Source organism: Hymenobacter plasmatis, from assembly GCF_020711255.1.
Lineage (GTDB): Bacteria > Bacteroidota > Bacteroidia > Cytophagales > Hymenobacteraceae > Hymenobacter.
The window spans coordinates 1-56,859 of sequence record NZ_JAJFAW010000016.1; the positions used below are offsets into that span (position 1 = coordinate 1).

Below are 56,859 nucleotides of genomic sequence, written 5' to 3' on the forward strand. Positions count from 1 at the left end.
ACGACCCGCTCTTTTTGGCTGTCATAACAGAAGAAATATACGTCCTTCTTCCGTCCGGCTAGCTTAGACCACCTCATCCAAAGACCAAAGTGTTAAAAATATTAAATTAAGGGTTATTGCTCCCGCCGTTTCTCGCTATCCGTTATGCTATGGTACAGCACACCTTAAGTTCGGACCCATACCTCACTCTAACCTACGACGCCGACCACGACTGGCTCTACGCCAATTGGCACGGCCAAGTGGATAGCGAAGACGTCATGACGGGGTCGATAAATTTGTTGAATGCATTGCGAAGAGCGCAGTGTGCCAAAGTGCTCAACGACAACACCCATCTGTCCGGTATCTGGGCCGATGCGGCGATATGGGGCGCCGAAGAGCTGTTGCCTCAACTCTATGAAGCAGGCTGCCGCCATTTTGCATGGGTATATTCTCCCGAAATCTACAGCCGTCTTTCTACCGAAATTATCCTTGAACACACCAGGGCAGGGATTGTGATACGAACCTTCGACGACCTCGCCGCTGCCAGTATCTGGCTAGACCAAGTGCAGCCAGCGCCGCAAGTGGAGGCCCACACCCAAGCTTAGCTCAACTCAAATTGCAGCCGCAGCAGGTTCGCGTAGAGCCCGCCTTCGCGCTCGCTCAGCTCCTCGTGCGTGCCAGCCTCCACGATGCGGCCGCCGTCAATCACCAGGATTTTATCGACTTTGCGAATGGTCGAAAGCCGGTGCGCGATGATGAGGCTGGTGCGGTGTTCCATTAGTTCATCCAGAGCGCCCTGTACCAACTTTTCGCTTTCGCTGTCAAGAGAGGAGGTAGCTTCGTCCAGAATCAGGATGGCGGGGTTTTTCAGGATGGCGCGGGCAATGGCCACGCGCTGGCGCTGCCCACCCGAGAGCTTGATGCCGCGGTCGCCCACCACCGTATCGAGCGCCTCGGGAAAGGCCTGAATGAACTGCCAGGCGTTGGCCCGCTCGGCGGCTTCGATGATTTCGGCGTCGGACGCGCCCGGCTTGCCGTAGGCAATGTTCTCGCGGATGGTGCCGCCGAAGAGCAGGGTTTCCTGCGGCACGATGCCGATGTGTCGGCGCAGGGCCGTGAGGTCATAGTCCTGCACGTCGTGCCCATCCACGATGATGCGGCCGCCGCTGAGCGGATAAAATTGCATCAGCAGGCCGGCAATGGTGCTTTTGCCCGCGCCACTGGGCCCCACGAGGGCAATTTTCTCGCCCGCCGCGATGTGGAAGTTGATGTCCTTGAGCACCGCGATGTCGGGCCGGGTGGGGTAGCGGAAGGCCACGTGCTCGTAGCGGATGTCGCCCTGGATGCGGGCCGGCACCAGCCCCACGGCCGGCTCGATGTGCGTGGGCTCGGGCGTTTCGTCGAGGATTTCAAGAATTCGCTCCGAAGCGCCCAGCGTGCTTTGCACCTTGCCATACATCTCGCCGAGGCCCGCGATAGACGCGCCGATAAAGGCCGTGTAGAGCAGGAAAGTGAGCAGCTGGCTCACTTCGAGGTGGTCGGGGCCGGGCGAGTACACGAGCGTGGCCGCGCGCCACAGAATGAGGATGATGCCGCCGGTGAGGCCAATAATGACGAACGACACGAAGCCGCCCCGGAACAGGTTGCTGCGCAGCGCCGCCTGCACCACGCGGTTGAGCGAGGCGCCATAGCGCTGGGTTTCGAACTGTTCGTTGGTGAAGGCCTTCACCGAGTTGATGGCCTGCAGGGTTTCCTCCACAATGGTGTTGGTGGTGGCTAACTCCTGCTGGGTGCTGCGGGCCAGGGTGCGGATTTTGCGCCCGAACAGCCCCGCCGCCAGCACGATGGGCGGAAACGTGAGCAGCATGAACAGCGACAGCTTCACCGACACTATCATGATGGCCGTGATGCCGATAACCAGGGTAAACACCTGCCGGAACAGCTCGGCCAGGGTGAGCGAAAACGTATCCTGAATCTGGCTGACATCGGAAGTGATGCGCGAGGTAATGGCCCCGACGCGGTTCTGCTCGAAGAAGGGGATGGGCAGCTGCACGAACTTGGCGTAGAGCGCCTTGCGAATATCACGCACGGTGAACTCACTCACCTGCGTGAAAAACCAGATGCGCCCGAACGAGAAAAAGCCCTGAAACACGATGATGACGAACAGCAGCAGCGCAATGCTGTCGATGCCCAGCTCGATGCCGTTGGGCAGGATTACGGGCTTGTGGTTCGCCGCGTCGATGAGCTTGCCGGCCAGAAATGGAAACGCCATGAAGGTGCTGCTGCTGAGCAACAACATCATCAGGCCCACCGCAAACAGGCCCTTGTAGGGCAGCACGTAGCGGAAAATCCGCAGGCTGCGCTTGAGGGATTCCTTGTTTACTTTCGGTTTGGGCAGGTCGGCGGCGAGGGCGTCGCTGCCGCTGGTATTGAGTCCACTACGGGCCATTCAATAAATAAAATCAGGGCCCTGCGAATGCAAGGCTCTCACGAAAAATAATCTTAACGTCTCGGTTTTGGCTGACGACGGTTTTGCTCCACTTTTATTTCACCGGCGCCGCCAAAAGGCACGGGCAATTGAATGAGCACCAGCAGCGGCCGGCCGCGACGCATGGCGGGCTGCCAGCCCGTGAGCAGGGGCACCACGCGCAGGGCCTCGGCGTCGCACTCGGGCGAGAGTGACTTGGCCACCACGGGGTTGCTCACCGAGCCATCGGCGTTTACGGTAGCATTTACGAGCACCGTGCCGCTCAACTGCTTGGCACGGGCCGCGGCGGGGTAGTTGATGTGCTCCAGAAAAAACAAGCCCAGCGCCTGCTCGCCTCCCGGATACACTGGGGCCCGGTCGGGGCGGTTGGGGGCGGAGTGGGCCTGCACCTGCATGTGGTCGGCCTTGAGTACAATGGGCTCCTGGGTAGTGGGAGCGGGCTGCTGGGCCAGGGCCACCGGAGCGGCAGCTACTAGCAGCAGGAACGAGAAGATAGTCTTGGTCATAATGCCTTAAACCGCAGCTTGGGGTATCGGGTTCACCACGGCGGGGCGCGAAATGGCCAGCAGGCCCAGGTACACCAGCGCGCCGTTGAGCAGCAGGATTTCGAAGCCAAACTTGTAGCCGTTGAGCCACTCCACCGAGTGCGACACAATGAGCCAGGTGAGCAGCACCGCCGTTACGCAGGTGGGCAGCACCAGCCGGTCGCGCAGGTTGCGCCGGGTGAGAATGCCAAAGGCAAACAGCCCCAGCAGTGGCCCATAGGTGAAGCCCGCGGCCTTGTACACGGCATCAATCAGGCTCTGCTCGTTGATGACGCGGAAAATGAGGATGATGCCAATCAACACCACCGACCAGCCCAGGTGCGTGAACTGGCGCAGTTGGGCCTGCCGCTTCTCGGGATACTGGTTGATGCCGAGGAAGTCGACACAGAACGAGGTGGTGAGGGCCGTAAGGGCCGAGTCGGCCGAGGCGTAAGTAACGGCGATGATGCCCAGAATGAAGATGATGCCGGCCGTGAGCGAAAACTGCGTAGTGGCCAGAAACGGAAACACCTTGTCGGTATCCAGGCCGCCTTTCAGGTTCAGGAGCTGGGGCAGCTGCTCCAGGTGCAGGCCGCGGGCGGCGGCGTATTTGTACATCAGCACACCCAGGGTCAGGAATAGGATGTTGACGCACACAATGACCGGGGTGAACCAGAACAGGTTTTTCTGCGCCTCCCCCAGGCTGCGGCAGCTCAGGTTTTTCTGCATCAGGTCCTGGTCGAGGCCGGTCATGACGATGGTGATGAACATGCCCGAGGCGAACTGCTTCCAGAAGAACTTATCGTCCCGGAAATCAGAGAAGTAAACTTTCGACATCGGGCTGTCCGTCACGGACGTCACCAACTGCTTGAAGCCCAGGTTCAGGGCATCCGACATGAAGTAGATGCTCAGGCCCACGCAGCTCAACATGGCCAGGGTCTGGAAAGTATCGGTCCACAGAATGGTTTTCAGGCCCCCTTTGAAGGTGTAGAGGTAGATGAACAGGATGCTTACTACCACCGTAACGGCGAAGGGCACGCCCATGGCATCGAACACCGCCAGCTGCAGCACGCCGGCTACCAAGTACAGCCGCAGGGCCGAGCCCAACGACCTCGAAATCAGAAAGAACAGCGCGCCGGTCTTGTAGCTCCAATAGCCAAACCGCTGCTCCAGATACGAGTAGATGGACACCAGCCGCAGCCGGTAGTAAAGTGGCAGCAGAACGGTGCCAATGACCACGTAGCCGGCCACAAAGCCCAGTGCCACCGCCAGATAGCTCCAGCTTTTGCCGTACACGTTGCCCGGCACCGAAATGAACGTGACCCCCGACAGGGAGGTGCCAATCATGGCAAACGCCACCATGTACCACGGTGCGTTTCGGTTGGCCACAAAAAAACTTTCGCTCGTAGCCCCCCGCGAGGTGAGGATGGCAATGACGATGAGAACGGCAAAGTAGCCTGCAACGAGGCTCAAAACTAGAGTTGGCGACATAAGGAGCAAAGGTAGCGCCCATAAGCGCTGCGGTGTACCATAGAAGTTGGGCCGATATCTCAGGGTAGCGGAAGGCCTTACAGTGCCAGGATAATTTATATCTACATTTAAGCCTTTCAAGTCCGGCCCAACGCTTAGGATAAACTTCCCGCACTTTTTCTACCTCAATCCCGCAGCATGCGCTACCTATTCTACTGGCTCTTTATGTTGAGCACCCTTACGGCTCATGGCCAGCGAACTGGCGTAGCCTTCCAAGGCGGCAAATGGACGGAAGTGCTGGCAGCGGCTAAAAAGGCGCACAAGCCCGTGTTTTTCTACGCGTGGTCGCCCAGCTGCAGTCCCTGCGTGGGCATGTCGCGCGATGTCTTTCCCGATACCGCGGTAGCACGCTATTACAACGCTCATTTCGTGAGCTATAAGGCCAATATCGACGAAGGCGAGGGTAAAGCGCTGTCCACTCGGTACGGCATTCGGTCGCTGCCCGCCTACCTGTATTTCACGGCCGAGGGCAAGCCGCTGCACCGAAGCGGAGGCGGAAAACCTGCCGCTGAATTTATTCAGGATGGCCAGGATGCGCTCAACCCCAGCAAAGCATACTTCGCACTGAAAGACCGTTACGCTTCCGGGGACCGAACGGCCGCGCTGCTCTACGCCTTTAGCAAAGCCCCGGGTATCGCGCAAGAAGAAGCGCTGCATACCCAGGTAACGGGCGAGTACCTGAAAACCCAGAGTGCGCAGGAGATGTCTTCGCAGAAAAACCTGGAATACATTTTCAATCAGTTCCTGCCTTATGAGTCGCTGGCCACGCAGTATTTCCTGCAACATCAGGCCGAATTTGTGCCGAAGTTTGGGCAGGAGGCCGTTACCAGGAAAAGCCGGGAACTCATCAGCAATGCCGCCAACGCCCTTGGTCATAAGAACGACAAGGTTGGGCTGGGCAACCTGCAGCAATCAATAGCCCGGCTGCTGCCCGCCCAAGCCAAGCAGTGGCAGGAACTTGCCCAAGTCCAGTACTTCATGATGCAGCGCAACTGGCCGGCATACGTTGATGCCACGCTTGCTTACGGCCAGCAGTTCGCTGCCCAGGATAGTTTCACGCTGAACTATGCCACCGCCATTCTTACCGCTTTCGTCGACGACAAAGCACTGCTAGCCAAGGGAGACCAGATAATTCAACAAGCCATTGCCGCTGACAGAAGCCACTTTTACCTCCTTACACGGGCCAAACTCCTGCATAAGTTGGGCAACGATGCCGACGCTTCCACTGCGGCTATGGAATCAATAGCAGCGGCCACTAAAGCCGGAGCTAACCACGATGAAGCCACTGAGTTTCTGGCAGAAATCAAGAAGTAACGCCGGGGTGCTATTCCCAATCCTGCCAGCGCAGTACTTCGCCCACGGCGGGCGTGTGAAGCTCGCCGCGCAGCATGCCGCCCGCTGCCACGTCGGTGAGCTGGCGCAAGGGCTCCGAAGCGGGCTCGTCGGATAGGTCGAAGGTGCCGTAGTGCATGGGCACGATGTGGCCGGCCCGCAGCACGTTCACGGCCTTGGCGGCCTCGTGCGGATTGACGTGGCTCTTGGCCATCATGAAGGCAGGTTTGTAGGCCCCGATGGGCATCAGCACAATGTCGACGGGGCCAAACCGCTCTTCGATGGTCTCGAAATGCTCGGCATACGCGGTGTCGCCGGCGAAGTAGATGAGCTTGTCGGCGACCCGGATGAGGAAGCTGCCCCAGAGCACGCGGTTCAGGTCGGCCAGGCCCCGGCGGTGCCAGTGGGCCGCGGGCAGGTAAAAGATTTCCAGCGGCGCGTTTGGCCCCAAGTCGTATTGCTGCCACCAGCCGGCCTCCTGCACCGGCAGGCCCGGCGCCAGGCCTTGCAGCAGCGGCCCCATGCGCAGCGACGACAGCACCCGCATCTGCGGGTTCTGCTGCGCCAGCAGGCGCAGGGATTTTTCGTCCAGATGGTCACGGTGGCCGTGCGAGAGCAGCAGGTAGTCGATGCCTGTGATGGCCTCCGGCGCGCAGGGCAGGGCATGGCGGTGGCGCAGCCCAATTGAGCTAAACAGGACGGGGTCAAACAGCAGCGTCACGCCCGCCGCGCGCAGCAAAAAGCTGGAGTGCCCCAGCCACACCAGCATGTCTTCCTGGGCGGAAAACGCGGCCGTGCAGTCTACCACGGCGGGGGCCCAGGTGTCGGCCTTTTTCTCGGCCTTCTGCGGGTTAGCGGTGAGCTGCCACTTGAGCACGGTGGAAAACGCGGGCTCAAACAGCTCCTCGCCGTTGGCGAATTCATCGCCGAAAAGCTTGTTGCCGGGGTAGCCGGGCCGCACGGTTGGCAGGGCTTCGTTGCGGAGGTAAGAAATGCGTTTGGCCATAACCTGAAAGATAAAATTGCCCGATTACGCGCGGTAACCGGGCAATTTGTGTTGCTTAACTAACGAAACCCTACGCCGCGGGTTTAGTTGGCCACTTGGCTGGACAGCCACGCCTCGCGCAGTGCTTTCTGGCTGGGCGAATACACCATTTTCTCCACGGCTTCCACGGGCTTTACCTGCATGTTGGGGTCTTCGGAGAGGATGAGCTGCGTGGTTTTTTCGGCTCCGCCCCGGGTTCTCACCTTCACAAACACCACGTCGCTGGGCGAGTGCTTGCGCAGCACGCCGTCGAGGTCGGCGGGGCTCTTGAGGTCTTTGCCATCAAGCGTCACCAGCTGGTCGCCGCGGTCGATGCCGGCTTTGTAGAGGCCCGAGCCAACCTGGGTATTATAAGCCACTACGCAACGGGCGGACTCGTCGAATGCCACCTGGTGGGCGAGCGCCACCCCCGGCGTCCGGGCCGGCACCAGAGCCAGGCCCGCCCCGAGCAGGCTTTCGCTGAAGCGGGGCTGCTCGTGGCCGTACACGTACTGACGGAAGAAGCGGTTGGCAAATACGGTGTCTTTGCTCACCTCGCCCAGCACCCGCTGCAAATCCTTTACAGTGTAGGGGTTGGCGGGAGCGTAGCCTGCCTGCTTCTTGCCGTATTGCTCCCACATGGACTGCATAAACTTGTCGAGCGTGGTGCGGTAGTTTTGGCGCAGCTGCAAATCGAGCACCAGCGCAATGCCAGCGCCCTGGTCGTAGTACGACAGGTAGGTATTGCCGGAATTGAGCGGGTCGATGCTGGAGGCGGCGTCCATGAACGCGGCCTGGCGGCTCATGTCGATGGGGGAGGCGAAGCGCGCGCCGGGGCTGTTCTGGCGCAGGTTTACCCAGCGGCCGATGTCGCCGAGAAATTCTTCGTCCTCAATCAGCTTGGCCCGGCGCAGGGCCAGGCGGCCGTAGTACTGCGTGAAGCCTTCGGCAAACCACAGGGCGTCGCTCATGTTGGCCCGCTGGAAGTCAAACGGTTCCAGGTCGCAGGGGCGCAGGCGCTCCACGTTCCAGGCATGGAAGAATTCGTGCGCCACCGTGCCCAGGTTGCGCGTGGCCTCCTCGTTGTGCAGGGAGCGCGGGCTCGTGACGGAAGTGGAGTTTCGGTGCTCCATGCCGTCCCCGCTGGCCTGGGGCAGGTAGTCGGCCAGGAAGGTGTAGCGGCCAAAATCATAGGTGGGCAGCTCACCAAAAATCGCCTTTTCCTCCTTCACCACCTGCTGTACTTTCTTGGCGTAGGCATCCACTTCGGCCACGGGGCCCTGGTAGAGCACAGCCAGCTCAATGGTCTGGTCGCCCTCGGGCCAGGTGCGCACCTGCTGGGCGCCCAGGGAAACCGGGCTGTCCATAAGGTACTGCAGGTTAGGGGCGGTGTAGGTGGTTTTGTCGGCGCTGGCCCGCAGCTGGGTGGCCACCTGCCAGCCGGCGGGTAGGTCAAATTTCACTTCGGCGGGGCGGCCTTCCAGGCCCGTGGCGTAGCACAGCGTGGCGGGCATGTTGAGGTGGGCGTGCTGCTGGTCGATGCCGGCGTAGGTGCCGTCGGTGCGGTCGCCGTAGAGGGTGTAGTTGAACACCACGGTGCCATCGGCGCCGGTCTTCACGTCCCAGCCATACGGGTCGGGCCGGTTGAGCGATAGGGGCTGGTTGCTGCCATTGGTGGCCACCACGTAATACACGTTTTTGGCAAACTCGTGCAGCGAGTAGCGCCCCGGCGAGCTGCGGGCCATGCGCACATGCAGCACCTGCCCACTGGGCACCCCCGAAAACGTGGCCGTAATCCGGGCCTCGTGGTGCACCGCGTTGGGAAACGCCACCGAGTACCGCACGGCCGGGCCTGCATCGGCCTTCGCCTGGGCCTGCGCCTCTGTCCCTGCCAGGCTCAGTGTCAGTAGAATAGTGGCAGTAATAACCTGTTTCATGAGCAGAAATAATAGCGAGCCTAAGAAATTCAAAAACCAAGCTGAAACAGCTAGGCGCACAAAGTTGCTGTAAACCTGCAATAGGAACTTGGTTGGTGCGCTAAAAATTGGGTTCGGTACTGCTAAATTGATGTTTGAGCCTTCTGCAGCGCCTGCAGTAGCTAGCACATCAATCTTGCGGAATAGCTTCAATCTGCCTAAAAACTGCGGCTTCCACGGCCCCACCAAAAAACACGGCGCTGCTCGTTGGGCTAAGCCCGAGGCGGCCCAACGCCGGGTGCAGGTCGGGCAGCTCCCGTGCCCGCAGGCCCGTCGTGAGCCGAAAAAAAACATACATGAGTGTGAGCAACACCCGGCGCCAGCCCCGCCGGGCTGGGCGGAAATCTGCCAGTAGCCACGGCGCCCCCGGCCGCTGGGCGGCCCGTAATTGCGCCAGGGCCGTTTCAATCTCGGAAAGCGCAATGCAGTCGAGCACGAAAAAGGTAATAATGGTGTCGAATTGCTCCATCGGGCCTAGCGCGGCCTGCGTACCGTGGCGAAACTCCACCTGAGCAGATGTATGGGGGCATTCCTGGGCTAGCCGGGTGCGGGCGCGGGCCAGCATATTCGGCGACGCTTCGAGGTAGAGCACCGTGGCCTGGGGTCGGCGCCGCAGCACCTCCGTGAGTATCCAGCCCGTGCCTCCGCCCAGAATGAGCACGCGCGGGGCCCCGGCCGGCAACCCGGCCAGCGCCGCCCGCTGCGCTTTTTTCAGGGTGGGCCCAAACACCAGGCCGGTGAGCGCATCGTAGCACCACGCCACGCGGTCGAACCCCGTGAGTGGCTCGGTGGCCGCAGAGGCTGGAAGTGGGGCAGCAATTGGGTCGGGCATGTAAAAAGAGAGGAGGGAAGAAAAAAAATGGCTCTGCAAGTAACTGAGAAACAATTATCGGTGGCGCAATACGCCCGGGCGCTGCGAAAAAATTGGGCTGGGTGTTGTTTAGCTGCAAAATGGGACTGTATCTTTGCACCATCAAAAGGCCGCACTTCCTAACGGAGAGCGGCTTTTTGCCCACTGCATGCGCTTGTGGCGAAATTGGTAGACGCGCTGTCTTCAGGCGGCAGTTCCGCAAGGTGTGGGAGTTCGAGTCTCCCCGAGCGCACGTTTTTGAAAAAGCCAGCCCAATTGGGCTGGCTTTTTTCGTTTTGCGTATTTGGGGTACCAAAACCTCTCCTCGCATTTTAGCGGCCCACGTGCCTATGAACCGCTTTACCTCCCGCTTGCTGGCGCTGGCCGGCCTGCTCACCCTCGAAATCGTGTTTGGGGCGGTGCTTTTTGTGGCGGCGTTTGCGGTGTTTTTTTACCTGGCCCGGGTCGTGTTCGTGCACCACTCCATGGCGCTCGACAACTGGGCGTCGGGCATCGTCGACAGCTGGCGCCATACCATTCCCGGCCTCACGGGGCCCGTGCGGTTCGTGACCTTCTTTGCGGCGCTGCCGTTTTTGCTGCCTGGAAGCATTCTGGCCTCCTTTCTGATACGCCGGGCCGGCCACCCCCGCGAAGGCTGGGAACTGGTCCTAGCCATGTTCGGCGGCATCGTGCTCAACCAGTTGCTGAAGTGGTACTTCGGGCGGCCGCGGCCCAGCAACGCCCTGCTCCACACCCTGGGCCTGAGCTTTCCCAGCGGGCACGCCATGCTGGGCATGACGTTCTACGGCTGCCTGGCATGGCTGCTGGCGAGGCACTTTGCGCGGCCCGGCTTGGTCGCGCCGCTGCTGATTTGGGTGGGGCTGATTGGGCTGACCCGCGTGTACCTGCACGCACACTACGCCACCGATGTGCTGGCCGGCTTTGCCGGCGGCGCAGCCTGGCTGGTGGTCTGCCGGGCCGGGCTCAAGCTGTTCTGGAAGGAAGAGGAAGTGGTGTTGGGCGCCAAGGAGTAAGGTGCAGACACTTCTTCCTGCGGCTGGCCCACCCGTTTCTCATGTCTACAGCTTTACCTGCACACGCAAGGCCAGCAGGCCCTTCACGCCTTGTAGCTCTTCCAGCTCTAACTCCTCCACGCCGGGCTCCAGCAGGCCGCGGTCCTGCAGGTAGTCGATGTACTCGACGTACTCCACGGCCTCGCGGGTTTGGGCGTATACCAGGGCAATGGTGCCGGGCTGGGTTAGCCGCTCGCCGGTGCCTTGCACAGTGGCCTTGTCAATGCGCTTCTTGATGATTTCGTAGCGGATGTTGTAGGCCCCGTCCACGTCGAACTGGCGCTCATCCTGCCGGAAGCGAATGCTGAGCGGCTGGCCGTGAATGAGAATGAGCTGCGTGGTTTCGAGTGGCACGGGCAGCGTATCGCGCAAGGCGGCGGTGCGGCGCGTGATTTCCACCATCGTCAGCAGCTGCCACAGCCGCAGGTTTTTCAGGAAAACCAGGTCGAAGGGCTTGTTCTCCACCAGCGTGCCGCCCACGTAGATGTTGTACTCCACGCCATCGGTTTTGTAGCGCTGGAAGTAGTGCGGAAACATGTGCTGCGCCTTGTCCTCTTCCTCGTCGAGAAAGTCGCTCACGGCATCGTTCAGGGTGGTCACGCTCACCTCAAAGTCCTTCCGGCGCTTGTAGAGAATACCGAGCTTGTCGTCGATATTATCCCAATACTTCGTGATGACGGGGCGCAGCTCGGGCGTGTGCGTGGCCAGGTACTCAAACAACGGCTCCACTTCGCGCGAAAGCGAGTCGTAGATGTTGGCTTCGTCGCCAGAAAGCATGCCCTCGTGCAGGCGCTTTAGGTTCTTGGTAACGTAGAACTTGAGCTCGTCGAGGATGGGCAGGTGCTGGTACTCGGAGGCCTTTTTCAGGACCTTGTTGGCCAGGGTGAGGTGCTCAATCAGGTCGCCCTGAATGGCTTCGTTGCGCGCCGTGCTGCTGCCCCGAATGTCGCAGGAGCCGTGCAGCGGGTACACGTCCTCAAACACAATGGCCTCCATCTCGGCGTTGCGGTTGCCGGCATCGAGCTCGGCGAGCAGGTTGCGGGCCGCGTCCATAAAGCGCCACTCCATGGTGGGGTGAATGGCCGTAAACTTCTCGCGGATAATGGCATGCACCCGCGCCTGCAGGTCCTCGGCGTTGCGCTTCACGGCCACCGCAAACAGGGGCATGAATTGGGCCACCTTGTCCATGTCGAACTCATCGAGCCCGCCCACCGCCGGCGTGCCCAGCTCCAGCAAGCCCACCGTGTCGTTGCCATAGGGCAGCAGCGCCAAGATGGTGGAATGAATGCCCAGCCCCAGGATTTGCTGGCGCAGGTCTTCGGGGATGTCGGCCGTGGCCACGTCCTTCATTACCAGGGGCTCGCGCTCGCGCAGGAGGCGGTCATAAATCAGCCGGAAGCTGCTGCTGGCCGACTGGTGCTGCACCTGCTTGGTGAGGAAGCTGTGGTTGATTTTGCGCCCAAAATCCACAAAGGCGCGCTTTTTCTCATCGTAGGCCGCTATGCCGAGCTGCAGCGCCGGCTGCGCAAACAGCACCCGCAGCTTCTCCTGAATCTGCTCGAAGCGGGCTGGGGTTTGCAGCACGTCGCGCTCCAGTAGGTCGTATTTCAGCTCCGATAGTATCTCCTGCTCGGTCACGTCGACTAGCTGGATGATATTGAAGCCTTCCAGCTCAAAGTGCTCGGCGGGCAGCAGCTCGCTCCACAGCTCGGGGCGGTGGCGGTTGTGGATGAGCGTTTCCACCTGCTCGGGCGTGAGCACCGGCGGCTCGCCCACCACTTTTACCCGCACAAAGTCGGAGTTGAACACCACCCCGTAATGGCGGTACAGCCCAATTTTGTAGTCCGGCACCGTGAAAATAATGGTGCCTAGGGCCGGCAGCTCGGCCCCGTACACGCGGTGCAGCACGAGGTGGTAGGCCATCAGCCCCATTTGTCGCTCCATGGCCGCCATGTCGATGTTGAGCGGCTGCTTGATGGTGCGGTCCTTGTTGAGCATCACCGCTTCGAACAAGCGAGTAGAATAGAAGCTGCGCCGCTGAAACGGCCCAATCACCCCGCTGATGTCGGTGGCAAACGAGGCGGGCGGAAACACCGCCATCATGAGCGTTTCAATTAAGTCGCAGCCGCACTCCACCACCGAGTGGTCGGTGAGGGGGCCGCGGCACCAAGATTCCTGCGCTACCTGCTGGGAAATGGCGTGGGCCAGCAAGGCCACCCCGGAATTGGTGGATTGCTCGCGCTCCTGCCAGTAGGCAATGAGTGGCTCCAGGCTGAGCGTGGAACGGAACGGGAAAAGCGACGGGGCGGCGTTTTGGCGCGACTCGGGCAGCGCCGGGGCTACCGGAGAGGGGGTTTCAGCAGGCATGGTAACGAAAAACACGAATTTCCGGCCAAACGTTGCAGCGCGGTAGGTACTATACGCGAGCCACTTCCGGCGCGGCTACTTGACTAACTCGATGTACGGCTTTTGCTTGAGGTCGATTACAAAAGCACTGTCGGCTGCCGCGCTGTTGCGCTTGGGCCGGGCGGCATAAACCGTTTTTTTGGTATTGGTGTAGCAGGTGCAGCAGCCGCTGCCGTCGAGGCTGCCGGCCAGCCGGGTGCTGTCGATAACCAACACCGTGGTGGGTACAGGCTTGCTTTGCGGCGGCTGCACCAAGTATTGCACCACGTAGCGGTACTTGTTGAGCTTGGCAGTTCCGGCTTGGGCAAACGGCGTGGTGTTGTTGATGACCACACTGTCGCGGGCCCGGGCCGCCGTGCGAATCAGCGTGACCGTTTCCGGCTTGGTCGTGGTGCTGTAGGGGAGCGGCGAGCGCTGAATGATAATGGTGTCCAGGTCGGCAGTCGCAAAGCGCGGCGAGAAGCGCAGCTTGATGGCATCCGCTTGGTCATCCTGGCAGTTGCAGACGTTGTTGGCGCAGCAGCCACTCATCAGCAGGACTGCGGTTAGGAAAAAAGCAGTAGAAACTCGAAAGGGCAGAAGGTGAGCCATAGCAGGCCAAAGGTAAGGCCCGTAGCACCCACCTCGGCCGCATTGGGCTGAAGCTGGGCACTACGGGCCAGACGATATCAAAAATTGAGCTGAGGCAGAGCCCCGGCCGGAGCTTAACGGCTGCCGGTAACGACCGACGACGAAGGCAGGGTGGGGTTCTCCACGGTACCGCCCGAGAGCAGCAGCGGGCGCAGGCGGGCGGCCGCCGTATCGAGCTGGGGCCGAATCTGGGCCATGGCACCGCGCAGGGCAATGATGTCGGCCAGGCGCGGAGCGGTGGTTTGGGAGTAGCCGTGGTACATAGCCACCTTTACGGCGGAGGTGCCCGTGCCCGCGTAGGTACCCAGCAGGTTGCCAGCCGCGTCGCTCACTTCCACTTCGGCCTGCAGGGTGGTCTTGTACCACTCCAGCGGAATGCCCAGGATGGCGGGCAGCATAAACGTGATAACCTGAATGCCCTGCAAGCCGCGGCCCGTGCGCACGGTGCGCACTTTCTTCACCACCAGCTTGGCGTAGCCATAGGTTGCCGTATCGGTGGCCTCCGTCAGGTTCACGCGGCACTCTTGTTGAAACAGCTTGAGCGGGTCCTCGGGCAGTGCGCCGTCGTTCATCGCCAACGGGCCTTGGTCGGCCATGATTTCCAGGGCGGGCAGGCGCTTGGAAATGCTAGCAGTAGGCGTGCTTTTCATCATGGACTTCACCGACACACAGGCTGGCGCTGCCAGCAGGGCCGGAGCAAGTGCCAGCAGGGCAAGTTGACGAGTGAGCTTCATAGCTGTAAATTAGTGAGAATAAGGGTAAAGGGAAAGCAGGGCTTCAAAAAATGCCAAAATGTAGGCCAATGCGATGTAACCTGAGCTAAGAGAAGCTAAATTACCTGATATAGATGGCAAACATGTTGTTTCTCGGTGAACGGAGCAAAAAAACCTGCTACCGTAGGCAATTTGGAAGGTCAACTTTACTAGCTTTCCCCTGCTCAAAAATTACAATAAATAAGGATTGCCTATTTATAAATAGGCTCTTCTATTGCGGTTAGCTCTGGGTTATGGTAGTTATCGATAAACTCGCCTTCCCAGCGGGCCACTACCGCCGAGGCCAGGCAGTTGCCGAGCACGTTTACGGCGGTCCGAGCCATGTCCATCAGGGCGTCGATACCCAGGATGATGAACACCGGCCAGGCCGGCAGGTTGAAGGAGGCTACCGTAGCCAGCAGAATAACCAGCGATGCCCGGGGCACGCCGGCCACGCCTTTGCTGGTGAGCATAAGGGTGAATACCATCAGCAGTTGCTGCCCAAAGGTGAGCGGTACGCCCGCGGCCTGGGCTACAAACACCGCCGCCAGCGAGAGGTACAGCGTGGTGCCGTCCAGGTTAAACGAGTAGCCGGTGGGCATCACGAAGGCCACAATGCGGCGCGGCACCCCGATGGATTCCATGGCTTCCATGGCGCGGGGCAACGCTGCCTCCGATGAGGTAGTAGCGAAAGCGATGCTCACCGGCTCGGCCACGGCCGCCAGGAAGCGGCGCAGCGGGATGCGGGCAATCAGGGCCACCGGCAGCAGAACCAGCACGGCAAACGCAATAAGGGCCCCGTACAGCGTCAGGAGCAGTTGCAGGGCATTGAGCAGCGGCGCAAAACCCATTTTGCCCACCGTATAGGCCAGGGCCCCGCCCACGCCTAATGGCGCGAAATACATCACCACGTTGGTGAACTTAAACATCACCTCCGAGAGGCTTTCGCAGAACTCCAGCATCACGCGACGGGGGCGCTCGGGGGTGAGGGCCAGCCCAATGGCGAACAGGATGGCAAAAATTACTACTTGCAGCACCTGGCCCTCGGCTACCGACTTGGCAATGTTTTCGGGGAAGATGTGCAGGATGATGTCCGACGCGGTTTGGGGCGGGGCGGCGGCCAGTGCTTCTTCCTTCACACCCGCCTGGCTGATGCCCACGCCGGCTTTGGTGAGGTTGATGGCCGCCAGCCCGATAAACAAGGCGAACGTCGTGACAATCTCGAAGTACACCAGGGCCTTCAAGCCCATGCGGCCTACCTGCTTGAGGTTGGCGTGGCCCGCAATGCCCACTACCAGCGTCGCAAAAACCAGCGGCGCAATAATGGTTTTAACGAGCCGCAGGAAGGCGTCGCTCAGTACTTTGAGGTTCATGGCCACGCCGGGCGCATCGTGGCCCAGCTCAATGCCGACCAGCATGCTGACCACAATCCAGAGCGTGAGCGAGCGACGTGGCGCAACGGCTCCGGCCACGGCCGCCAGGGCCAGCCAGCGCGCCGCCACCGGAACGGCGTGGGGTAGCGCGAGTAAATTATTGGCAGTCAGTATGGTGACAATGAGCGCCAGGAGTAAAAGCGTAACCGCAACGAGGAGTAAGCGAGATTTCGTCATGCAACTAAAAAGGCCGGGATAACGGATTGAAGGCCTAAAGAACGGCATTATCCAGCCAGCAAGCCCGTAGGCGCCCCAAGCGCGGGCGCCAGACAGAACAAAAACGCCTCGTAACCAATGATTACGAGGCATTTTGGTAAGGCCAAAGGCTGTGCTAAGGCAGCGACAGTAGGTAGCCCATGGTGAAGTTGGTATCGAAGCCGAACACGAACTGCTGGCAACCCGTAGCCGCGGCCACTGCCTCATAGATATTGAGGCCGGCCTTGGCTTTGGCGGTGTTGAGCTGAGTGTAGTAGCTGGCGGGCTTGAGCACGGTGTAGGGCTCCTGGCCCTGCCGCACGGCCTTGGCCAGCTCGTAGGGCGCCCCTCCTATAATAAAGCACGTGCCGCGCAGGTTAGCGGGTACTTGCCCGGCCTTGTTTTTTACATCGGCGGCTACCACGGCATCGGCCGTGTGCTTTTCGTAGTACTTGGAGCCGTACGAATCGGTCACGCGGGTTTCTTTGCCTTCCAGCCAGGCAATTTTGCTGTTGGCAGAGCCTAGGTCCAGCACAAAGGCTTTGTTGGCAAAACCGGGAGGCAGGGCGGCTAGCAGGCCCAGTTCGCCTTCGCGCTCCGGCGTCACCGTCGTTACCACGTACTTAAGCTCTTCCAGTCCCTTCACGATGTTGTGTGTGCCCTGCGACAGCGCCGCGCCCGAGCTCATCACAAAGTGAATGTCGCGCGCCGACACCCCAAAGTCGAGCATCTGGCCAATGTAGGCCTTCAGGCCGGTGCGGATATCGGCGGCGGTGGCCATGTTTTCCATCACCAGGCTATTGCCAAACTCGGATTTTTCCAGCTTCCAGTTCCGTTTTTCGTCCATGCGAATGATGAACAGGTTGAAGCCGCTGGCCCCGAGCTCCACCACCCCGCGCAGCTTGCCATTGACGGGCGCCGTGGGCCGGTACGTAAAGGCCGGTGCTACCGGAGCGTCTGCTACGTGAGCCGGAGCAGGAGCTACTGGAGCTGGGGCAGGGGCTGGCGACGGTGCCGCTTCCATAAGGGCCAGCATGGGAGCTTCGGGGGCGGGTGCCTTCTGAAGGAGGTCACCGGTCAAGCTCAACATGTCGCCTTCCTGCAATACCACCCGCTTGCCGCTGGTGAGCACCACCGACTGGGTGCGGTACTCCACCCGCACGCCGTTGGGCAAGGTGATGTCCTGGCTCAACGGCTTCGACTGGTTGCCGGTCTGGAGCACCATGGCCTGGTTCTGCACTTTAAACCATGGGATGTAGCCCCGGGCTTCGGTGGATTTGGTCTGGGCAGCGGCCTGCTGGGTGCTGCTGGCCAGTAATATGGCGCTGAGAAGGAGGGAGGCAAGTAACGGTTTTTTCATCGGAGTGGGGGCGAAGCAGATTTCGGCGTTTTAGATGGAACGGAGAAGAATTATAACGCTGCAAAGCTCATTCTCACCGTCCAGCTTGCTCTTTGCCACTAGGCCAAAGGGTAAGATTCCTGGCTTAGTTGTCCGATTTGCCCGGCCGCAACGTAGGTGGTTCGTTTTTTGGCCCCATCTTGGGGCTCGCCCCAATGGCGGCTGCATTCCCACCCATGCCAACCTGGACCCTGACCACCCACGAGCTGCACCTGCGCTACGTTTGGAAAATATCCCGCAACGCTTCCAGCACCAAAACCAACCTGCTCCTGCGCGTATCGGGTGCCGGCCAGAGCGGCACCGGTGAAGCCGCGCCCAACGTGCGCTACGACGAAACTCCCGAGTTGCTGAAGCAGCAGTTCGAAGCGCTGCAAGCTAACGGATTATCCGCCGTAACCTCCCTGGTTGAGCTGGATGAGCTGCTGGCCGCCCAGCCCGTGGCCCATGCCCTGAGCTTCGCCCTGGAATCGGCCTTGGTGCAGTGGCTGGCGGCTTGTGCCGGGCAGCCGGTGTGGCAGTGGCTGGGCGTGCCGCAGCCTGCCCGCACCGTCCCCACGGCCTTTTCGCTGCCCATTATGGAGCCCGGCGCCGTTGCCGGGTTTTTGCAGGAGCAAAACGCCGCGCGGTTTCAGCTGCTCAAAATCAAAGTCAACCAGGCTGAAGGACTTGAGCTGATTCGGGAGGTGGCCCGCGTCTTGCCCGGGCACGGCCTGCTGGTAGACGGCAACGAAACCTGGACCGACGCCGACGGCGTGCTCGGCTTCCTAGAGCAGGCCACCGCGCTGCCCGGCGTGCACCTGCGCTTTCTCGAGCAGCCCATGCCCGCGGCCCTGGCCGAAGACTACCGATACCTGCGCCCCCGCAGCACGGTGCCGCTGCTGGCCGACGAATCGGTGACGGACACGGCCGACTTCGCCGAAATTGCCCGGCAGTTTCACGGCGTCAACGTGAAGCTGATGAAGGCCGGCGGCTTCCGGCGCGGCATTGAGCTGCTCCGGCGCACAAATGCCCACGGCCTGCTCCCCATGCTGGGCTGCATGGTGGAAACGACGGTGGGCATTGAGGCGGCCATGCAAATTAGCGCGCTGGCCGAGGTGCACGACTTGGACGGCTTCCTGATTGTGAAGGATGAGCCGTTTGGGCTGGTGGGGGAGGAGGCCGGGCAGTTGTTTCTGCCTGCCTAATCCCGGCCTTATTTCGGGGCCGTTAGCTGCGCGTCGAGCTGCGCGATTTGGGCGTCGATGGATTTGGTGTCGGGCAAGTCGGTGCGGCCCTGGCTCAACAAGCTTATCTTCTGGGTCAGCAGCTCAATTTTCTTGGTGAGGAGGGAGTTCTGTATCGCGGGGTCAGAGAAGCCGGGGCCGCGCTGCACGTAGGTGTCAAACTTGCCGCTGGGGCCATTGGGCGCTTCGCCCCGGGCCGCTGCCGCACTACCGGGCGTGGCAAACACCACCCCGCCGTCTGCCCGCACGTAGTCGCCTTCGCGCAGGGTCAGCTTCTTGCCCTGGGGGTTAATCTTGTCGGCGGGCATTTCCACGATGCCGCTTTTGTAGTTGATTTTGACGCCGCTTTCCAGCTTCACGTTTTGGGTGAGGGGCGTGAGCACCTTGCCCTCGCGGCGCATCACCTCACCGTCCTTAAACACAAACTGGGTGCGGGGCGTAGTTTTAACGGGGAAGCCGCCTTCCTGCGCGGCGGCGTGGCGGGGGGCGGTGGCCAAGCAGGCGGCCGCCAGCAATACGAAAACAAGACGATGCATAGAAATGAGAAAAGTGGTTGAACCTGCGAGGATACGCATTTTGCGGCGTTAAGGAGAAAGACCGTCCAGTTAACCTAAAATAATTTTAAAATAATCGGGAACAATGTTGCAACATTAAATGTACCTACATAAATTTGCAACCGATTCCACTGCCTACCATGCGCATCGAAGACGAAATCAAGCAGCCCATCTTTCGCGACGAGTTTCAGAAGGCCCACATCAACCTACTGTACACGGCCGGCTGGTTGCAGCTGCGCCAGACGGCGGCATTTAAGCCCTTCGGCCTCACGCTGCCGCAGTTCAACATCCTCCGCATTTTGCGGGGCCAGCACCCATTGCCGGCCACCGTGGCCTTGCTCATCGACCGCATGCTGGACAAGACCAGCAACGCCTCCCGCATTGTGGACCGGCTGGAAGAAAAGCAGCTGGTGACGCGCACCGTGTGCCCCGCCAACCGCCGCGCCGTGGACATCCGCATCACCAAAGCCGGCCTCGACCTGCTCGACCGCATCGAGGAAGCCGGCGTTACCAACCCCGGCGGCATCAACCAGCTCACCCCTGCGGAAGTGCACCAGCTCAACACTTTGCTCGATAAAATTCGAACGGAGGAATAATTGATTTTACCGAATTAACTGCAGACGCCATTCTGGCACATTTTTTCGTTGCGGCCCGGCCGTAGCATACCCTCGATTAATTATTAAATTTCCCCAATTCCCTTTTTCAGATGAAAAAATTCCTGTTGCCCGCTTTGTTTGCTGTTGCCGTTATCGGCGGTGCCCCTGCTGCTTCGGCGCAAAAAATAAACAGCGCCAAAATGGCCACCAACGCCCCGGCCTATAAGCTGCAGCCGCAGCTCAGCACCTTGGGCTGGGATGGCAAAGCCGTAACCCACGGCCACAACGGCACCATGCAGTTCGCCGACGGCGACCTGCTCGTGAAAGGCAATGCCATCGTGGGTGGCACCGTAACCGTGGACATGAAGACCATGAAAGCCACCGACATCACGGATGCCGAGAACCAAGCCAAGTTTGTGGGCCACATGAGCAGCGACGACTTCTTCGGCGTGGCTACGTACCCCACCTCTACCTTCAAAATCGTGAGCGTGGCCCCTATTAAAGGTGCCGCCAAAGATGCTAACAACGCCACCATCACCGGCGACATGACCATCAAAGGCGTAACCCAGCGCCTGAGCTTCCCCGCCAAAGTAGGCGTGAAAGACGGTGTAGCCGCCGCCACCGGCAAGATGACCATCGACCGCACCAAGTTCGGCCTGAAGTACGGCTCGAAATCGTTCTTCGAGAGCATCGGCGACAAAGCCATCTACGATACCTTCGACCTGACCTTCAACGTTATTGCCAAGAAGGCTTAATTGCCCAAGCAGTTCGATTTAAGGGCCTTCGCACAGTAGCCCCTTCTGTTGCTGCCGTGAAATGCCCTCTTCCAACAAAAAAGCCCGCCAAGATTGGCGGGCTTTTTTTATTCGGGAATGCTGAAGTGTCGGGGCAGCTCAAATTTCAAATGCCGGCTCTTGCTGCGGCTGTGCAGGTTGCTCAGCACCTCATCCAGTTCTTCCTTGTACTCGAGCCACAGGTCCTCGTGCAGATTCTTTAGAATCATGGCCGGCAGGCGGGCCGCCAACCGGGCCGTCGCATTGAAAAACCCGTCGTACACGCTGTCGAACTGCCCGGAGTAGTTATCGATGCACTGCCGCAGGGTGTACACGAGCAGGTCGACTTCCAGCTGCTTGCTCTTGGTGATGCGACGGGCGCGGGCCGCTTCCTGCACACTCGCCCGCAGCGCCTTCACCAGGCTCCGATTGAGTAAGCGGCCCGATACGGCCACATTAAACAGCTCATGGATGCGGTCGGCGGCTTCTTCCTGAATTTGGGCCAGGGTCACGTCGGCCAGCAATTCGAAGCGGTAGGTTTCATACAACTCGGCGTCGCGGCGCACGGCGCGTAGCAGCAGCGCTTCCTTGTCGCTTTCGGGCAGGCGCTTGAGGGCTTTTTTGAAATCGGAGGAGGGGACGGGCATTAATGAGTTGCTGCTAATGGAGAATTCTGGTCGAATGAAGTTAGAGTTATTCGAAAGGCCGAGGTAATAGTTGTTGCCCGGGTAAAAATCTGCCCCCGAAGCCCGCGTGCCCACTTGTTTAAATTTGGCATTCGCTATATAAATAGCCTAATGCCAACAGGCTCAGACAAGCACTGCTGCAGGGCCGTGTTACCAGCCTGGCAAGCTCCGCCTTGCGTTAATAAAATCAGTGGAAATAAGGAAACGAATCAGGGATATTCATAGTTATTACAAGCTACCCCACGCGGGCTTTCCTGCGTAAATTTGCCCTATGAACACCCGCCCACAAATTGAGCACGATGAGGACGTACTGCTGCTCGAAGAAGAAGTTGAGCTGCGTAACCTCGTTGTGTATAACGACGACGTCAACACCTTTGAGCACGTCATCAAAACCCTGATTGACGTGTGCGGCCACCAGCCGGAGCAGGCCGAGCAATGCACGCTGCTCATCCACTACAAGGGCCAGTGCGCCGTTAAAATAGGCACGTACGAGGAGCTGGAGCCAATGTGCACGGCCATCCACGACCGCGGTATCTCGGCAGATGTAGTGTAGTTGTGGGGGATTAGTGGTCGGTTGTCGGGTTACTCTGGCAATTCGTAGCTAGCTCCCGGCAACCAACAACTGACAACCCAAACAACGAATGGAGTTTCCCTCAAAACTGATTGAAAACGCGGTGGGTGAGCTGGCGCGTCTGCCCGGCATTGGCCGCAAAACGGCCCTGCGCCTGGCGCTTCACTTGCTCAAGGCCGAGATGGATACCACCGCTTCGCTGGCCGAAGCGCTGGCCAAAATGCGCTTCGAAATAACCTACTGCCGCACCTGCCATAGCATTTCCGATGCTGAGGAGTGCGACATCTGCGCCAACAAGCTGCGCGACCACAGCTTGGTGTGCGTGGTGTCGGACGTGCGCGACGTCATTGCCATCGAAAACACGGGCCAGTACAAAGGCGTGTACCACGTGCTCGGCGGCGTGATTTCGCCCATTGAAGGCGTGGGTCCTTCCGATTTGCACATCGATTCGCTGGTGGAGCGGGCCAGCACCGAAGACTCCGAAATCCGGGAGGTCATCCTCGCTATCAGCCCCACGATGGAAGGCGACACCACGGCGTTTTACCTCTCGCGCCGTCTGCGCGATTTGCCCAACGTGCACATCAGCACCATTGCCCGCGGCATTCCGGTGGGCGGTGAGCTGGAGTACGCCGACGAAATTACCCTGGGCCGCAGCATTGTGGAGCGCCTCCGGCAAGCCCGGTAAGCCCATTCCGGCGCCAGGCGAAGGACCTTCTCCCGTTCGAACACTTAGCAGTATATCCATGATTACTGCAATTAGTTCAACGGTGGGAAGGTCCTTCGCTTTGTTCGGCCGGACATAGTGTAATTTCGCCGGCTGTGGTGAAGCTCTCCGTCATTATTGTCAATTACAATGTCTGCTATTTTCTGGAGCAGGCGCTGCTGTCCGTTCGCCGGGCCGTGGAGAAATTGGCACAGCCGGTAGAGGTGTTCGTGGTCGACAATAACTCCGTCGACGGCTCGGTGGCGATGGTGCAGGCGCGGTTTCCGGAGGTAATCCTGATTGCCAACCGCCACAACCCCGGCTTTTCTAAGGCCAACAATCAGGCGCTGCGCCGCGCCACCGGCCAGTACCGGCTGCTGCTCAACCCCGATACGGTGGTGGAGGAAGATACCTTCCGGGCCTGCTGCGAGTTTATGGACGGGCACCCCGAGTGCGGCGGCCTGGGCGTGAAAATGCTCGACGGGCAGGGCAATTTCCTGCCCGAAAGCAAGCGGGCCCTGCCCACGCCCAAGGTGGCGTTCTACAAAATGTTTGGCTTGGCGAAGCTCATGCCCAAGTCGCGCACCTTTGGGCGGTACCACCTTGGCTTTCTGAGCCAGGAAGAAACCCACGAGGTGGAGGTGCTAAGCGGCGCCTTCATGCTGCTGCGCCAAACCGCCCTCGATAAAATTGGGCTGCTCGACGAAGACTATTTCATGTACGGAGAGGACATCGACCTCTCGTATCGCCTGACGCAGGGCGGCTGGAAAAACTATTATTTCCCCGGCACGCGCATCATTCACTACAAGGGCGAGAGCACGAAGCGCACCAGCGTGAACTTCGTGTTCGTGTTTTACCGGGCCATGGTGATTTTTGCCCGCAAACACTTCGCCCCGGGCCAAGCGGGCCTTTTTTCGCTGCTGATAAACGCGGCCATCTGGCTGATGGCCGGCGCGGCAGTGCTGGAGCGGCTGGCCGTGCGGGTGGCCCCGCTGCTGCTCGATGCCGGCCTGATTTGGGGCGGGATGTACTTCCTGAAATCGTATTGGGAGCACAACCACAAGTTTGTGCCGGGCGATTACCCGCCGCAGTACATGATGGTGGCCGTGCCGGCCTACATCCTGGTCTGGCTCACCTCGGCCTACCTGAGCGGGGCCTACGACCCACCCGTGAAAACCTCGCGGGTGGCGCGCGGCATCTTTGTGGGCACGCTGTTAATCTCGGCGGCGTCTAACTACCTCGATGCCTGGCGTTTTTCCAAGGCGCTGATAATTCTAGGAGGGGTGTGGGCCGTGGTGGCCCTGATGGGCCGGCAGCTGCTGACGCACTTTCTCAAGTACCGCGACCTGCGCCTGAGCGAGCAGCGGCATAAGAACATTGCCATTGTGGGCTCGGGGCCCGAAACCCACCGCGTGCGCCAGCTGCTGGAAGCCGCCGGGGTGCAGGCGCGCGTGATTGGCTACGTAAGCGTGCCCCATAAGGGCAGCCCGTCCGCACCATCGGCGGCGCTGCTGAGCCACCCGGCTGCGCCGGGGCCCGACGAGCCACTGGGGGAACTGCGCCAGCTCGCCGATATCATCCGCCTCTACGCGCTGGATGAATTGATATTTTGTGGCAAAGACTTGCCCGCCAGCCAGATTATTGCCCTGATGCTGAGCCTGCCGGCTACCCCGCGGGTGGCCTACAAGATTCTGCCCGAAGACAGCCAGTACATCATCGGGAGCAGCAGCAAGGACACGCCGGGCGACTATTATACCCTGGACATTGCCCTGAACCTCTACCAGCCCCGGCAGGCCCGAGCCAAGCGCCTGCTCGACGTGCTGAGCAGCGTTGGGCTGCTGCTCTTGTCGCCCGTGCTCATTTGGCTGCAGCCTAAAAAAGGCCGGTTCCTTCGCAATTGCCTGGCGGTGCTGCTGGGCAGCCGTACCTGGGTGGGGCTGCGGCACACCCACGGCTCGGCCCGGGCGGTGCCCGCCGTGCTGTCGCCGGCCGATGCAGCTGTGTCGGCTGCCCCGCTCAACGAAGTCACGCGGCGGCGGCTGGAGCTGCTTTATGCCAAAGATTATGAGCCCAGCACGGATTTGAGCGTGCTTTGGCGCTGCTGGAGGCGGCTGGGGCAGTAATTTAATTCGGATAGCATCGATTCTAAGTCGTAATTTGGGCTTCTCTGCCGGCAAAGGCAGCTGTTCTTAAACGCTGCTTCGACCAATGCTTGGGGTGGCGGCATCTTCGGTTAGTCACTATCACCTTCACTGCATTATGTCCAGCACTACCACCATCGCGCCCCCTTCGCCGCTTTCCAACCGCATTCAGGCGATGCACGAATCGGCTACGATTGCCATGGCCAAGAAGTGCCGGGAGCTTATCGCCAAGGGGTTCGACGTTATCAATTTGAGCTTCGGCGAGCCCGACTTCCAAACGCCCCAATACATCAAGGATGCCGCCAAGGAGGCCCTTGACAAAGGCTTTACTTTCTACACGCCCGTGCCCGGCATTCCGGAGCTGCGGCAGGCCATCTGCGACAAATTCAAGCGCGATAATCAGCTTGAGTACCTGCCCAATCAGATTGTGGTGAGCACCGGCGCCAAGCAGTCCTTGGCCAATGCCGTGCTCAGCCTGGTGAATCCCGGCGATGAGGTCATCGTGTTTTCGCCCTACTGGGTGAGCTACGAGGAGATGGTGAAGCTGGCCGAAGGCACGTCGGTGCCGCTGGTGGGTACACTTGAAAACGACTACAAAGTGACGGCCGCGCAGCTCGAAGCCGCCATCACGGAGCGTACCAAGCTCATCATGTACTCTTCGCCCTGCAACCCCACGGGCTCGGTATTCAGCCGGCAGGAACTGGGCGAAATTGCGGCCGTATTGGCGCGGCATCCGCAGGTATATGCCCTAGCCGATGAGATTTACGAGTACATCAACTTTGTGGGCGAGCACGTGAGCTTGGCTCAATTTCCGGAGGTGAAGGACCGGGTGATTACCGTGAACGGCTTTTCGAAGGGCTATGCTATGACCGGCTGGCGCCTGGGCTACCTGGCCGCCCGCCAGGACATTGCATCGGCCTGCGAGAAAATGCAAAGCCAGATTACGTCCGGTACCTGCTCCATTGCGCAGCACGCCGGCGTAGCGGCTCTGCGCGGCGGCCGCGCCTCCGCCGACGAGATGGTGGAAGCCTACCGCCGCCGCCGCGATTTGGTGCTCGACATTGTGAAGGACATTCCCGGTCTTAAAACGCCCACGCCCAGCGGCGCATTCTACGTCTTTCCTGATGTATCGGCATTCCTGGGCCGCACTGCGCCCGACGGCAGCCACATCAGCACCTCGATGGATTTGGCGCTGTACCTGCTGAACGATGGGCTGGTATCGGCAGTGTCGGGCGAGGCATTTGGGGCGCCGGACTGCATCCGGTTTAGCACGGCCGCGGCCGACGACAAGCTGGTAGAAGCATTTCGGCGGGTGAAGGCAAGCTTGGCGAAACTCTAGAGAGGCGCCGTGGGGCATGCGGCGGCTAGGCCAGCCCAAGCCCTGCCATGGGGCTGACGTGCCGGGGTAGAACGCGCCGTGGCTCGTCCCTACCTTTGCGCAATGTCTGTCGATTCTCTGCTTACGCTTTTCGAAAACTTCAACAACCTGCGCGTCCTCATTATTGGGGATGTGATGGTGGATGCCTACGTATGGGGCCGGTCTACGCGGCTCTCGCCCGAGGCGCCGGTGCCCATTGTGCACGTGGCCCGCACCGAGCAGCGCCTGGGCGGGGCCGCCAACGTGGCTCTGAACGTGCAGGCCCTCGGCGCCACGCCGCTGCTCTGCGCCGTGATTGGCACCGACCCGGGCGGCGACCAGCTCCTGCAGCTGCTGCACGAGCGGCAGCTTTCGTCGGATGGCATCATTCGCAGCGCGCACCGGCCCACCACGGTCAAGCAGCGCATTCTGGCGCACGGCCAGCAGCTGCTGCGCATCGACTCCGAGGTTGAAACCGACGTCAACGCCGAAGAAAGTGCCCAATTGCTGGCCGCCTACGACGACCTGCTGGCCCGCGCCGATGTGGTGATTTTCGAGGATTACGACAAGGGCGTGCTCAACGAAGCCATTATTGCCGAGTGTATTGCGCGGGCGCGGGAGCGCGGCATTCCCACGGTGGTAGACCCCAAGAAGAAGAACTTCCTGGCTTACCGGAGCTGCACGCTCTTCAAGCCCAATTTGAAAGAGCTGCGCGAGGGCCTGAAGCTGGAATTCGGCGACCCTGTGTCGGACCGCCCCGGGTTTGAAGCGGCCGTAACCCGGCTGCGCGAGGTACTGGAGCCCGAAACGGTGCTGGTGACGCTGTCGGAATACGGCGTATTTGCGCAGCAGAACGAGCAGAAAACGTATCTGCCGGCCCACCTGCGCACCATTTCCGATGTCTCCGGTGCCGGCGATACCGTCATTAGCATCGCCGCCCTGTGCGTGGCCCTGGGCTGCCCGCCTGCCTTCACCGCCGCGCTAGCCAACCTTGGCGGTGGGCTGGTATGCGAGCAGGTAGGCGTGGTGCCCGTGGAGAAGCAGCTGTTGCTGCAGGAAGCCATGGAAGCTGGAATCTAAACTACCCAACCCGAAAAAGCTATAAAAGGAAGATGGCACCGGGTAGAACCCGGTGCCATCTTCCTTTTATAGCTTTTTCGGGTTTAAGCCTTTTTCAAAAACTCTGTTTTGAGCACCATAGTGCTGCCGCCGGCCCGGCCTTCAATCTCGCTGGGAGAGTTGGTGAGGCGGATGTTTTTAACCACCGTACCGCGCTTGAGCGTCAGCGACGAGCCTTTTACTTTCAGGTCTTTGATAAGGGTAACCGAGTCGCCTTCGGCGAGGAGCGTACCGTTGCTGTCTTTTACGTCCATGGGAAGGCTTTTTCTGGTTCTAATAACGAAGTAGAAAGACTGAAAATCACAATCGGCTGTCATGCTGAGGCACAAAGCATCTTCTCCCGGCCCAACGATTCAGACGCGAGAAGATGCTTTGTGCCTCAGCATGACAGCCGATTATAAACTACCCGCGCCAGGCCTTCACCGTGTCCACGAAGACGCGCACGTTGTCGGGGTCGGTGTCGGGGTACACGCCGTGGCCGAGGTTGGCGATGTGGGGGGCGCCGGCAAATTTGCGGAGCATGGTTTCGGTGGCGCTTTTCACCTGCTCGCGGGTGCCGTAGAGGGCGCAGGGGTCGAGGTTGCCTTGCAGGGTTTTGCCGTCGGCCTCGCGGCGCACCTGCATGGGGTCCTGGTTCCAATCCAGCCCAATGGTGCGGCAGGGCATGGCCGCGAAATCGGGCACCGCCCACCAGGCGCCTTTTGCAAAGACCGTGACGGGCACCAGGGGAGCCAGGGCCTCGCAGATTTCGGCGATATAGCGGGTCGAGAATTCGCGGTAGTGGTCGGGGGGCAGGATGCCAGCCCAGGAATCGAACACCTGCACCACCTGGGCGCCGGCGGCCACCTGGGCCTTGAGGTAAGCAATAGTGGTGGCCGTGATTTTGGCGAGCAGCTGATGGGCCAGGGCGGGCTCGCGGTAGAGCATGCCGCGGGCTTTGCTGAAGGTTTTGGAGCCATGGCCCTCTACCATGTAGGCCAGAATGGTCCAGGGAGCGCCGGCGAAACCGATAAGCGGCACCCGGCCGTTGAGGGCGCGGTGGGTAATGCGGATGGCTTCGAGCACGTAGCCGAGGTGCTCTTCGGGGTCGGCGATGCGGAGCTTGGCCACGTCGGCGGCCGATTTGATGACTTCGGGAAAGAGCGGACCGCGGGCTTCCACCATTTCATAAGTCAGGCCCATGGCATCGGGCACCACCAGGATGTCGGAGAAGATGATGGCGGCGTCCACGTCCAGCGCATCGATGGGCTGGATAGTGACTTCGGCGGCCAGGGCGGGCGTTTCTACCAGCTCTTTAAAGCCGGACAGGCGGGCGCGGAGGGCGCGGTACTCGGGCAGGATGCGGCCAGCTTGGCGCATGAGCCAGACGGGGGTGCGCTCGGTGGCTTCGCCACGGGCGGCGCGCAGGAAAAGGTCGTTTTTCAGCATAGACAGGGGCAAAGGTACACCGGGGAGTAGACGGACGCAGCATTATTACGGACCGGCAAAAAGCCGTCATGCTGAGCGCAGCCGAAGCATCTCTACTGCTCAACCAACTCTGTCGATAGAATTAGTATTGCGGTAGAGATGCTTCGGCTGCGCTCAGCATGACCGTCCTTTTTACTACGATAGCGCTGGCTTTTCGACCAGTGTTTACTTCCCAAAGTGCCGCAAATTATAAGTAAAGCTGAGCAGGAAATATTGCTGCAAAATGCGGCTGCGAACGTCTTCTACGTAGGTTTCAGTAGTGTTGCGGACCACGCTGCGGTTTTGGTTCAGCACGTCGTAAGCCTGCAATTTCAGCTCGCCTTGTTTGTTGGCGAAGAACTGCCGGGCCAGGGCCACGTTCCAGAGCACGATGCGCTGGTTGTAGCCGGCGGCGCGGCCGGTGTTGTTGCTGTACCACACGTCGGACGTGAGCACGAGCCGGGCTGGGAGCTGGTAAAACACGTCGGCCGTGAGGGTTTGGGTGAGGTAGGAGGTGTTTTGCTCGGGGAGGCGCGAGTAGGTGGCGGCCTGGTACGTCACGTTGGCGCCGAGGCTGAACTCGAGCTGCTCGTTGAAGGCGGAATTGACGCTGGCGCCCTGGCCCAGGCTCCAGGTGCGGCCGGTGTTGGGCAGGCCGTTTACGTAGCTGGGCGACTTTACGAAGTTGCCGTTGGTTGTCAGGTTGAGGTTGAGCTTACGGGTGGCCAGGCGCTGGCCCAACGACAGGAACCCGTTGAGGCTGTAGTAGCCGTTGGCGTTCAGGGGGCGGGTGGTTTGCACGCCGCTGGCGCTGAAGGACGTAGCCGATACTATCCGGTCGTCGACGCGGCTGCCGTTCAGCAGGCCAAACACGCTGCGGTTGGTGGCGGCGTTGAATTGCGAGAAAGTGGCAATCAGCGACTGCACGTATTCCGGGCGCAGGTTGGGGTTGCCGGTTTGCACGCTCAGCGGGTTCGAGTTGTCGCGCACGGGCTGCAGCTGGGTAGCGGTGGGCGCATTCAGGCGGGTGCGGTAGTTGAGCCGCAGCGAGCGGTTGCGGCTGCCGGTGTAGCTGAACAACGCATTGGGCAGCAGGCTGGTGAAGCGGCGCTGCACCGTGGTGTCGGCCGACAGGTTGCGCACCTGGAGCTCAGCCTGCTGGGCATCCAGGCCCAGGCCCACGGAGTAGCGCAGCCGGCGCTTCTGCAGTGTGAGCCCCGCCCGATTGGCCTGATACAAGCTGGTGAACTGGTTGCTCAGGCCCGGGTTCAGGCGGTCGTACTGGCCGCTGGTGTCGTTGAAATCGGTGGTGAGACGGGTGCCGTTGTTGCGGGCATCGGTCAGGGCATAGTGCACTTCCAGCTTGGTGCGCAAGGATAGGGGCTCGGCAAAAGCAAGGCTCACCACGTTGTTGCGCACGGGCGTGTTCTGCTCAATTTGCTGGTTGAGCTGCTGGGTAAGCGGCGTGCCCGTGGCATCAAAGAACGTGTTGGTGGCGCGGTTCAGGGCCGTGCCGTCCAGGTTGCTAAGGGTGGAATTGAAGTTGGCCGAAAACGTGCGCCCCACGCGCTTAAAGCGGCGCATCAGCAGGACGTTGCCGCCGCCGTTGGGGTTGGTGGTGGTGGCGTCGTAGCGGTTTTGGCCCTGGTTGAGCAAGCGGGCGCCGATGGCCGACTGCTGCTGGTTTTGGCGGTACTGGTCGGTGGTTTGCCACCAGGCGTAGGGCGTCAGGCGCAGGGAGGTTAGGGTGTCCAGCATGTAGTCCAGGCGCAGGTTGAAGCGGTGGCTGGTGGTGGTGCTGCGGTTCAGGAGTGCCTGGTCGGTTACGAGGGGCAGGCCCGCTTCGCTGCCGGTGGTCAGGATGCCGGCCACGTTTTCGCGCCGGATTTGCTGGTCCGTTACGGTGGTGGCGCGGCTGGCCAGGTAGCTGGTAGCTACTTCGGCGCGCTTGCCCCAGGCGTCGCGGTAGTTCAGCCCAACTGCCCCCGATTCGGTGATGTTGGTGGGCTGGGAGCTGGCGCCGGGCGAGTTTTGGCGCCCGCCCATTTGCAGCTGCATGCGCCCCCCGCCGCCGGCCCCACCCGCGGGCGGCCCAAAGTCGCTTAACGAAGGCCCGCCGTTGTCGGAAAAGCCTTGCTGGTTGATGTTGTTGGCCTGGGCCAGTACCGAAATCTGGCGGCCGTTGTTGAACCGGTTCAGGCCCAGGCGGCCCTGATAGCGGCCATCGGTGCCCAGCCCCAGGCCATTGGCGCCGAAGTAGCCCTTGCGCTTGTCGCGCTTGGTCACGAGGTTGAGGGTGCGCTGGCGGTTGCCGTCGTCGATGCCTGAAAAGGCTGACTGGTCGCTCTGCTGGTCGTAGAGCTGCACCTTGTCGATGATGTCGGCCGGTAGGTTCTTGGTGGCCATTTTGGGGTCGTCGCCGAAGAAAGGCTTGCCATCCACCAGCACGCGGTTCACGGCCTGGCCCTGGGCCCGGATGCTGCCGTCGCGGTCCACTTCCACGCCCGGCAGTTTCTTGAGCAAGGACTCCACGGCGGCGTTGGGCTGGGTTTTAAAGGCCTTGGCGTTGAAATCGATGGTATCGCCGCTCACCGTGACGGCTGCGCGCTCCTGCGTTACCACTACCTCGCCCAGCTTTTGGGAGAGCCCGCCCAGGCGCAGGGTGCCCACGTCGGGGGTGGGGTTGGTGGCCGTTACGGACACGGGCACCAGCCGGGCGCGGTAGCCGAGGGCCGTTACCAGCACGCGGTAGTTGCCGGGGGCCACGTTGCGCAGGGCAAAGCGTCCGTCGCTGTCCGTGATGCCGAACGTGACGTAGCTGGAATCCTTGGCCAGCGTGAGCGATACAGAGGCTTCGCGGATGGGTTTGCCGGTGGTCGAGTCGGCCAGGGTACCGCGCACTGTGCCCTGGCCCGGTCGGGTAGGGGCTTGCGCCCGGCCGGCCGTGGCCAGGCCGAGCAGCAAGCTCAACAGCAGAAAAAGGCGCATGGGTAAGTTAGTTGCGGAAGTTGCTGCCTTCCATCATGCGCTGGCGGAAGTCGGCCATGGCCTTTTCGCGCATTTCTTTCAGCTCCGCTGGGGTCACTTTTTGGGCCGTGGCGCTAGGCTTTACTTCCGCTTCGGGCACGGCTTTTAGCTCAACTTTGGCCGCGCGGTATTGCTCCTGGTCGCTTTCCAGGGCCAGCACCACGCCCTTTTCGGGCGTCAGGTCGCGCACCGGCGAGTAGGTGAAGGGCAGGTCGGTGGTGAACCACACGGTGTAGGTTTCTTTCTTGTAGGGCACCGTGGCTTTGCGGCAGGTGTAGCCGGCAATCTTCTTGGTTTGGGTGGTCACGGTCCAGTTGGCGGGCGGGGCAATGGGCGCGTCGCTGCGGTAGGTAGTTGGGCTGTTGTCCTTCTTCACGGTGAGTACCGTGGTGGTGGTGCGATTGGCCAGGTCGAGATAAGTCGCCTCTTCAAAGGGCCGCGCGAAGTTGGTAACCTTGGGCGCGCTGGCGGGCCCCTCGCCGTTGCCGTTCATAGACACGGTGCGCATGGTCATGCCGCCGCCTTCGCGTTCCTCTTTGGCCGCGGTGCCGGCAAAGGTGAGGTTGAGCCCAAACGAGCGGGTTTCCGGAATGTCCGTTGGGAAATCGGGGCTGCCGGGCTTAATGGCCTGCCCGTTGATTACGATGCGCATCTGGCTCAGGTCCACGCGCTGCGTGGCTTCGTAGTTGATGCGCCCGCTGGTTTGGGCCAAGGCAGTGCCGGCCGCCAGCAGGCCCACGGCGAAGGATAGTACTAGGTTTTTTGCAGCGTTTTTCATGGGAATGGGCGGGTGTTGAATTGAACGCTACAAAGCACCGACATTCTTTTGTAAAGTACTGTTATCCTGTGTTAAATAGTGTTAACGCTGAAAAACCGCTCAGCTCAACCCGTACTTTTGTTTGGCACCACTAGCTTTTCTTCTCCCATGAAACGCCGCATTCGCTCCATTTTCTGGCTTATGGTGGTGTGCATGCTGGGCATCAATGGCTTCCAGGCCTATTGGCTGTACAATACTTATCAGCTCACGGCCAGCCAGTTTGCCCGCACCGCCCGCGAGGCTCTGGAGAGCGTGGTGCAGGGCCAGCAACTGAACATGGCTCGGCAATTCGTAGACCGCGAACAAGGCACCAAAGGGCGAATTGTCGTATTCCAAAATATCACCGGCGACGGCCAGCTCGACCGCGTGGTGGTGCGACAGCACGCCGCTTCCGACGGCTCCCAGCAAGGATTTTTCTATAAGCGCGAAACAACCGAGCGCCGCGATACGCTTGCTCAAGCTGGCCCAGCGACGAAAACCAGAATCCAAGTGCAGCAGCCGGGGCAGCCCGCCAGGATATCGGGCCCGGCCACCACAATGGTGCGTAAAATTTCGAAAATCCTGGCGGACAACTTCGCCGGCGGCAAGCCTGTCGACCTCCGCCAGCTGGCCGCCGACTACCACCGCGCCTTGCGCTTACGCGGCGCCGATGCTGCCCTGGTACTTGACACGCTGAGCATTCCCATTCGCCAGCCCAACGCCGGCAGCGTACTGCAAAAGAAGGCCCCCGCGCGGCGCGGCTTTAGCCTGCAAACGTCGCCCGTTTCGCTCAATCCCTTTCGGGAGCTGTACGTGCAGGCTTCGTTCCAGCCGCCCACGTTCTACGTGCTGCGCCAAATGGGCGGGCTGCTGGCCGGCTCGGTGCTGCTGCTGGCCCTCACCACGGGCTGCTTCTGGCTGATGCTGAGCACCATTCTGAAGCAAAAGAAGCTGTCAGACGTCAAGAACGACTTCATCAACAACATGACGCACGAGCTGAAAACGCCGCTGGCCACGGTCTCGGCCGCAGTGGAGGCCCTGCAGAACTTCGGCGCGCTCAACGACCCGGCCAAGACCCAGGCCTACCTCAGCATCTCGCGCACCGAGCTGCAGCGCCTATCCGATTTGGTAGAGAAAGTACTGAACATCGCCGTGGATGAGCGCCAGCAACTCGAGCTAATGCCCGAGCCGGTGCAGCCAGCCGAACTCGTGGCTGAAATCGTGGCCCGCCACCAGCTGCAAGCTGCCAAGCCCGTAAAATTCGACGTGGAAGTGGCCCCGGCCGCCCCGGTGCAATTCGACCGGCTGCACATGGGAAACGTCATCAACAACCTCATCGACAACGCCATCAAGTACTCCCGCGATGACGTGACCATCACCATTCGCGGCCGTCAGGAAGCCTCTGGCTGGCACCTCACCGTGGCCGATAATGGCCCTGGCATCGAATCCGGGTACCAGGAAGCCATCTTCGACCGGTTTTTCCGGGTGCCTACGGGCAATCTGCACAATGTCAAAGGCTTTGGGCTTGGGCTGTACTATGTTCGGCAGGTGGTAGAGCGCCACGGCGGTCGCATTGGGGTGCGCAGTGGGGTGGGCCAGGGCAGCGAATTTGCCTTGTGGATTCCGCAGGGGTAAGGTTAGCCGGCAGCCTCTTACTCACACCATTTGTCATGCTGACGAAGGAAGCATCTTCTCACCGTTGCACGAATCGTTCGAGCGTGATAAGATGCTTCCTTCGTCAGCATGACAGATGCTTGGGTTTATTTCCGAGGTAAAGATGCTTCGCTGCGCTCTGCATGACGTTCATTTAATAAAAAAAATGCCCACTGTTCTACTCATAGAAGACGAGCCCTCGCTGGGCCTGATTGTCAAAGACAGTCTGGAAAGCCGCGGCTTCACCGTGCAGTACGCTGCCGATGGCGAACAGGGCCTGCAGCTGTTTCGGCAGCAGTGCCCGGATATTGTGGTGGCCGATGTGATGATGCCCAAGCTCGATGGCTTCTCGTTGGCCGAGCAAATCCGGCGGGACAATGCGTCCGTGCCCATTATTTTCCTCACGGCTCGTTCGCAGTCTGCCGATGTGGTGCGCGGCTTCGAGCTGGGCGGCAACGACTACCTCAAAAAGCCATTCAGCATGGACGAGCTGATAGTGCGCATCAAAGCCCAGCTCAACCGCCAGCCCACCGCGGCCCCCGCGCCCACGGGGCTCCTCACCATCGGCCGCTACGAGTTCGACCATCCCAAGCAGAAGCTGCGCCTCGGCGCTCTGGAAGAAACCCTCACCAACCGCGAAGCGGAGCTGCTCAAGCGGCTCTACGACCAGCGCAACCAGGTGCTGGCGCGCAATACCGTGCTGCGGGAGCTATGGGGCGACGACTCGTTTTTCAACGGCCGCAGCCTGGACGTGTTCATCACCCGCCTGCGCCGCTGCCTGAAAGACGACCCGCAGGTGCAGATTGTGAACATCCGCGGCATCGGCTACAAGCTGATTTTGTAGCCACGGGCAGCATTCAATCGGCTGTCATGCTTCCATGACGGTAAGCTTTGGCATTTACCGCGTCAGCCCCGGAAACAGGGCGCTGATGGCCGTGGCTAGGAAATTGACCCCAATGGCCAGCGTGATGAATCCCATGATGCGCGACATGGCCGCCATGCCGGGCTTGCCCAGTACGCGGGTGAGCCGCAGGGAAAAGAGCAGGATGATAAAGGCAGCCAGCGCCACTAGCGCAAAGCCAAACACCGTCATGGCCTTGTCGACGTAAGTGGGCCGAATGAGGCCAATGCAAATGGCCATGGAGCCGGGGCCCGACAGCATGGGCATGGCCAGCGGCGTGAAGCTGATGTCGTCCTTGTGCTTGCTTTCTTCGAGGGCATCGGGCCCCACCCGGTCGCGGTTGGCGCCGGGCGTGAGCAGCTCAAAGGCCGAGCGCATGAGCAGGATGCCGCCCGCAATGCGCAAGTGCTGGATGTTGATGCCAAAAAAATTGAGAATGTACTGCCCGCCAAAAAAGGCCACGCTCAGAATCGCCACCATGTAGATGCAGGCGCGCAGGGCCGTGCGGGCGCGTTCCTGGGCACGGTCTTCGGCCGTGAGGGTCAGAAAAACCGGCATCGCCCCAAACGGATTGACGATGGAAAACAGGGTGGTGAAGGTGGCGAGGAGAATTTCCATAGGTCGCAAAGGTATGCGTAGGTATCGGCTGGATGGAAAAGCCTTATTTTGCCAGCTCAACGGCGGAGTTTACTGCTCTGCTTCGCTTCCTGCTTCTCGTTTTTCGCCTTTCCCCACCTAATGATTCCTGACTCTTCCGCCGACAGTTCTCCTTCCGGCCCAAGTAACGACGACCGCCCCATTATGGAAACGCCCATCGTAGGCATCATCATGGGGTCGAAATCGGATTTAAAAATCATGTCGGCCGCTTCCGACGTGCTCCGTCAGTTCGGTATTCCCTTCGAAATCACGCTGGTGTCGCCGCACCGCACGCCGCACCGCATGGTGGAGTATGCCGAAAGTGCCCGCAAGCGCGGCCTGCGCGTGCTCATTGCCGGTGGGGGCGGGGCGGCCCACCTGCCGGGCATGGTGGCGGCCTTCACCACGCTGCCCGTCATCGGGGTGCCCATCAACAGCACCATTTCCATTCAGGGGCTCGATTCTATTCTGAGCATGATTCAGATGCCGGCCGGCGTGCCCGTGGCCACGGTGGGCGTGGATGGGGCTGCCAATGCGGCCGTGCTGGCCACCCAAATGCTGGCCCTGAACAATGCCCGCCTGGCCGATGCCCTGGAAAAGTACCGCACCACCCTCAAGGACCGGGTGATGCGCACCATTGAGGAACTGCGCAAAGGCGGCTTTCAGGACGATGTCTAATTCCTTGCGCCCCTTAGATGTCTGATTTTTTATCCTTGCTGGTGACCATCGCCCACTGGGTGGTGTGGGTGCTGGGAGGCCTGGGCCTGGTGGTGACGCTGCTGCCCATACTGCGCCAAACCGCCTGGTGGATTCGCGCCTGCGACTTCCCCCGCCTGCAAATCGTGGCGGGCCTGGTGCTGAGCCTGGCGCTCACGCTGGCCCTGCCGCACGAGCCCGGCCTTGCTTACTCCTGCTTTTGGGTGAGCCTGGCGGTGGCCCTGGCTTACCAAATCAGCCGCATCTGGCCCTACACGCCGCTGCACCGCAAGCAGGTGGCCAACGCCGTGCGTGCCGAAGACGACAACGACCACCACATCAGCCTGCTGGTGACCAACGTGCTGATGTATAACCGCGATGCCTCGCGCTGCCTGGGCCACATTCGCAACTACCAGCCCGATATTGTGCTGGCCGTGGAAACTGATGACTGGTGGCTGAGCCAGCTCCAGGGCATCGAGAAAACGCACCCGTATACCTGCCACGCCCCGCTGCCCAATACCTATGGCATGCTGGTGTTTTCGCGGCTGCCCTTGCGCGAACCCCAGATTCGGTACATTCTGGACAAGGAAATCCCCTCGTTTCATGGCTGCGCGGTGCTGCCCAACGGCGTATCCGTGAACATGCACTTCCTGCACCCCAAGCCGCCGGCGCCGCAGGAGTCGAAAACCAGTGCCCGGCGCGATGCCGAGCTGCTGGTGGTGGGCAAGGTTATTCAGCGGCACGAAGGCCCCACCATTGTGGCCGGCGACTTAAACGACGTAGCCTGGTCGCATACTTCCGAGCTGTTTCGGCGGCTGTCGCGCTTGCTCGACCCGCGCATTGGCCGGGGCCTGCTGCCCACCTTCCACGCCGACCACAAGCTGTTGCGCTGGCCCCTGGACCACGTATTTCATTCGTCGCACTTCCGCCTGCAGCGGCTGGAGCGGCTCACCCACATCGGCTCCGACCATTACCCCATCTACATCCGCCTCAGCTACGAGCCCAGCGGCTGGCAGGAGCAGGAGGACCAGCTCGAAAAGGCCGATGCCGAAGACCACCAGGAAGCCGAAGCCAAAATCGAAGAGGGCGTAACCGAAGCCGCCCAGCCCACCGAAGATTAATTCCGGCAAGCTGGGCGGCAAGGGTTGGGCTGCGAAATGGGCTAGCGCTTGGCTGATGCTTTGCGCGTAACCAGCTCTGCGGGCTGGAAATCACCGACGGGCGTCACACGGCCGCTGGCGCTCACGTACGTGGGCCGGATGCGCATGGTGAGGCGCCGGGCGCTGCCGGTGAAGTCGGCCAGGCCCGCGGCGAAAGCGACCGGGGTGCTGCCGTTGAGCAGCGCCGGGGTCAGCTTCAGGTTCACGTCGACGGGTAGGGTCACGATGGCGCTGGATTCCAACGTGGTGTTGGCGCCGGTGCTGCCCTTGGTCAGCTCACGGCCGTCAAGAAACAGCTGGTAATCGAGCTGCTTGAGCTGCAGATTGACCTGGCTGGAATTGCGGGCATACACCCGCATGCGCAAGCGCAGGGGCAGGTTGCCGGTTTGCAGGGCGGTTTGCAGCTTGGCCTGCTGGGCCGGCGTGAAGTCGTTGGCCTGGCGCACAAACAGGATGTCCTGGCCCCCCAACCGGGCTTCGTCCATGAAGTTGAGCCGGTACTGAATCTGGTCGTAGGCCAGTGTTTCCTGGGCTTCGGCCGAGAGGTTGCTTTTCTTGGAGCTGGGCGATTCTTTAACTCGGTCGCTAACGCTGCATTGGCTGGTGCCCACCAGCAGGGCCCCGAGGGCAAGCGCCCGGAGCGGAAAAAAGTAGGAAGTGGATTTCATAAAGTAACGGGTGAGTCGTGGCGGGGAGTCAAAAGTTGCGCAAGGCCAACAGGCCGCAACGGGCGTGCTTACGCAAATGGGCGAATGTTGGGCTAAAATTAGCGCATCTCTGCGCTACTGTTGAACTAACCAGAATTAATTGGCCTCTTTCCGACCAATTCATTCCACTTGAGCCAAACCCAGCAGGAGCGGTTGCCCCTTTCAAATCAGCCCAATAAGCATGGATTGGGCATAAAAAAGGCTGGAAGCGCAATGCTTCCAGCCTTTTTATTATCAGCGACGGCTGGTATTATTTGCCGTCGACTTCTTCGTAGTCCACATCGGTTACGTGGTCGCCTTGCGGCTGGCCCTGACCGTTGCCGCCGGCACCTTGGCCGTCGCCGCCGGGGAAGCCCCCGCCGGGCTGGCCGGCTCCGCCGCCTTCGCCACCGCCTGCAGCGTACATCTCCTGCGAAGCGGCCTGCCAAGCCGCGTTGATGGCGGCCATGGCCGTATCAATGGCGTTGAGGTCTTTGCTCTCGTGGGCTTTCTTGAGGTCGGCCAGTGCGCCTTCGATGGCGGTTTTGTTGCCACCGCTCAGCTTCTCGCCGTACTCCTTCAGCTGCTTCTCGGTCTGGAAAATCATCGAGTCGGCAGCGTTCACCTTGCTAATGCGCTCGGTTTCGGCTTTGTCCGATTCGGCGTTGGCGGCAGCCTCGTCGCGCATGCGCTTGATGTCGGCTTCGCTCAGGCCCGAGCTGGCTTCGATGCGAATTTTCTGCTCTTTGCCGGTGCCTTTGTCCTTGGCGGTTACGTTCAGGATGCCGTTGGCGTCGATGTCGAAGATTACCTCAATCTGCGGCACGCCACGGGGTGCGGGGGGGATGCTGTCGAGGTGGAACTTGCCGATGGTGCGGTTCTGGCTGGCCAGCGGACGCTCGCCTTGCAGCACGTGGATTTCTACCGAAGGCTGGTTGTCCGACGCCGTCGAGAAGGTTTCCGATTTCTTGGTCGGGATGGTCGTGTTCGATTCGATGAGCTTGGTCATCACGCCGCCCATGGTCTCGATGCCCAGCGACAGCGGGGTCACGTCGAGCAGCAGCACGTCCTTCACCTCACCGGTGAGCACACCGCCCTGAATAGCCGCGCCGATGGCCACTACCTCGTCAGGGTTCACACCCTTGGAAGGCTTCTTGCCGAAGAACTTCTCTACTTCCTCCTGAATGCGGGGAATGCGGGTAGAACCACCCACGAGGATAACCTCGTTGATATCTGAAGTCGACAAACCAGCATCTTGCAGAGCTTTCTTCACGGGCTCCATCGAACGACGCACGAGGTCGTCGGCGAGCTGCTCAAACTTGGCGCGGCTCAATTTCACCACCAGGTGCTTGGGGCCCGAGGCCGTAGCGGTGATGTAGGGCAGGTTGATTTCGGTTTCGGTCGAGCTCGACAGCTCAACTTTGGCTTTCTCCGAAGCTTCCTTCAGGCGCTGCAGGGCCATGGGGTCCTTGCGCAGGTCGAGGCCTTCGTTTTCGCTGCTGAACTGGTCAGCCAGGAAGTTGATGATAACCTGGTCGAAGTCGTCGCCCCCGAGGTGGGTGTCGCCGTTGGTGCTCAATACTTCAAACACGCCATCGCCGAGTTCGAGGATGGAGATGTCGAACGTACCGCCACCGAGGTCATACACGGCAATCTTCTGGTCTTTGTGCTTCTTGTCGAGACCATAAGCCAAGGCAGCGGCCGTGGGCTCGTTGATGATGCGCTTCACGTCGAGGCCGGCAATGGCACCGGCTTCTTTAGTAGCCTGGCGCTGGGCGTCGTTGAAGTAAGCCGGCACCGTGATAACGGCTTCGGTTACGGTCGTACCCAGGTAATCTTCGGCCGTCTGCTTCATCTTCTGCAGAATCATGGCCGAAATCTCCTGCGGCGTGTAGTTACGGTCGCCGATTTTCACGGCCACGGTGTTGTTGGGGCCAGGTACTACTTCGTAGGATACGTGCTTCTGCTCGGCGGTCACCTCATCGAAGTGGCGGCCCATGAAGCGCTTGATGCTGGAAATCGTGTTCTTGGGGTTGGTCACGGCCTGGCGCTTGGCAGGGTCGCCCACCTTGCGCTCGCCCTTGCCCCCGTCGAGAAACGCGACGATGCTGGGGGTGGTGCGGCGGCCTTCGCTGTTGGGAATTACAACAGGTTCGTTGCCTTCCATTACGGCCACGCACGAGTTGGTGGTGCCGAGGTCAATGCCGATTATTTTTCCCATGATGGGGTGTTTTTTAGTTAGGTGTGGAATGTCAGGTCAAAGCAGCCCACCGGGCCGCTGACCGACGATTACAAGCAACGTACCAGCGTGCTTTTGGTGACAGATTGTCACCGGCAGGCCGCGGAAAGCCCATCTAAGCTGCCGCCGTAGCCGGATTGGCTGTAAGCAACTGAATATTTCCTGACAGGGATGCAGAGAGGGCGGTTGCTAAATCTTTAGCAGTGACGCAATCATCATTTCTTCGCTGGCGCAACCAAGAATGTGCGGAGCATATTGTCGTCTGCTTGGAAAACCGTGGGCTCTACATGGTCGCCAATAACGACGAATCATGCTAATTAGTGGCTCAGAAACGCTCCTATCTGCTGCTCCCACGCCGCTGAGTACCGCCGCCAATACGGCTCGTGACCCACGCCCGTAAAATCGTTACGCACTTTGGGCCCGGCCAGATTGCTGAAAATGGTATCGGTTTCGGCGCGGGTAACGCGTGGGTCGGCAGTGCCCCATAGCAGGAGGGTGGGCGTGTGGATTTGGCTGGCGTAGCGCTCGGCGTTGAGACCGAAGGCCCAGAAACCGTTTTGCACGCCGCCCCAGAATACAAGCAGGTCTGCCATTGGGAAGCCGGGCAGATGCATGGAAGCGAAGCGGTTGTAGGCCGTTTGGCGCATGTTGCCGTAGGGGCATTCCAGGATGTTGGCGGAGGGGCGAACGCCCAGCTCGGCCTCAGCCCGCAAGATGGCCACGGCGCCCATGCTCACACCGTAGAGGATGAGCGAGTCGGCGGGGTGCCGGGTGCGCAGGTAGTGCACGGCAGCCACCACGTCATCGGCCTCGCGGTAGCCCACGGTAGTTTCGAAACCGGCCGAATTGCCATTGCCCGCTTGGTCAACTAGCAGCACATTGTAGCCCAGGCGGCGGAAATAGCCCGCCTCGTGGGTGAGGTGCGACTTGCTGCTCGTGTAGCCATGAAACAGCGCCACCGTGCCGCGGGCACGGCCGCTGTCGGGGCGGGCATACCAGGCTTCGAGTGCGCCATTTGGGCTGGCGATGCGGACCGTTTGAACGGGGAAGCTGGGTTTGCCGCCGTTCTGTGGCTTGGGGTTTCGGATGCCGGTGAGCAGCACCCACAGCTTCTTGCCGGGACTGAGCTGCTCGGGGTTGGGAGAATGGAGACCCATCTCATTCGAGAAGTGGGTAAAGCGCCAAGCGTGAAAAAAGGCTACGGCGTTCAGGGCAGCGAAACCAACGAGCAAAAGCAGCAGAAGCTGGCGAAGGCGGGAGCGTTTTTTCAATTCAGATTGACGCTTTCTTAGGGTTTCATTGGACGGCGGGGCGCGGTTTGCGGCGCCTTCTCGCCTTTCACCGCCACCTTCCGATTCGCTGGGTTCTTCGTGGCCGAAAATTTCGCCTTCAGCTTGCGGGACTCTTCGGGCGTGAGCTCGCGCCACTGGCCCGGGGCCAACTCGCCTAGGTCCAGCTCGTCGATGCTGGCGCGGATGAGGCGCAGGCAGGGCAGGCCCACGGCCGCGCACATTTTGCGAACCTGCCGGTTCATGCCCTGGGAAATGGTGATGGCCAGCCAGCTGGTCGGGATGCTGGCCCGGTAGCGGATGGGAGTGCTGCGCTCCCACAGCTCCGTGGGCTCGGGCATGATTTGGGCCCGGGCGGGGGCCGTGAGGCCTTCTTTAATCTGCACACCGCGCCGCAGCTTCTCCAGCGCTTCTTCCGAAACCACGCCTTCTACCTGGGCCCAGTAGGTTTTGGGTACTTTGAATTTGGGGTCGCTGAGGCGGTGCTGCAGGGCTTTGTCGTCGGTGAGCAGGAGCAGGCCTTCGCTGTCGAAATCGAGCCGGCCCACCGGATATATGCCGGGCACTGGCACGAAGTCCTTGAGCGTGGCGCGGCCGTGCTCATCCGTGAACTGGGTGAGGACTTCGTAGGGCTTGTTGAGGAGAATGTAGCGCATGGGTCCAATTGTAAACGTGATGCTGAGCTTGTCGAAGCATCTCTACCTCGCTACTAATTCGATTAAAGAAGTTAGTTAAGCAGTAGAGATGCTTCGACAAGCTCAGCATGACGGGCTTGTAATGCTCCGCGCTACTCCCACCAGTGGGAGCTTGGCAGCGCAGTCCCCAAAGTTACCGGTTCCCCGAGGTGTGGCGTGGTGATGGGCTGGTGCAGGCGGGCCGCCTCGGCCGTAGCCCGGATTACCGGGTCGTTCCAGGCATGGTTGGCTTCGGTGAAAGCGGCCCAATGCACGGGCAGCATCACTTGGGTGCGCACGTCGCGGGCGGCCTGCACGCTTTGTTCGGGCATCATGTGAATCTGGGCCCATTGCGCGTCGTACTGCCCGCATTCCATCAGCGCCAGGTCGAAAGGACCGTAGGTGGTGCCAATGGTGCGGAAGTGGGGGCCATAGCCGCCATCGCCGCTGTAAAAGACGCTTTTCGTGTCCGATTTCATTACCCAGGAGCTCCAGAGCGTGGAGTTGCGGTTGGTGAGGCCGCGGCCCGAGAAATGGCGGCTGGGCGTGCACACCAGCGTGAGGCCGGGCAGCCGCACGCTGTCGCCCCAGTTCATTTCGCGGATGCGCTCCGGCGCCACGCCCCAGGCCCGCAGGTGTGCCCCCACGCCCAAGGGGACGTAAAAGTGGGCCACTTTGCCTTTGATGCGCCGAATGGTTTGGTAGTCGAGGTGGTCGTAGTGGTCGTGCGAAATCAGTACGGCGTCAATGCGCGGCAGCTTTTCCGGGCTGATGGGCAAGGTAGGGTTGTAGCGCGGCGGGGTCAGCAGGGCGCTGGGGCCCAGGTCCACGCTCAGCATGGGGTCGAGCAGAATGTTTTTGCCGGCCAGCTCCACCAGGCTGGCCGAATGGCCGAACCACGTCACGCGCACGAGCTCCGGCGTTTTGCGCACGATGGCCAGCGAGTCGAGTGGCTGCATGGGCAGAGGGCCAGCGGGCCGGGAGTTCGGGTTTTTGCGAAAGAGAAATTTCCACAGCACGGCCAGGGTGCTGCTGCCGGTCATCACTTGGGTGGGCACCATGTTCACAAACTCGCCGTCGTGATAATGGCCCGATTTCGCATACCCCGCGCGCTCGGCCTTGGTGGGCGTGCCGCCAAACTCGGGGCTAAGGCTAACAAACGCCACGGCCGCAACGAGAGCCACGCCAATGATGCTGCTGGATGCCATGAGGAAGGTCTTTAGCGCTTTTCGCATGCGTTAGGCGGCCCCCTTGCCGTGGGCCAGCGCCTCAATGTCCCGGACTTCCAGCACCGGTTTTGGGTAGCCCGTGCGCACCGCCGCTATCATGGCCTGGCCCAACTCCTGCAAGGTGGAAGCATAGGAAGGCGCCAGCCGCCGGATAATGGGGTAGAGCCAGCCCACGTACCGGTACGCTTTCGGCATATTACGCTGACCGGCCGTGGGGTGCATGAAGCCCGGCCGAAACATGTAGGCGTGCCGAAAAGGCAGGTGCATGAGAGCGTTTTCGGTGCGGCCTTTTACGCGGGCCCAGTGGCTGCGGCCGCGCTCGGAGCTGTCGGTGCCCGCGCCAGTGACGTAGCAAAACGTCAGGTCGGGGTTCAGGCGAACCAGGGTCTGGGCCACGGCCAGGGTCAGGTCGTGGGTGATGCGCTCGTATTCTTCTTTCGAAATGCCCAGCGACGAAATGCCCGCGCAGAAAAAACAGGCATTGTACCCGGTGAGCTGGTTTTCGACGGGCCCAAGGTTTTGCAAGTCGGCCACTTGCAACTCCTTCATTTTGGGGTGCGAGCGGCCGGTGGGCTTGCGGGTGAGCACCAGCACTTGCTCCACATCGGGGTCTTGCAGGCATTCGAGCAGCACGCCCTCGCCCACCATGCCGGTGGCGCCGGTAAGAATCGCCTTGATTTTCATATTGGTTCGGTAAAGTAGGAGGGAGGACGCTGCGGAGAGGATTCTACTTTACGAAGCGTAGCATTTCCTTCACCCAATGATAATCGGCCAAATACAATGGCGGTCCTGTCGAGCTTTAAAAGCATTAGCACCATGAGCCTAGCCTAATCGTCTGTCATGCAGAGCGCAGCGAAGCATCTTATCACGTTCGGACGAGTCGTTCTACGGTGATAAGATGCTTCCTTCGTCAGCATGACCGTACCAAGAGGGGCGTAGCAGCGCAGGCGACAAGCCTCTACACGCTGCCCGAGTACTTCCGCGTCGCCCATTCGGCCGTGAGGAAAGCCAGAATCACGAAGAAAATCCACTTCAGATTTATCAAATCCTTCAGGTCTTCTTCGGCGGTAATTACCGGTTTGTAGTTTGCCTTTTGAATATCCTGGGCCAGTTGGTCGAATTGAGCTGGATAGTAGAGGCGCGAGCCGCTGCGGCGCGAGAGTTGAGCCAACAGGTTGTGGTCGGCGCGCGACTCCAGCGCTTCCAGCGGCTGCGACTGCACCACTAGCTCGCCCGCATCTTGTTGGGCCTGGCCGCCCAGCGTGGCGCGTGCCTGATAGCGGTAGAGGCCGGCGGGCAGCGGGCCCAGGTGCAGGGGCGCCCCGTCCTCGGGGTTGGCGAAGGTGAAGCGGCGGGTTTGCTGCTTCTCGTCGGTGAGGGTGAGGTCGATTCTCTGGTTGTAGATGCGCTCGAACACGGCGTTGTAGGTTTCGGCGCCGAGCGTTACATCGTCCTGCGTGCCGAAGCTTTCCTGCGTGGGGTACACGTCGAGGCGCTTCTTGTTGGCGTTTTGGGTCAGGAGCTGCAGCGTGCGGATGATGAGCCGGTCGTAGGCTTCGGGCTTGTCGTCGTGCTCCACGGCTTCCTGCAGGCGCCACTGCCAGCTGCCGTCGGTGAGCAGCGTGGCCTGGCGCCGGTCGGTGGTGCCCCCAAATACCAGCAGCGGCTTCTGGGTGGCCACGCGGCCTACCCGCTGCCACAGCGCTGCCTCGGCGCCCGCGCCCAGGCGCAAATCGCCGAACGGTACCGGGGCCGGCGGGTATGCCGCAAAGCGGCGGACCGATTCCTCGTCGGTGGCGAAGCGGGCAAAGCCGGGGTTGGGCAGCGGCGTCACTTCATCGGTCTGGGCCCCGCGCGGCTGAATGGTAAGGCCCGTGCCCAACTGGTTGTAAGCCGCCAAATCCGACTGAGCGCCGATGATGTACAGCGCTGGCGTGCGGCGGGCTTTTACCTGAGCCAGAATCTCATTGCCCAGGCCACCCTGCGCCGGGATTTGGTGCAGAATGGCCACGTCAAAATCGGCCCCGGCCCGCAGCGGCGCTACCCCCGGCAGGGCCAGCGTCAGGTCGAAGTTGTTGTTGGCCAGAATCGCGGCCCGCAGCGCCTTCAGGTCGGGGTGAGGCGCGGCGCCGGCCAGCAGCACGCGCAGCTTGCCTTTCACAATTTCAATGAAGGCCGTGCGGGCATTGTTCAGCTCCGTAAACTCGCCGGGCTGGGGCACCACGCGCACTTCGTAGCGGCGCTTGCCGGGCGCGGGGGCGGTGATTTGGAAGGTAGCTTTCACGCGCCGGCGGCCGGCGGGGAGCGTCACGCGGCGGCTTTCGAGCACGCGGTTGCCTTCGCGCAGCTCCACGGTGGCTGCGCCGCCCGCGAAGCCCTCAAACCCAATTTCGGCTTCCACCGGAAACCGGTTGCCGCTGAACGCGACGCGGTTGTAGGTGAGGCCGGTGAGGCGCAGGTCTTTTTTGGGCACGGTATCGCCCACCGCCACGCTGTAAATCGGAAAGCTGTACTCGGAATAAGCCGGGCTGCGGCCCTGGTTTACCAGACCGTCGCTCAGCAGCACCACGCCGGCCAGGTTGCGGCCATCGTAGGCTTCGCGGGTGCCGGACAGCAGGCGGTCGAGGTCAGTGGTGGGGGCGACGAAGCGTAAGGAATCAAGCCGGGCCGGGCGGCCGGGCGTGGGAGTCAGGGTGCGGGTTTCGACGGTGAAGCCCTTGCTGCGCAGGGTTTCGGCCAGGCGCGCGAGGCCGGCGGTGGCCTGGCTCAACACGTTCTTCGGCGTGAACAGCTCCACCGACTGAGAGTTATCAACCGCAAGCACAATGGTGGGCTGCTCGGTGTGCGTGGTCGTCGTCTTGATAAACGGGCCCAGCAGCAGGTAGCACAGGAAGCTAACCACGGCAAAGCGCAAGGCAGCCAGCGCATAATTCAGGTTGCGGCTCCACGGCGCTTTAGCCGAGTATTGCAGCGCCGCATAGCCCGCTCCCACGAGCAGGCACAGCGGAATAAACCAGGCAGAATATTGGGTAGTCAGCAAGCGAAAGTCGGATTGAATCAGCGCTTAAGTTCGTCACCGGGCGCCAAGGTTGCAGGCCGGGGCGGGTGCATTAGGGGAGCTCTATAACCAGTGGGAGACCATTGAAGATATAAGCCGGCCGAATATAGTGCTCAGACCATGCCCGCGCCTGTCCTTTCGCGCCCGCAGCATTGGCGTGATGCTGCGGGGCTACTCCGGTCAAAAAATTAATACGGTGCTGCTTCTTTTTCGAGGTTTCGCCTACGTCAGCATGCCGCCATCTACCTGCAGCACCTGGCCGGTGATGTAGCTCGAATCATCCGACGCCAGGAAAGCCGTGGCTTTGGCCACGTCCTTGGGCGAGCCGCCGCGCTTGAGCGGAATGGCCTTGCGCCACTCGTCTACCTGCTTGGGGTCGAGGGCATCGGTCATTTCGGTTTCGATGAAGCCGGGGGCAATGGCGTTGCAGCGGATGTTGCGCGAGCCTAGTTCCAGGGCCACCGACTTGGTGAAGCCGATGATGCCGGCTTTGCTGGCGGCATAGTTGGCCTGCCCGGCGTTGCCTTTGATGCCCACCACGCTGGTCATGTTGATGATGGAGCCGGCTTTGGCGCGCATCATGGGCTTGGTGGCGGCCTTGGTGAGGTTGAACACCGACTTGAGGTTCACGGTGAGCACCTGGTCCCACTGTTGCTCGCTCATGCGCATGAGCAGCCCGTCCTGGGTGATGCCGGCGTTGTTGACGAGGATGTCGAGCTTGCCAAAATCAGCCAGCACGTCCTCAATCAGCTTTTCGGCCTGGGTGTAGTCGGAAGCGTCGGAGCGGTAGCCTTTGGCTTTGGTGCCGTGGGCCGAAAGCTCGGCTTCCAGGGCCTGGCCCTTTTCGACGGAGGAGAGATAGGTGAAGGCCACTTGGGCACCGAGTTGGGCAAAATGTGCCGCGATGGCGCGGCCAATTCCTTTGGAAGCGCCCGTTACGAGGGCCACTTTTCCGGTCAGCGTTTGAGTCATGGGGCGAAGGTAGGTAGCGCGAACGTAGCGCGGACTCTGTAGTCCGCGTCTCAGAACGACCTGAGGAGGGGCTTCCCCGTCGCGGGGACGCGGACTACAGAGTCCGCGCTACGTTCGCGCTACAGCGGGCTAACTTCGCCCCACATTATGCCTCACCACGATATCTGCATTTTGGGTGCCGGCCCCGGCGGGGCCACCGCCGCCCTGCACCTGGCCAACGCCGGCCACCACTGCCTGCTGCTTGACCGCGCTTCCTTTCCCCGCGACAAAATCTGCGGCGACGCCCTCAGCGGCAAGGTGCTGAGCGAGTTGCGGCGCATCGGCGAAACGCTGCCCGCGCAGCTGGCCGCCGCGCCCATGCAGGTGCCCAGCTGGGGCATCGATTTCTTCGCGCCCAACGGCCGCCGGCTCGGCATTCCCTTTAAGCCCAAGTTCGACAAAGCCACCGACCACGCCGCCGGCCACGTAGCCAAGCGCCTCGATTTCGACGACTTCCTGGTGGAAGAAGTGCGCCAGCGGCCCGAAATCGAATTCCGCGAAAACGTGGATGTGGCCCGCACCGAGCGCACGCCCACCGGTTGGCAGCTGCTCGACAAAGCCGGCCAGGAGGTGGCTTCCTGCCGCATTCTATTGGTGGCCAACGGTGCCCAGTCCGAATTTGCCCGCAAGGTGGCCGGCCACGCCCTCGAGCCTGACCACCACTGCGCCGGCCTGCGCACCTACTACGACAAAGTGACTGGCCTGAGCCCCGACAACTTTATTGAGCTGCACTTCATAAAGGACTTTCTGCCTGGCTATCTCTGGGTTTTCCCGCTGCCCAACGGCCAGGCTAACGTGGGCGTCGGCATGCTTTCCAAGACCGTCGCGGCCAAGAAAATCAACCTCCGCCAGCGGCTCGACGAAATTCTGACCACGCACCCTACACTTGCGCCGCGCTTTGCCAATGCCGAGCGGCTGGGGCCCGTGCGCGGGTTTGGCCTGCCCTTGGGCTCCAAGCGCCGGCCTTTGTCTGGCGCCAACTACATGCTGCTCGGCGATGCCGGCTCGCTCATCGACCCCTTCAGCGGCGAGGGCATTTCGCACGCCATGGTGAGTGGGCGCCACGCCGCCATTTGGGCCGCCCAAGCCGTGGCCAAGGTCGATTTTAGCCCAGAATTTCTTAAGAACTACGACAAAGCCGTGTACAACCGCCTCGGTCAGGAGCTACGGCTGAGCCGCGTGATGCAGCGGTTGCTCAACTTCCCCAGCCTCTTCAACATCGTGGCCAACCGCGCCGTCAACAATCCCACTTTGGCCGAAACCCTGTCGGCCATGTTCATGGACCTTGACTTGCGGGAACGGCTGCGCCAGCCAGGGTTTTATTTCAAGCTGCTGTTTGGCGGGAAGTAGGCGTTCTGTAATCCTTTAAAAAGAACGTAATGCTATGTGCAGCCGTGGAACCTCACCCCCGGCCCCTCTCCAAAAGAGAGGGGTGCCAGGCGCGGCTCTGTCATTGCGAGGAGGCACGACGAAGCAATCCGTCTTGGTCTCAGCGACCAGCCTACTAATGTGAAAAAGCCCCAGCACTGCGCAGTGCCGGGGCTTTTTTTCATAAAAGGGCATTATCACTTCTCAGGGCAGGTCGCAAGGAGAGGAAGGATTGCCGCGTTCCGCTGCGCTCCACTCGCAATGACAGAACCGCGTCTGGCTCCCCTCTCTTTTGGAGAGGGGCCGGGGGTGAGGTTCTTCCCGGGCGAACTCTCCAAGCTGCAGGCCTAGCTTTTAGCTCAACCTTTCAGCTCAACTCTGCTACCGCTTTGCTGCGGGGCGGGGCGCTGCTTTAGCACCAGGTGCTTTGACAGGCTCTTTGCCTTCGTTTTTCACATAGCGGCGGAGGCTCTTGGCCGCTTCGGGGTTGAGTTTGGTCGCCCGCTCCAAGTCGCGGCGCGCTTCGGCTAGCTTGTCAAACGAAGAGTAGCTGATGCCGCGGTATTCCCAGGCGTCAGCATAGGTGGAGTCGAGCTGGATGGCGCGGGTAAAATCGGCCACTGCTGGCTTGTATTGGTACATCTGCATCTTGGCCACGCCGCGCCCGAAGAAAGATTCTTTGTCGTCGGGCCGATACTTGAGGGCACCAGAAAAGTCCGACGCGGCTGCTTTGTATTCCTTCATCATCAGGCGATTTACGCCGCGGTTGTAGTAAGCGTCGGGGTTGGTGCGCTCGTAGCGCAGGGCGGCGGTGTAGTCGGGCAGCGCTTCTTTATACTGCTTGAGGTAGCTTTTGGCCTTAGCGCGCTGGAGCAGGGCGGTTGCGTTTTTGGGATTGGCCTTCACGGCCGCCTCGGCGTTGGCGAGCATGGTGCGGTATTCCGCGGTAGTCATTTTCTTCTCCTTCGCCCGCTCGGCCGAAGCCACCGCCGCGCTTGGAGCTACAGCAGGAGCACTGTTAGCAGCCGCGCCACCTGCCGGCACATTTTCCGTGATTGGAGCACCAACCGGAGCGCCTGTCACGGTGGGAGGAGTGGTTGGTTCTGCGGTGGCAACACGGGCATCCGGAGCAGTTGCTGCGGCGCCACTTGAGTCGGGGCGGGTGGCACCGGTGGCTACGGGCGCATCCATGGGCTGGCTCGCAACGGAAGGCTTCTCCTTTTCGGTAACGGTAGTGGCGCAGTTGGTAAGGAATGCCAACAGCCCAATGGCGGCCAGCGGCGTGCGGAAAAGTAATTTCATGGAGTCAGAAGTATGGTAGGAAGTGGGCGGCTTTGCCGTTACCGGGGCGTTATACGGAGACAATGCAAGTGTGGCCGATATCCTGGGCCGCACAAAAGCCCTCCCAAGTAGTTAAGCCGAAGTATTGGATATAGCTGCGCGGTGCGGGGCCGCGTCTATCTTTGCGCCACAATGGGTGGGTCCCCCAGGCGGGCCCGGTGTACTTTTTTCTTCCTGAGAAGTTTATGGCATTGCAATTTGATTTGGTCGTGGTCGGCAGCGGCCCCGGCGGGTACGTAGCCGCCATTCGGGCGTCGCAATTGGGCCTGAAAGTGGGCGTTATCGAGCGCGAGTCGCTGGGCGGCATCTGCCTCAACTGGGGCTGTATCCCCACCAAAGCCCTGCTCAAGTCGGCGCAGGTATTTGAATACCTCAACCACGCCAGCGACTACGGCCTTAAGGCCGACGGCGTCGGCTTTGACTTCAACGCCGTAATCAACCGCAGCCGCGGCGTGGCCGACGGCATGAGCAAGGGCATCAACTTCCTGTTCAAAAAGAATAAGATTGAAACCGTGATGGGCACCGGCAAAGTGCTGGCCCCCGGCAAAGTAGAAGTGACCAAGGCCGACGGCAGCAAAGAAACCGTCGAAGCCAAAAGCATCATCCTCGCCACCGGCGCCCGCTCGCGCGAGCTGCCCACCATGCCCGTCGACAACAAGAAAATCATCGGCTACCGCAAGGCCATGAGCATGGAGCAACTGCCCAAGCGCCTCGTGGTGGTGGGCTCGGGTGCCATCGGCGTCGAGTTTGCCTACTTCTACCGCACCATGGGCTCCGAAGTGACGGTGGTGGAGTACCTGCCCCGCATCGTGCCCGTGGAGGACGAGGAAGTGTCGCGTCAGATGGAGAAGTCGTTCCGCAAAATCGGCGTGAACGTGCTCACCAGCGCCGAAGTAACCAAAGTGGACACCGCCGGCGAAGGCTGCAAAGTGACCATCAAAACCGCCAAGGGCGAGCAGGTGATTGAGTGCGACGTGGTGCTGAGCGCCGTGGGCGTGACCACCAACCTCGAGAACATCGGCATCGAAGAGCTGGGCATCAAAGTAGAGCGCGGCCGTGTGCTGGTGGATGACTTTTACCAGACCAACGTTCCCGGCATCTACGCCATCGGCGACATCGTGCCCGGCCCCGCGCTGGCCCACGTGGCCTCAGCCGAAGGCATCATTTGCGTCGAGAAAATTGCCGGCCACCACCCCGAGCCGCTCAACTACCAGAACATCCCCGGCTGCACCTACGCCTCGCCCGAAATCGCCAGCGTGGGCTACACCGAAGCCGAAGCCAAGGAAAAAGGCTACGACGTGCTGGTGGGCAAATTCCCCTTCTCCGCCTCGGGCAAAGCCAGCGCCGCCGGTGCCAAGGATGGCTTTGTGAAAGTCATTTTCGACAAGAAATACGGCGAGTGGCTTGGTGCCCACATGATTGGCATGAACGTGACCGAGATGATTGCCGAAGTAGTGGTAGCCCGCAAGCTGGAAACCACGGGTATGGACATCGTTAAGTCGGTGCACCCGCACCCCACGATGTCGGAAGCCATTATGGAAGCTGCCGCTGCTGCTTACGGCGAGGTGATTCACCTGTAATTGAGTATCGACTTAAGCTGCAAAAAAAGGCTCCTGCAATATGCAGGAGCCTTTTTTTATTCAAGAAAAAACTGAATTCAGCTCAACCTTATTCAATCTCCGATTTCTGCTTCTGAAACAGCGCCTGGCCGCGCAGCAGCACGCGTAGGCTCTTGCGCTTGAGCGAAATGTGGGGAGCCATTTTGCCGTCGTCTTCGAGGCGGTTTTTGTAGGCGGTCAGAATGTCGCGGTAGGAGATAACGCCGCTCACCAGCGCTTTGCTGCCGGGGCTGAGGACGGGCAGCACGTCCACGTTTTCGCGGGCCATGCGCTCTACGGCGGTGCGGAGGGTGTCGGTGGCCAGTACGGTGGAGGAGCGGGGCTGCAGCAGGGCGCTGATGGGCGCGTGCTCATCGGCGTGCCAGCCGGCCAGGGCCACGGTGCTCACGATGCCGGCAAACGACCCGTCGGGGTTCACAATAACCAGATGTGGGCCGGTGCGCTCCGAGTCGCGCTCGGTCCATTCGCGCACTTCGCGGATGCTGTTGTCGGTGCTGATGGCCACCATGCCGTTTTGCAGCACGCGGCCTACGTTCACTTTGTCGAGCAAGTCGGGCTCGTAATCGACCGGCGTTTTCACGCCGCGGCGGGCAATTTTCTCGGTCATGATGGTATTGCCCATCAGCAGAAACGACACCAGATAAGCGCCGGTGCAGGCACCCAGCAGCGGCAGCAGCGCCTGCGCCTGGCCGGTGGACTCCACCGCGAAAACGATGGAGGTGAGCAGCGCCCGCGACGCGCCCGCAAACATGGCTGCCATGCCCACCAGCGCGGCCAGCGGTAGTACAATATCCGAAGCTGGAAAGAAGTGCTTAATGGCCACGCCCAACAGCGCACCCGTGGCCCCGCCAATGGTGAGCAACGGCGCCAGCGTGCCGCCCGACGTGCCGCTGCCCAGCGAGATAGCCCACGACGCAAACTTGAGCAAGCACAGCGACAGCAGCAAGCTCAGCGGCGCATTGCCCGACAGCACAGTGGTAATGTTCTCGTAGCCCACGCCCAGGGTGCGCGGCGCGAAGTAACCGATGCCGCCCACCGCCAGGCCGCCCAGTGCGGGCCACCAGGCCCAGTGAATGGGCAGCTTTTCGAAACTGTCTTCGATGAAATACACGATTTTGGTAATGACCACCGAGGCCAGGCCTACCAGCAGGCCGATGGCGCTGTAGGTGGCCAGGGCACCGTTGCTCGGGGCGAGCAGCGCGGGCATTTCAAACACCGGGCCTTGCTCGAACAGCAGGTGGTGGCCTGCCGCACCCGTGATGCAGGCCAATGCTACCGGCAACAGCGAGCGGGGCGAAAACTCAAACAGCAGCAGCTCAATGGCCAGAAACACAGCCGCGATGGGCGTGCCGAAAATGGCCGACATGCCCGCCGTGGCGCCCGCCGCCAGCAGCACTTTGCGCTCGTGGTGGGTGATGTTGATGAGCTGGCCCAACGTGGAGCCCAACGCACCGCCCGTAGCAATAATGGGCCCCTCGGCGCCAAACGGGCCACCCGTGCCGATGGAAATGGCCGCCGACAGCGGCTTGAGGTACATAATGGACGGCTTGATGCGGCTCTGGTTGGTCAGAATTTGCTCCATGGCCTCGGGGATGCCGTGGCCGCGAATGGCCTTGGAGCCGTAAATGGCCATCAGGCTGACCAGCAGGCCGCCAAGGGCCGGCATCAAAATCACCCACAGGCCGAGGTGGTTAGTTGCCGGGCTGTGGTAGTTCAGCGCCAGTTCGCCATGAAAAACCAGGTTCGTGACCAGGTTGATGAGGTAGACCAGCAGCCGGGCCACCAAGCTGATGGTAAGAGCTACTAGCACCGCCAGGGCCGAAATACGCACCAGTCGCTGCTTGTTGGGCGCCACGCGGGGCTGCACGCCGTCGTCGGCTAAAGTTGAATCGAGGGAGGGGGCAATGGGGATGCCGGCATGCGCAAGCGTGGGGTGTTTCATGGGTGACGCGTAAGTGGTAAAGCGGCTGCCCGGGAAGGGGCAGTTCGTCTATACGAACTTCGCGCAGGCAGGATGAGTGCCCGATGAAAGCAGGTCGTTGTGCGAATAAACCAATTGGCAATTTGGAGGTTCGGCGCTTTAGTCCTGAATCGCTACCAATGGCACCTCAGGCTCGGCCACCGCTTTGGGCTTGCGGCTCACCAGCCACACGCCCAGGAAGATGAGCACGGCCTGCCCGGCCTTGCCCCAGGTGAGGTGGTCTTTGCCCAGACTCACGGCGATGAGTACGGCCAGTACCGGCTGCAGGTAGATGTACACGCCCAGCAGGGCCGCAGAGGCGTACTTCAGGGCCCAGTTGTTAAGCAGGTAGGCCAGAATGGTGAGGAAGATGACCATGTAGCCGATTTCCAACCAGATGTACAGCGGGAAGTGGCCGTAGTCGGCGGTGAGGGCCTCGCGCCAGCCAAAAGGCACCGCGATGAAGGCACCTACCAGGAAGATGCGCGCCAGCACCGTGAAGGCGTGGTACTTGCGCATCAAGGGCTGCACCAGCACCAGGTAGAGCCCAAAGACCGTGGCATTGGCCAGAATGAAAATGTTACCCAGCGTGGCGTGCGGGTAAATAGCCGCCTGCGCGTTGCGGCTCAGGATGAGCAAGCCCGCCCCGAAGGCGCCCACGGCAATGCCTAGTACGCGCGGCAGGGTGATTTTCTCACTGAGCAAAATGGCCGAGGCAATGACCACCACAATGGGCGCGATGGTTTGCAGCAGCGAGGCGCTGATGGGCGAGGTCAGGTTCAGGCCCGAAAAAAACAGGAGCTGGTTGACGCCAATGCCGCAGATGCCGCAGGCAATGGCGCGCAGGTTGTCGGCCCGGCCCACCAGCTTATCCTGCGGGGCCACAATGCGGTGGATGATGCCAAAGAACAGCGCCGCCCCCACGATGCGGAGCGTGACAATGCCAAACGGCCCCATGTAGCGCGGCATCACGTCTTTCGACAAGCTGTAGTTGGCGGCGTAGATGAGGGCGACGAAAAACAGCGCCGCGTGGACGCGGTAGGAATTGCGCATAATAATTAATTCGGATAGCAGCGGCGGGAACCCACGGAACCAGGGGCCAACTTTGCGGCTGGCCCCGCGTGCCGCTAGAACTCGTTTCTATGACAAACGTTCTGACAAGCGAACCGCAAAGGTCGCGCTCCTAGCCTCGTCAATTCCCATGACCTCTCTTTTTCCCGACGAACCCGCCGCATTTACTCCCCAGCCTGGCCCCGGGCCCGACGCGCCCCTGGCCGAGCGCCAGCGCCCCCGCCGCTTGGCCGACTACGCCGGCCAGCAGCATTTGGTAGGGGAGAAGGGCGTGCTGCGCCGCTACCTCAACTCCGGCCGCCTGCCCAGCCTGATACTGTGGGGCCCGCCCGGCGTGGGCAAAACCACACTGGCGCACTTGCTGGCCTCGGAGCTGAAGCAGCCGTTTTCGGCGCTCTCGGCCATCAATGCGGGCGTGAAAGACGTGCGCGACGTGATTGAGAAGGCCAAGCGGCAGCGGGGCACGGTGCTGTTTATTGATGAAATTCACCGCTTTAGCAAGGCGCAGCAGGATGCTTTGCTCGGGGCCGTGGAGCAGGGTACCGTCACGCTGATTGGGGCTACTACTGAAAACCCTTCGTTTGAAGTTATCCCGGCCTTGCTCTCGCGTTGCCAAGTGTACGTGCTGGAGCCGCTGAGCGCGGAAACCCTGCGCGAGCTGGTGGCCAAAGCCTTGAAGGAAGACGAGGCCCTGAAGCAGAAAAAAGTGAAGCTGGCCGAAGACCACGCCCTGCTGGCCCTGAGCGGGGGCGACGCCCGCAAGCTGCTTAACCTGCTGGAAATTGTGGTGCAAAGCACGCCGCCGGATAAAAAAGGCGTGGTCACTATCACGGATGCGGTGGTGCAGGAGGTAGCCCAACGCCCGCTGGCCAAGTACGACAAGGGCGGCGAAATGCACTACGACGTCATTTCGGCCTTTATCAAAAGCATGCGCGGCTCCGACCCCAATGCCGCGCTCTACTACCTTGCCGTGATGCTGGAAGGCGGCGAAGACGTGAAGTTCATCGCCCGCCGCATGCTCATTCTGGCCTCCGAAGACATCGGCAACGCCAACCCCAACGCCCTGATGCTGGCCACGAGCTGCTTTCAGGCCTGCACGGTCATCGGCCTGCCGGAGTCGGATTTGATTCTGGCCCAAACCGTTGTTTACCTGGCTACTTCGGTAAAAAGCAACGCCTCCTATATGGCCATTCGGGCGGCGCAGGCCGAGGTAAAAGCTAATGGTGTGTACCCCGTGCCGGTGCCGCTGCGCAACGCCCACACGCGCCTGATGAAGCAGCTCGGCTACGGCAAGGAGTACGCCTACTCGCACAACGGCGAGGGCAATTTTGAGGAGCAAGAGTTTCTGCCCGATGCGCTGAGCGGCACCCGTTTCTACGAGCCGGGCCTGAATCCAAGCGAGCAGAAAATCCAGGAGCGTCTGCGCAGCTGGTGGGGCGAGAAGTACGGGTATTAGCCCAACGTCATGCCGAGCCCGTCTGTCATGCAGAGCGCAGCGAAGCACCTTCTCACGCCTCAACGATTCGTTCTAACCTGAGAAGATGCTTCGCTGCGCTCTGCATGACAGATGGCGCGAGCGAAACGGCAGGCGCCAGGCACTAAGCAGTTTATAGCTAGCTCAATTTCGAAACCCGGGCTGTTTTTGGATAGGATTTAAAAAAGCAGCGACAGCAGTTCTGCGTCCT

48 protein-coding genes and 1 tRNA gene are annotated in these 56,859 nt (G+C 61.0%); 20 read left to right on the top strand and 29 right to left on the bottom strand.

Features of this window, described 5'->3' with window-relative positions:
* The first annotated feature begins 149 nt into the window (after positions 1-149).
* Positions 150-584, top strand: coding sequence for a hypothetical protein (locus tag LJ738_RS12535; protein ID WP_227786648.1), 435 nt, complete (start codon positions 150-152; stop codon positions 582-584).
* On the opposite strand, the gene LJ738_RS12540 is transcribed toward LJ738_RS12535, so the two are convergent.
* Genes LJ738_RS12540 through LJ738_RS12550 form a run of 3 tightly spaced genes read right to left on the bottom strand, consistent with a single transcriptional unit; the run spans position 581 to position 4,482 of the window.
* A complete protein-coding gene (locus LJ738_RS12540) occupies positions 581-2,428 on the bottom strand; it encodes an ABC transporter ATP-binding protein (protein WP_227786649.1) in 1,848 nt (615 codons plus the stop codon). The genes LJ738_RS12535 and LJ738_RS12540 overlap by 4 nt on opposite strands.
* Positions 2,429-2,481: 53 nt before the next feature.
* Positions 2,482-2,973, bottom strand: a complete 492-nt coding sequence (locus LJ738_RS12545) for an energy transducer TonB (RefSeq protein ID WP_227786650.1) — start codon at positions 2,971-2,973, stop codon at positions 2,482-2,484.
* Between the two features lie 6 nt (positions 2,974-2,979).
* On the bottom strand, positions 2,980-4,482 hold the full coding sequence (locus LJ738_RS12550) for a sodium:solute symporter (protein WP_227786651.1): 1,503 nt from the start codon (positions 4,480-4,482) through the stop codon (positions 2,980-2,982).
* Between the two features lie 177 nt (positions 4,483-4,659).
* Between LJ738_RS12550 and LJ738_RS12555 the strand changes: the two genes are divergently transcribed.
* Complete coding sequence (locus LJ738_RS12555; protein ID WP_227786652.1) at positions 4,660-5,835, top strand: thioredoxin family protein; 1,176 nt, start codon at positions 4,660-4,662, stop codon at positions 5,833-5,835.
* A 10-nt stretch (positions 5,836-5,845) separates the two neighbouring features.
* Here the strand turns inward: LJ738_RS12555 and LJ738_RS12560 are convergent, their stop codons facing one another.
* The 3 genes from LJ738_RS12560 to LJ738_RS12570 all read right to left on the bottom strand — a co-directional run bounded on the left by LJ738_RS12560 (position 5,846) and on the right by LJ738_RS12570 (position 9,685).
* Complete coding sequence (locus LJ738_RS12560; protein ID WP_227786653.1) at positions 5,846-6,859, bottom strand: MBL fold metallo-hydrolase; 1,014 nt, start codon at positions 6,857-6,859, stop codon at positions 5,846-5,848.
* Positions 6,860-6,942: 83 nt separating this feature from the next.
* Entirely contained in the window at positions 6,943-8,814 is a 1,872-nt protein-coding gene (locus tag LJ738_RS12565; protein ID WP_227786654.1) for a M61 family metallopeptidase, read from the bottom strand.
* A gap of 169 nt (positions 8,815-8,983) precedes the next feature.
* Positions 8,984-9,685 carry a class I SAM-dependent methyltransferase gene (locus LJ738_RS12570; protein WP_227786655.1) on the bottom strand — a complete coding sequence of 234 codons (702 nt, stop codon included), beginning with the start codon at positions 9,683-9,685 and terminating at the stop codon, positions 8,984-8,986.
* Between the two features lie 189 nt (positions 9,686-9,874).
* Between LJ738_RS12570 and LJ738_RS12575 the strand changes: the two genes are divergently transcribed.
* Positions 9,875-9,956: transfer RNA gene (locus LJ738_RS12575), tRNA-Leu, on the top strand.
* Positions 9,957-10,053: 97 nt separating this feature from the next.
* Positions 10,054-10,737, top strand: coding sequence for a phosphatase PAP2 family protein (locus LJ738_RS12580; RefSeq protein WP_227786656.1), 684 nt, complete (start codon positions 10,054-10,056; stop codon positions 10,735-10,737).
* 45 nt (positions 10,738-10,782) lie between these two features.
* Here LJ738_RS12580 and LJ738_RS12585 read toward each other — a convergent pair whose 3' ends face one another.
* The 5 genes from LJ738_RS12585 to LJ738_RS12605 all read right to left on the bottom strand — a co-directional run bounded on the left by LJ738_RS12585 (position 10,783) and on the right by LJ738_RS12605 (position 17,552).
* Entirely contained in the window at positions 10,783-13,143 is a 2,361-nt protein-coding gene (locus tag LJ738_RS12585; protein WP_227786657.1) for a GAF domain-containing protein, read from the bottom strand.
* A gap of 75 nt (positions 13,144-13,218) precedes the next feature.
* Positions 13,219-13,773: a hypothetical protein gene (locus LJ738_RS12590; RefSeq protein ID WP_227786658.1), complete on the bottom strand. Its 555-nt coding sequence runs from the start codon at positions 13,771-13,773 to the stop codon at positions 13,219-13,221.
* 113 nt (positions 13,774-13,886) lie between these two features.
* Positions 13,887-14,546 carry a hypothetical protein gene (locus LJ738_RS12595; RefSeq protein ID WP_227786659.1) on the bottom strand — a complete coding sequence of 220 codons (660 nt, stop codon included), beginning with the start codon at positions 14,544-14,546 and terminating at the stop codon, positions 13,887-13,889.
* A 230-nt stretch (positions 14,547-14,776) separates the two neighbouring features.
* Positions 14,777-16,174, bottom strand: a complete 1,398-nt coding sequence (locus LJ738_RS12600; RefSeq protein WP_227786660.1) for a dicarboxylate/amino acid:cation symporter — start codon at positions 16,172-16,174, stop codon at positions 14,777-14,779.
* 154 nt (positions 16,175-16,328) lie between these two features.
* Positions 16,329-17,552, bottom strand: a complete 1,224-nt coding sequence (locus LJ738_RS12605; RefSeq protein ID WP_227786661.1) for a DUF6799 domain-containing protein — start codon at positions 17,550-17,552, stop codon at positions 16,329-16,331.
* 215 nt (positions 17,553-17,767) lie between these two features.
* On the opposite strand from LJ738_RS12605, the gene LJ738_RS12610 reads away from it, so the two are divergent.
* Entirely contained in the window at positions 17,768-18,775 is a 1,008-nt protein-coding gene (locus LJ738_RS12610; RefSeq protein ID WP_227786662.1) for an enolase C-terminal domain-like protein, read from the top strand.
* Positions 18,776-18,783: 8 nt separating this feature from the next.
* On the opposite strand, the gene LJ738_RS12615 is transcribed toward LJ738_RS12610, so the two are convergent.
* Entirely contained in the window at positions 18,784-19,350 is a 567-nt protein-coding gene (locus tag LJ738_RS12615) for a DUF6799 domain-containing protein (RefSeq protein ID WP_227786663.1), read from the bottom strand.
* Between the two features lie 134 nt (positions 19,351-19,484).
* On the opposite strand from LJ738_RS12615, the gene LJ738_RS12620 reads away from it, so the two are divergent.
* Both LJ738_RS12620 and LJ738_RS12625 read left to right on the top strand, forming a co-directional pair.
* Entirely contained in the window at positions 19,485-19,964 is a 480-nt protein-coding gene (locus LJ738_RS12620; protein ID WP_227786664.1) for a MarR family winged helix-turn-helix transcriptional regulator, read from the top strand.
* 110 nt (positions 19,965-20,074) lie between these two features.
* A complete protein-coding gene (locus tag LJ738_RS12625; RefSeq protein WP_227786665.1) occupies positions 20,075-20,719 on the top strand; it encodes a YceI family protein in 645 nt (214 codons plus the stop codon).
* Positions 20,720-20,826: 107 nt separating this feature from the next.
* On the opposite strand, the gene LJ738_RS12630 is transcribed toward LJ738_RS12625, so the two are convergent.
* The gene (locus tag LJ738_RS12630; RefSeq protein WP_227786666.1) at positions 20,827-21,384 is read right to left on the bottom strand and encodes a hypothetical protein; all 558 of its coding nucleotides are present in this window, start codon (positions 21,382-21,384) and stop codon (positions 20,827-20,829) included.
* 310 nt (positions 21,385-21,694) lie between these two features.
* On the opposite strand from LJ738_RS12630, the gene LJ738_RS12635 reads away from it, so the two are divergent.
* The 5 genes from LJ738_RS12635 (at position 21,695) to LJ738_RS12655 (ending at position 27,275) form a co-directional block, all read left to right on the top strand.
* Complete coding sequence (locus tag LJ738_RS12635; protein WP_227786667.1) at positions 21,695-21,976, top strand: ATP-dependent Clp protease adaptor ClpS; 282 nt, start codon at positions 21,695-21,697, stop codon at positions 21,974-21,976.
* 88 nt (positions 21,977-22,064) lie between these two features.
* Positions 22,065-22,679, top strand: coding sequence for a recombination mediator RecR (recR, locus tag LJ738_RS12640; RefSeq protein WP_227786668.1), 615 nt, complete (start codon positions 22,065-22,067; stop codon positions 22,677-22,679).
* A 137-nt stretch (positions 22,680-22,816) separates the two neighbouring features.
* Positions 22,817-24,820 (top strand): glycosyltransferase family 2 protein, encoded by a 2,004-nt coding sequence (locus LJ738_RS12645; RefSeq protein WP_227786669.1) that lies wholly within the window; start codon positions 22,817-22,819, stop codon positions 24,818-24,820.
* 136 nt (positions 24,821-24,956) lie between these two features.
* Complete coding sequence (locus LJ738_RS12650; RefSeq protein ID WP_227786670.1) at positions 24,957-26,177, top strand: pyridoxal phosphate-dependent aminotransferase; 1,221 nt, start codon at positions 24,957-24,959, stop codon at positions 26,175-26,177.
* Positions 26,178-26,279: 102 nt separating this feature from the next.
* Entirely contained in the window at positions 26,280-27,275 is a 996-nt protein-coding gene (locus tag LJ738_RS12655; protein ID WP_227786671.1) for a bifunctional heptose 7-phosphate kinase/heptose 1-phosphate adenyltransferase, read from the top strand.
* Positions 27,276-27,358: 83 nt separating this feature from the next.
* On the opposite strand, the gene LJ738_RS12660 is transcribed toward LJ738_RS12655, so the two are convergent.
* The 4 genes from LJ738_RS12660 to LJ738_RS12675 form a co-directional block, all read right to left on the bottom strand.
* Entirely contained in the window at positions 27,359-27,568 is a 210-nt protein-coding gene (locus LJ738_RS12660) for a zinc ribbon domain-containing protein YjdM (protein ID WP_227786672.1), read from the bottom strand.
* Positions 27,569-27,716: 148 nt separating this feature from the next.
* Complete coding sequence (gene hemE, locus LJ738_RS12665) at positions 27,717-28,742, bottom strand: uroporphyrinogen decarboxylase (RefSeq protein WP_227786673.1); 1,026 nt, start codon at positions 28,740-28,742, stop codon at positions 27,717-27,719.
* A gap of 204 nt (positions 28,743-28,946) precedes the next feature.
* On the bottom strand, positions 28,947-31,748 hold the full coding sequence (locus LJ738_RS12670) for a TonB-dependent receptor (protein WP_227786674.1): 2,802 nt from the start codon (positions 31,746-31,748) through the stop codon (positions 28,947-28,949).
* 7 nt (positions 31,749-31,755) lie between these two features.
* Positions 31,756-32,565, bottom strand: coding sequence for a GLPGLI family protein (locus LJ738_RS12675; protein WP_227786675.1), 810 nt, complete (start codon positions 32,563-32,565; stop codon positions 31,756-31,758).
* A gap of 147 nt (positions 32,566-32,712) precedes the next feature.
* On the opposite strand from LJ738_RS12675, the gene LJ738_RS12680 reads away from it, so the two are divergent.
* Positions 32,713-34,218, top strand: a complete 1,506-nt coding sequence (locus tag LJ738_RS12680) for a sensor histidine kinase (RefSeq protein WP_227786676.1) — start codon at positions 32,713-32,715, stop codon at positions 34,216-34,218.
* A 184-nt stretch (positions 34,219-34,402) separates the two neighbouring features.
* Positions 34,403-35,080: a response regulator transcription factor gene (locus LJ738_RS12685; RefSeq protein WP_227786677.1), complete on the top strand. Its 678-nt coding sequence runs from the start codon at positions 34,403-34,405 to the stop codon at positions 35,078-35,080.
* 54 nt (positions 35,081-35,134) lie between these two features.
* On the opposite strand, the gene LJ738_RS12690 is transcribed toward LJ738_RS12685, so the two are convergent.
* Positions 35,135-35,755 (bottom strand): MarC family protein, encoded by a 621-nt coding sequence (locus LJ738_RS12690; protein WP_227786678.1) that lies wholly within the window; start codon positions 35,753-35,755, stop codon positions 35,135-35,137.
* 183 nt (positions 35,756-35,938) lie between these two features.
* On the opposite strand from LJ738_RS12690, the gene purE reads away from it, so the two are divergent.
* A complete protein-coding gene (gene purE / locus LJ738_RS12695; RefSeq protein WP_227786788.1) occupies positions 35,939-36,451 on the top strand; it encodes a 5-(carboxyamino)imidazole ribonucleotide mutase in 513 nt (170 codons plus the stop codon).
* Positions 36,452-36,468: 17 nt separating this feature from the next.
* On the top strand, positions 36,469-37,590 hold the full coding sequence (locus LJ738_RS12700) for an endonuclease/exonuclease/phosphatase family protein (RefSeq protein ID WP_227786679.1): 1,122 nt from the start codon (positions 36,469-36,471) through the stop codon (positions 37,588-37,590).
* A 41-nt stretch (positions 37,591-37,631) separates the two neighbouring features.
* Here the strand turns inward: LJ738_RS12700 and LJ738_RS12705 are convergent, their stop codons facing one another.
* The 3 genes from LJ738_RS12705 to LJ738_RS12715 form a co-directional block, all read right to left on the bottom strand.
* Positions 37,632-38,297 (bottom strand): hypothetical protein, encoded by a 666-nt coding sequence (locus LJ738_RS12705; protein WP_227786680.1) that lies wholly within the window; start codon positions 38,295-38,297, stop codon positions 37,632-37,634.
* Positions 38,298-38,586: 289 nt separating this feature from the next.
* Positions 38,587-40,536 carry a molecular chaperone DnaK gene (gene dnaK, locus LJ738_RS12710; protein WP_227786682.1) on the bottom strand — a complete coding sequence of 650 codons (1,950 nt, stop codon included), beginning with the start codon at positions 40,534-40,536 and terminating at the stop codon, positions 38,587-38,589.
* Between the two features lie 335 nt (positions 40,537-40,871).
* Complete coding sequence (locus LJ738_RS12715) at positions 40,872-41,711, bottom strand: alpha/beta hydrolase (protein WP_227786683.1); 840 nt, start codon at positions 41,709-41,711, stop codon at positions 40,872-40,874.
* Here LJ738_RS12715 and LJ738_RS12720 point away from each other — a divergent pair.
* Positions 41,700-41,846, top strand: a complete 147-nt coding sequence (locus tag LJ738_RS12720) for a hypothetical protein (RefSeq protein ID WP_227786684.1) — start codon at positions 41,700-41,702, stop codon at positions 41,844-41,846. The two genes, LJ738_RS12715 and LJ738_RS12720, sit on opposite strands and share 12 nt — an antisense overlap.
* Here the strand turns inward: LJ738_RS12720 and LJ738_RS12725 are convergent.
* From LJ738_RS12725 to fabG, 5 genes are all read right to left on the bottom strand, one after another.
* Positions 41,843-42,499, bottom strand: a complete 657-nt coding sequence (locus tag LJ738_RS12725; RefSeq protein WP_227786685.1) for a pseudouridine synthase — start codon at positions 42,497-42,499, stop codon at positions 41,843-41,845. The genes LJ738_RS12720 and LJ738_RS12725 overlap by 4 nt on opposite strands.
* A gap of 131 nt (positions 42,500-42,630) precedes the next feature.
* Positions 42,631-43,752 carry an MBL fold metallo-hydrolase gene (locus tag LJ738_RS12730; protein WP_227786686.1) on the bottom strand — a complete coding sequence of 374 codons (1,122 nt, stop codon included), beginning with the start codon at positions 43,750-43,752 and terminating at the stop codon, positions 42,631-42,633.
* Between the two features lie 3 nt (positions 43,753-43,755).
* A complete protein-coding gene (locus tag LJ738_RS12735; RefSeq protein ID WP_227786687.1) occupies positions 43,756-44,430 on the bottom strand; it encodes an NAD-dependent epimerase/dehydratase family protein in 675 nt (224 codons plus the stop codon).
* A 274-nt stretch (positions 44,431-44,704) separates the two neighbouring features.
* Positions 44,705-46,786, bottom strand: coding sequence for a VWA domain-containing protein (locus LJ738_RS12740; protein ID WP_227786688.1), 2,082 nt, complete (start codon positions 46,784-46,786; stop codon positions 44,705-44,707).
* Between the two features lie 240 nt (positions 46,787-47,026).
* A complete protein-coding gene (fabG, locus tag LJ738_RS12745; protein ID WP_227786689.1) occupies positions 47,027-47,776 on the bottom strand; it encodes a 3-oxoacyl-[acyl-carrier-protein] reductase in 750 nt (249 codons plus the stop codon).
* A gap of 147 nt (positions 47,777-47,923) precedes the next feature.
* On the opposite strand from fabG, the gene LJ738_RS12750 reads away from it, so the two are divergent.
* Positions 47,924-49,165 (top strand): geranylgeranyl reductase family protein, encoded by a 1,242-nt coding sequence (locus tag LJ738_RS12750; protein ID WP_227786691.1) that lies wholly within the window; start codon positions 47,924-47,926, stop codon positions 49,163-49,165.
* 399 nt (positions 49,166-49,564) lie between these two features.
* Here the strand turns inward: LJ738_RS12750 and LJ738_RS12755 are convergent, their stop codons facing one another.
* Positions 49,565-50,485 (bottom strand): tetratricopeptide repeat protein, encoded by a 921-nt coding sequence (locus tag LJ738_RS12755; RefSeq protein ID WP_227786692.1) that lies wholly within the window; start codon positions 50,483-50,485, stop codon positions 49,565-49,567.
* Between the two features lie 224 nt (positions 50,486-50,709).
* Between LJ738_RS12755 and lpdA the strand changes: the two genes are divergently transcribed.
* Entirely contained in the window at positions 50,710-52,104 is a 1,395-nt protein-coding gene (gene lpdA, locus LJ738_RS12760) for a dihydrolipoyl dehydrogenase (RefSeq protein ID WP_227786693.1), read from the top strand.
* 88 nt (positions 52,105-52,192) lie between these two features.
* On the opposite strand, the gene LJ738_RS12765 is transcribed toward lpdA, so the two are convergent.
* Positions 52,193-54,085 (bottom strand): chloride channel protein, encoded by a 1,893-nt coding sequence (locus tag LJ738_RS12765; protein ID WP_227786694.1) that lies wholly within the window; start codon positions 54,083-54,085, stop codon positions 52,193-52,195.
* A 138-nt stretch (positions 54,086-54,223) separates the two neighbouring features.
* Positions 54,224-55,156, bottom strand: a complete 933-nt coding sequence (locus LJ738_RS12770) for a DMT family transporter (RefSeq protein WP_227786695.1) — start codon at positions 55,154-55,156, stop codon at positions 54,224-54,226.
* Between the two features lie 148 nt (positions 55,157-55,304).
* On the opposite strand from LJ738_RS12770, the gene LJ738_RS12775 reads away from it, so the two are divergent.
* Complete coding sequence (locus LJ738_RS12775; RefSeq protein WP_227786696.1) at positions 55,305-56,630, top strand: replication-associated recombination protein A; 1,326 nt, start codon at positions 55,305-55,307, stop codon at positions 56,628-56,630.
* Positions 56,631-56,859 lie beyond the last annotated feature (229 nt).

What these genes read in the sequence shown, in the direction of transcription:
- LJ738_RS12770 (WP_227786695.1), bottom strand. Translation starts at nt 55,156, where the DNA reads ATGCGCAATTCCTACCGCGTCCACGCGGCGCTGTTTTTCGTCGCCCTC.
- LJ738_RS12690 (WP_227786678.1), bottom strand. Translation starts at nt 35,755, where the DNA reads ATGGAAATTCTCCTCGCCACCTTCACCACCCTGTTTTCCATCGTCAAT.
- LJ738_RS12735 (WP_227786687.1), bottom strand. Translation starts at nt 44,430, where the DNA reads ATGAAAATCAAGGCGATTCTTACCGGCGCCACCGGCATGGTGGGCGAG.
- LJ738_RS12635 (WP_227786667.1), top strand. Translation starts at nt 21,695, where the DNA reads ATGAACACCCGCCCACAAATTGAGCACGATGAGGACGTACTGCTGCTC.
- LJ738_RS12675 (WP_227786675.1), bottom strand. Translation starts at nt 32,565, where the DNA reads ATGAAAAACGCTGCAAAAAACCTAGTACTATCCTTCGCCGTGGGCCTG.
- LJ738_RS12550 (WP_227786651.1), bottom strand. Translation starts at nt 4,482, where the DNA reads ATGTCGCCAACTCTAGTTTTGAGCCTCGTTGCAGGCTACTTTGCCGTT.
- LJ738_RS12775 (WP_227786696.1), top strand. Translation starts at nt 55,305, where the DNA reads ATGACCTCTCTTTTTCCCGACGAACCCGCCGCATTTACTCCCCAGCCT.
- LJ738_RS12580 (WP_227786656.1), top strand. Translation starts at nt 10,054, where the DNA reads ATGAACCGCTTTACCTCCCGCTTGCTGGCGCTGGCCGGCCTGCTCACC.
- LJ738_RS12535 (WP_227786648.1), top strand. Translation starts at nt 150, where the DNA reads ATGGTACAGCACACCTTAAGTTCGGACCCATACCTCACTCTAACCTAC.
- LJ738_RS12595 (WP_227786659.1), bottom strand. Translation starts at nt 14,546, where the DNA reads ATGAAGCTCACTCGTCAACTTGCCCTGCTGGCACTTGCTCCGGCCCTG.
- LJ738_RS12555 (WP_227786652.1), top strand. Translation starts at nt 4,660, where the DNA reads ATGCGCTACCTATTCTACTGGCTCTTTATGTTGAGCACCCTTACGGCT.
- LJ738_RS12720 (WP_227786684.1), top strand. Translation starts at nt 41,700, where the DNA reads ATGGAGACCCATCTCATTCGAGAAGTGGGTAAAGCGCCAAGCGTGAAA.
- LJ738_RS12540 (WP_227786649.1), bottom strand. Translation starts at nt 2,428, where the DNA reads ATGGCCCGTAGTGGACTCAATACCAGCGGCAGCGACGCCCTCGCCGCC.
- LJ738_RS12615 (WP_227786663.1), bottom strand. Translation starts at nt 19,350, where the DNA reads ATGCATCGTCTTGTTTTCGTATTGCTGGCGGCCGCCTGCTTGGCCACC.
- LJ738_RS12625 (WP_227786665.1), top strand. Translation starts at nt 20,075, where the DNA reads ATGAAAAAATTCCTGTTGCCCGCTTTGTTTGCTGTTGCCGTTATCGGC.
- LJ738_RS12605 (WP_227786661.1), bottom strand. Translation starts at nt 17,552, where the DNA reads ATGAAAAAACCGTTACTTGCCTCCCTCCTTCTCAGCGCCATATTACTG.
- LJ738_RS12660 (WP_227786672.1), bottom strand. Translation starts at nt 27,568, where the DNA reads ATGGACGTAAAAGACAGCAACGGTACGCTCCTCGCCGAAGGCGACTCG.
- lpdA (WP_227786693.1), top strand. Translation starts at nt 50,710, where the DNA reads ATGGCATTGCAATTTGATTTGGTCGTGGTCGGCAGCGGCCCCGGCGGG.
- LJ738_RS12545 (WP_227786650.1), bottom strand. Translation starts at nt 2,973, where the DNA reads ATGACCAAGACTATCTTCTCGTTCCTGCTGCTAGTAGCTGCCGCTCCG.
- LJ738_RS12600 (WP_227786660.1), bottom strand. Translation starts at nt 16,174, where the DNA reads ATGACGAAATCTCGCTTACTCCTCGTTGCGGTTACGCTTTTACTCCTG.
- purE (WP_227786788.1), top strand. Translation starts at nt 35,939, where the DNA reads ATGGAAACGCCCATCGTAGGCATCATCATGGGGTCGAAATCGGATTTA.
- LJ738_RS12560 (WP_227786653.1), bottom strand. Translation starts at nt 6,859, where the DNA reads ATGGCCAAACGCATTTCTTACCTCCGCAACGAAGCCCTGCCAACCGTG.
- LJ738_RS12750 (WP_227786691.1), top strand. Translation starts at nt 47,924, where the DNA reads ATGCCTCACCACGATATCTGCATTTTGGGTGCCGGCCCCGGCGGGGCC.
- LJ738_RS12715 (WP_227786683.1), bottom strand. Translation starts at nt 41,711, where the DNA reads ATGGGTCTCCATTCTCCCAACCCCGAGCAGCTCAGTCCCGGCAAGAAG.
- LJ738_RS12590 (WP_227786658.1), bottom strand. Translation starts at nt 13,773, where the DNA reads ATGGCTCACCTTCTGCCCTTTCGAGTTTCTACTGCTTTTTTCCTAACC.
- LJ738_RS12680 (WP_227786676.1), top strand. Translation starts at nt 32,713, where the DNA reads ATGAAACGCCGCATTCGCTCCATTTTCTGGCTTATGGTGGTGTGCATG.
- LJ738_RS12650 (WP_227786670.1), top strand. Translation starts at nt 24,957, where the DNA reads ATGTCCAGCACTACCACCATCGCGCCCCCTTCGCCGCTTTCCAACCGC.
- LJ738_RS12700 (WP_227786679.1), top strand. Translation starts at nt 36,469, where the DNA reads ATGTCTGATTTTTTATCCTTGCTGGTGACCATCGCCCACTGGGTGGTG.
- LJ738_RS12570 (WP_227786655.1), bottom strand. Translation starts at nt 9,685, where the DNA reads ATGCCCGACCCAATTGCTGCCCCACTTCCAGCCTCTGCGGCCACCGAG.
- LJ738_RS12630 (WP_227786666.1), bottom strand. Translation starts at nt 21,384, where the DNA reads ATGCCCGTCCCCTCCTCCGATTTCAAAAAAGCCCTCAAGCGCCTGCCC.
- recR (WP_227786668.1), top strand. Translation starts at nt 22,065, where the DNA reads ATGGAGTTTCCCTCAAAACTGATTGAAAACGCGGTGGGTGAGCTGGCG.
- LJ738_RS12685 (WP_227786677.1), top strand. Translation starts at nt 34,403, where the DNA reads ATGCCCACTGTTCTACTCATAGAAGACGAGCCCTCGCTGGGCCTGATT.
- LJ738_RS12755 (WP_227786692.1), bottom strand. Translation starts at nt 50,485, where the DNA reads ATGAAATTACTTTTCCGCACGCCGCTGGCCGCCATTGGGCTGTTGGCA.
- LJ738_RS12705 (WP_227786680.1), bottom strand. Translation starts at nt 38,297, where the DNA reads ATGAAATCCACTTCCTACTTTTTTCCGCTCCGGGCGCTTGCCCTCGGG.
- LJ738_RS12565 (WP_227786654.1), bottom strand. Translation starts at nt 8,814, where the DNA reads ATGAAACAGGTTATTACTGCCACTATTCTACTGACACTGAGCCTGGCA.
- hemE (WP_227786673.1), bottom strand. Translation starts at nt 28,742, where the DNA reads ATGCTGAAAAACGACCTTTTCCTGCGCGCCGCCCGTGGCGAAGCCACC.
- fabG (WP_227786689.1), bottom strand. Translation starts at nt 47,776, where the DNA reads ATGACTCAAACGCTGACCGGAAAAGTGGCCCTCGTAACGGGCGCTTCC.
- LJ738_RS12670 (WP_227786674.1), bottom strand. Translation starts at nt 31,748, where the DNA reads ATGCGCCTTTTTCTGCTGTTGAGCTTGCTGCTCGGCCTGGCCACGGCC.
- LJ738_RS12655 (WP_227786671.1), top strand. Translation starts at nt 26,280, where the DNA reads ATGTCTGTCGATTCTCTGCTTACGCTTTTCGAAAACTTCAACAACCTG.
- LJ738_RS12585 (WP_227786657.1), bottom strand. Translation starts at nt 13,143, where the DNA reads ATGCCTGCTGAAACCCCCTCTCCGGTAGCCCCGGCGCTGCCCGAGTCG.
- LJ738_RS12725 (WP_227786685.1), bottom strand. Translation starts at nt 42,499, where the DNA reads ATGCGCTACATTCTCCTCAACAAGCCCTACGAAGTCCTCACCCAGTTC.
- LJ738_RS12730 (WP_227786686.1), bottom strand. Translation starts at nt 43,752, where the DNA reads ATGCGAAAAGCGCTAAAGACCTTCCTCATGGCATCCAGCAGCATCATT.
- LJ738_RS12765 (WP_227786694.1), bottom strand. Translation starts at nt 54,085, where the DNA reads ATGAAACACCCCACGCTTGCGCATGCCGGCATCCCCATTGCCCCCTCC.
- dnaK (WP_227786682.1), bottom strand. Translation starts at nt 40,536, where the DNA reads ATGGGAAAAATAATCGGCATTGACCTCGGCACCACCAACTCGTGCGTG.
- LJ738_RS12610 (WP_227786662.1), top strand. Translation starts at nt 17,768, where the DNA reads ATGCCAACCTGGACCCTGACCACCCACGAGCTGCACCTGCGCTACGTT.